The sequence below is a fragment of the Agrobacterium tumefaciens genome (genome assembly GCF_005221385.1).
Classification (GTDB): Bacteria; Pseudomonadota; Alphaproteobacteria; order Rhizobiales; family Rhizobiaceae; genus Agrobacterium; species Agrobacterium tomkonis.
Genome location: NZ_CP039903.1, coordinates 904,921 through 959,080, shown reverse-complemented (window position 1 = coordinate 959,080; position 54,160 = coordinate 904,921). Strand labels below are relative to the sequence as shown.

The 54,160-nt window shown below is 58.2% G+C and carries 60 protein-coding genes and 2 tRNA genes (2 of these 62 running past the window's edge); 36 read left to right on the top strand and 26 right to left on the bottom strand.

The window, feature by feature from the left end:
* Positions 1-1,093: the 3' portion of a GGDEF domain-containing protein gene (locus CFBP6623_RS04840; protein ID WP_046800321.1), read on the top strand. Its footprint begins 155 nt before the window's first position; only the last 1,093 of its 1,248 coding nucleotides appear in the window; its start codon lies beyond the left edge, outside the window; the stop codon is at positions 1,091-1,093.
* Between the two features lie 89 nt (positions 1,094-1,182).
* Positions 1,183-2,430: a cytochrome P450 gene (locus CFBP6623_RS04835; RefSeq protein WP_062653876.1), complete on the top strand. Its 1,248-nt coding sequence runs from the start codon at positions 1,183-1,185 to the stop codon at positions 2,428-2,430.
* A gap of 20 nt (positions 2,431-2,450) precedes the next feature.
* On the opposite strand, the gene CFBP6623_RS04830 is transcribed toward CFBP6623_RS04835, so the two are convergent.
* A complete protein-coding gene (locus CFBP6623_RS04830; protein WP_046800323.1) occupies positions 2,451-3,209 on the bottom strand; it encodes an SDR family NAD(P)-dependent oxidoreductase in 759 nt (252 codons plus the stop codon).
* A gap of 102 nt (positions 3,210-3,311) precedes the next feature.
* On the opposite strand from CFBP6623_RS04830, the gene CFBP6623_RS04825 reads away from it, so the two are divergent.
* Positions 3,312-3,626, top strand: coding sequence for an ArsR/SmtB family transcription factor (locus CFBP6623_RS04825; RefSeq protein WP_046800324.1), 315 nt, complete (start codon positions 3,312-3,314; stop codon positions 3,624-3,626).
* A gap of 20 nt (positions 3,627-3,646) precedes the next feature.
* Here CFBP6623_RS04825 and CFBP6623_RS04820 read toward each other — a convergent pair whose 3' ends face one another.
* The 3 genes from CFBP6623_RS04820 to CFBP6623_RS04810 form a co-directional block, all read right to left on the bottom strand.
* A complete protein-coding gene (locus CFBP6623_RS04820) occupies positions 3,647-3,988 on the bottom strand; it encodes a cupin domain-containing protein (RefSeq protein ID WP_046800325.1) in 342 nt (113 codons plus the stop codon).
* Positions 3,989-4,002: 14 nt separating this feature from the next.
* On the bottom strand, positions 4,003-5,286 hold the full coding sequence (locus tag CFBP6623_RS04815; RefSeq protein WP_046800326.1) for an O-acetylhomoserine aminocarboxypropyltransferase: 1,284 nt from the start codon (positions 5,284-5,286) through the stop codon (positions 4,003-4,005).
* A 73-nt stretch (positions 5,287-5,359) separates the two neighbouring features.
* Positions 5,360-5,794 carry a CoA-binding protein gene (locus CFBP6623_RS04810; protein ID WP_046800327.1) on the bottom strand — a complete coding sequence of 145 codons (435 nt, stop codon included), beginning with the start codon at positions 5,792-5,794 and terminating at the stop codon, positions 5,360-5,362.
* 927 nt (positions 5,795-6,721) lie between these two features.
* On the opposite strand from CFBP6623_RS04810, the gene CFBP6623_RS04805 reads away from it, so the two are divergent.
* From CFBP6623_RS04805 to CFBP6623_RS04770, 8 genes are all read left to right on the top strand, one after another.
* Positions 6,722-7,558 (top strand): EamA family transporter, encoded by an 837-nt coding sequence (locus tag CFBP6623_RS04805; RefSeq protein WP_046800328.1) that lies wholly within the window; start codon positions 6,722-6,724, stop codon positions 7,556-7,558.
* A 250-nt stretch (positions 7,559-7,808) separates the two neighbouring features.
* Positions 7,809-8,273 (top strand): 50S ribosomal protein L13, encoded by a 465-nt coding sequence (gene rplM / locus CFBP6623_RS04800; RefSeq protein ID WP_035242586.1) that lies wholly within the window; start codon positions 7,809-7,811, stop codon positions 8,271-8,273.
* A gap of 2 nt (positions 8,274-8,275) precedes the next feature.
* Positions 8,276-8,743: a 30S ribosomal protein S9 gene (gene rpsI, locus CFBP6623_RS04795; protein WP_046800329.1), complete on the top strand. Its 468-nt coding sequence runs from the start codon at positions 8,276-8,278 to the stop codon at positions 8,741-8,743.
* A gap of 109 nt (positions 8,744-8,852) precedes the next feature.
* Positions 8,853-9,218, top strand: coding sequence for a type II toxin-antitoxin system RelE/ParE family toxin (locus CFBP6623_RS04790; RefSeq protein WP_080842162.1), 366 nt, complete (start codon positions 8,853-8,855; stop codon positions 9,216-9,218).
* Positions 9,208-9,540, top strand: a complete 333-nt coding sequence (locus tag CFBP6623_RS04785) for an XRE family transcriptional regulator (protein WP_046800331.1) — start codon at positions 9,208-9,210, stop codon at positions 9,538-9,540. Before CFBP6623_RS04790 ends, CFBP6623_RS04785 begins: the two co-directional genes overlap by 11 nt.
* Positions 9,540-10,493, top strand: coding sequence for an agmatinase (gene speB, locus CFBP6623_RS04780; RefSeq protein ID WP_046800332.1), 954 nt, complete (start codon positions 9,540-9,542; stop codon positions 10,491-10,493). Before CFBP6623_RS04785 ends, speB begins: the two co-directional genes overlap by 1 nt.
* Before the next feature lie 70 nt (positions 10,494-10,563).
* Complete coding sequence (argC, locus tag CFBP6623_RS04775) at positions 10,564-11,496, top strand: N-acetyl-gamma-glutamyl-phosphate reductase (protein ID WP_080842163.1); 933 nt, start codon at positions 10,564-10,566, stop codon at positions 11,494-11,496.
* Between the two features lie 10 nt (positions 11,497-11,506).
* A complete protein-coding gene (locus CFBP6623_RS04770; RefSeq protein ID WP_052818549.1) occupies positions 11,507-12,352 on the top strand; it encodes an aminoglycoside phosphotransferase family protein in 846 nt (281 codons plus the stop codon).
* A 6-nt stretch (positions 12,353-12,358) separates the two neighbouring features.
* Here the strand turns inward: CFBP6623_RS04770 and CFBP6623_RS04765 are convergent, their stop codons facing one another.
* Complete coding sequence (locus CFBP6623_RS04765; protein ID WP_167379173.1) at positions 12,359-13,462, bottom strand: COX15/CtaA family protein; 1,104 nt, start codon at positions 13,460-13,462, stop codon at positions 12,359-12,361.
* A gap of 244 nt (positions 13,463-13,706) precedes the next feature.
* Between CFBP6623_RS04765 and CFBP6623_RS04760 the strand changes: the two genes are divergently transcribed.
* Positions 13,707-13,919 carry a DUF2842 domain-containing protein gene (locus CFBP6623_RS04760; RefSeq protein ID WP_046800379.1) on the top strand — a complete coding sequence of 71 codons (213 nt, stop codon included), beginning with the start codon at positions 13,707-13,709 and terminating at the stop codon, positions 13,917-13,919.
* 97 nt (positions 13,920-14,016) lie between these two features.
* Positions 14,017-15,249, top strand: coding sequence for a polysaccharide biosynthesis GNAT family N-acetyltransferase UppA (gene uppA / locus CFBP6623_RS04755; protein WP_080842165.1), 1,233 nt, complete (start codon positions 14,017-14,019; stop codon positions 15,247-15,249).
* 16 nt (positions 15,250-15,265) lie between these two features.
* Here uppA and uppB read toward each other — a convergent pair whose 3' ends face one another.
* Positions 15,266-17,539, bottom strand: a complete 2,274-nt coding sequence (gene uppB / locus CFBP6623_RS04750; protein ID WP_046800337.1) for a polysaccharide biosynthesis protein UppB — start codon at positions 17,537-17,539, stop codon at positions 15,266-15,268.
* A gap of 210 nt (positions 17,540-17,749) precedes the next feature.
* Between uppB and uppC the strand changes: the two genes are divergently transcribed.
* From uppC to CFBP6623_RS04720, 6 genes are all read left to right on the top strand, one after another.
* On the top strand, positions 17,750-18,322 hold the full coding sequence (uppC, locus tag CFBP6623_RS04745) for a polysaccharide export protein UppC (RefSeq protein ID WP_046800338.1): 573 nt from the start codon (positions 17,750-17,752) through the stop codon (positions 18,320-18,322).
* A 16-nt stretch (positions 18,323-18,338) separates the two neighbouring features.
* Positions 18,339-19,481 carry a polysaccharide biosynthesis type 4 glycosyltransferase UppD gene (gene uppD, locus CFBP6623_RS04740; RefSeq protein WP_046800339.1) on the top strand — a complete coding sequence of 381 codons (1,143 nt, stop codon included), beginning with the start codon at positions 18,339-18,341 and terminating at the stop codon, positions 19,479-19,481.
* A 240-nt stretch (positions 19,482-19,721) separates the two neighbouring features.
* Positions 19,722-21,275 (top strand): polysaccharide biosynthesis glycosyltransferase UppE, encoded by a 1,554-nt coding sequence (gene uppE, locus CFBP6623_RS04735; RefSeq protein WP_046800340.1) that lies wholly within the window; start codon positions 19,722-19,724, stop codon positions 21,273-21,275.
* Positions 21,272-22,513 (top strand): polysaccharide biosynthesis O-antigen ligase family protein UppF, encoded by a 1,242-nt coding sequence (uppF, locus tag CFBP6623_RS04730; protein WP_046800341.1) that lies wholly within the window; start codon positions 21,272-21,274, stop codon positions 22,511-22,513. Before uppE ends, uppF begins: the two co-directional genes overlap by 4 nt.
* A gap of 78 nt (positions 22,514-22,591) precedes the next feature.
* Entirely contained in the window at positions 22,592-22,741 is a 150-nt protein-coding gene (locus tag CFBP6623_RS04725) for a hypothetical protein (RefSeq protein ID WP_003496532.1), read from the top strand.
* 174 nt (positions 22,742-22,915) lie between these two features.
* Positions 22,916-23,560, top strand: coding sequence for a hypothetical protein (locus CFBP6623_RS04720; protein ID WP_046800342.1), 645 nt, complete (start codon positions 22,916-22,918; stop codon positions 23,558-23,560).
* Between the two features lie 73 nt (positions 23,561-23,633).
* Here CFBP6623_RS04720 and CFBP6623_RS04715 read toward each other — a convergent pair whose 3' ends face one another.
* On the bottom strand, positions 23,634-24,170 hold the full coding sequence (locus CFBP6623_RS04715) for a DUF1269 domain-containing protein (protein WP_046800343.1): 537 nt from the start codon (positions 24,168-24,170) through the stop codon (positions 23,634-23,636).
* Positions 24,171-24,400: 230 nt separating this feature from the next.
* On the opposite strand from CFBP6623_RS04715, the gene CFBP6623_RS04710 reads away from it, so the two are divergent.
* The 3 genes from CFBP6623_RS04710 to CFBP6623_RS04700 all read left to right on the top strand — a co-directional run bounded on the left by CFBP6623_RS04710 (position 24,401) and on the right by CFBP6623_RS04700 (position 25,502).
* Positions 24,401-24,477, top strand: a tRNA-Pro gene (locus CFBP6623_RS04710).
* A gap of 271 nt (positions 24,478-24,748) precedes the next feature.
* On the top strand, positions 24,749-25,009 hold the full coding sequence (locus tag CFBP6623_RS04705) for a hypothetical protein (protein WP_046800344.1): 261 nt from the start codon (positions 24,749-24,751) through the stop codon (positions 25,007-25,009).
* Between the two features lie 157 nt (positions 25,010-25,166).
* On the top strand, positions 25,167-25,502 hold the full coding sequence (locus CFBP6623_RS04700; RefSeq protein ID WP_080842168.1) for a hypothetical protein: 336 nt from the start codon (positions 25,167-25,169) through the stop codon (positions 25,500-25,502).
* A gap of 32 nt (positions 25,503-25,534) precedes the next feature.
* Here the strand turns inward: CFBP6623_RS04700 and CFBP6623_RS04695 are convergent, their stop codons facing one another.
* Positions 25,535-25,675, bottom strand: coding sequence for a hypothetical protein (locus CFBP6623_RS04695; protein WP_137002497.1), 141 nt, complete (start codon positions 25,673-25,675; stop codon positions 25,535-25,537).
* A 345-nt stretch (positions 25,676-26,020) separates the two neighbouring features.
* Here CFBP6623_RS04695 and CFBP6623_RS04690 point away from each other — a divergent pair, with 345 nt between their 5' ends.
* Positions 26,021-26,224, top strand: coding sequence for a hypothetical protein (locus CFBP6623_RS04690; RefSeq protein WP_046800346.1), 204 nt, complete (start codon positions 26,021-26,023; stop codon positions 26,222-26,224).
* Between the two features lie 328 nt (positions 26,225-26,552).
* Here the strand turns inward: CFBP6623_RS04690 and CFBP6623_RS04685 are convergent, their stop codons facing one another.
* Positions 26,553-27,107 carry a dual specificity protein phosphatase family protein gene (locus CFBP6623_RS04685; protein ID WP_046800347.1) on the bottom strand — a complete coding sequence of 185 codons (555 nt, stop codon included), beginning with the start codon at positions 27,105-27,107 and terminating at the stop codon, positions 26,553-26,555.
* A gap of 138 nt (positions 27,108-27,245) precedes the next feature.
* The gene (locus CFBP6623_RS04680; RefSeq protein WP_046800348.1) at positions 27,246-27,833 is read right to left on the bottom strand and encodes a YqaA family protein; all 588 of its coding nucleotides are present in this window, start codon (positions 27,831-27,833) and stop codon (positions 27,246-27,248) included.
* Between the two features lie 520 nt (positions 27,834-28,353).
* Here CFBP6623_RS04680 and CFBP6623_RS04675 point away from each other — a divergent pair.
* The gene (locus CFBP6623_RS04675; protein ID WP_046800349.1) at positions 28,354-28,998 is read left to right on the top strand and encodes an exopolysaccharide biosynthesis protein; all 645 of its coding nucleotides are present in this window, start codon (positions 28,354-28,356) and stop codon (positions 28,996-28,998) included.
* A gap of 4 nt (positions 28,999-29,002) precedes the next feature.
* Here the strand turns inward: CFBP6623_RS04675 and CFBP6623_RS04670 are convergent, their stop codons facing one another.
* A complete protein-coding gene (locus CFBP6623_RS04670) occupies positions 29,003-29,278 on the bottom strand; it encodes a hypothetical protein (RefSeq protein ID WP_046800350.1) in 276 nt (91 codons plus the stop codon).
* Between the two features lie 176 nt (positions 29,279-29,454).
* Here CFBP6623_RS04670 and CFBP6623_RS04665 point away from each other — a divergent pair.
* Positions 29,455-29,529: transfer RNA gene (locus CFBP6623_RS04665), tRNA-Asn, on the top strand.
* A gap of 100 nt (positions 29,530-29,629) precedes the next feature.
* On the opposite strand, the gene CFBP6623_RS04660 is transcribed toward CFBP6623_RS04665, so the two are convergent.
* On the bottom strand, positions 29,630-30,058 hold the full coding sequence (locus CFBP6623_RS04660; protein WP_046798903.1) for a DUF2934 domain-containing protein: 429 nt from the start codon (positions 30,056-30,058) through the stop codon (positions 29,630-29,632).
* Between the two features lie 171 nt (positions 30,059-30,229).
* Between CFBP6623_RS04660 and CFBP6623_RS04655 the strand changes: the two genes are divergently transcribed.
* A complete protein-coding gene (locus CFBP6623_RS04655) occupies positions 30,230-30,469 on the top strand; it encodes a hypothetical protein (RefSeq protein WP_046798902.1) in 240 nt (79 codons plus the stop codon).
* A gap of 64 nt (positions 30,470-30,533) precedes the next feature.
* Here CFBP6623_RS04655 and CFBP6623_RS04650 read toward each other — a convergent pair whose 3' ends face one another.
* From CFBP6623_RS04650 to CFBP6623_RS04640, 3 genes are all read right to left on the bottom strand, one after another.
* Positions 30,534-30,977 (bottom strand): TIGR02594 family protein, encoded by a 444-nt coding sequence (locus CFBP6623_RS04650; RefSeq protein ID WP_080842170.1) that lies wholly within the window; start codon positions 30,975-30,977, stop codon positions 30,534-30,536.
* Positions 30,978-31,090: 113 nt separating this feature from the next.
* The gene (locus tag CFBP6623_RS04645; protein WP_046798978.1) at positions 31,091-31,648 is read right to left on the bottom strand and encodes a methylated-DNA--[protein]-cysteine S-methyltransferase; all 558 of its coding nucleotides are present in this window, start codon (positions 31,646-31,648) and stop codon (positions 31,091-31,093) included.
* Positions 31,649-31,782: 134 nt separating this feature from the next.
* Complete coding sequence (locus CFBP6623_RS04640) at positions 31,783-32,064, bottom strand: DUF982 domain-containing protein (RefSeq protein WP_046798901.1); 282 nt, start codon at positions 32,062-32,064, stop codon at positions 31,783-31,785.
* A 188-nt stretch (positions 32,065-32,252) separates the two neighbouring features.
* On the opposite strand from CFBP6623_RS04640, the gene CFBP6623_RS04635 reads away from it, so the two are divergent.
* From CFBP6623_RS04635 to sseA, 4 genes are all read left to right on the top strand, one after another.
* Positions 32,253-33,692, top strand: coding sequence for a cryptochrome/photolyase family protein (locus tag CFBP6623_RS04635; RefSeq protein WP_046798900.1), 1,440 nt, complete (start codon positions 32,253-32,255; stop codon positions 33,690-33,692).
* Positions 33,693-33,814: 122 nt separating this feature from the next.
* Positions 33,815-34,852 (top strand): cysteine synthase A, encoded by a 1,038-nt coding sequence (locus CFBP6623_RS04630; RefSeq protein WP_035217756.1) that lies wholly within the window; start codon positions 33,815-33,817, stop codon positions 34,850-34,852.
* Positions 34,853-34,864: 12 nt separating this feature from the next.
* The gene (locus tag CFBP6623_RS04625) at positions 34,865-35,602 is read left to right on the top strand and encodes an alanyl-tRNA editing protein (protein WP_046798899.1); all 738 of its coding nucleotides are present in this window, start codon (positions 34,865-34,867) and stop codon (positions 35,600-35,602) included.
* Positions 35,603-35,618: 16 nt separating this feature from the next.
* The gene (gene sseA, locus CFBP6623_RS04620; protein ID WP_046798898.1) at positions 35,619-37,040 is read left to right on the top strand and encodes a 3-mercaptopyruvate sulfurtransferase; all 1,422 of its coding nucleotides are present in this window, start codon (positions 35,619-35,621) and stop codon (positions 37,038-37,040) included.
* 157 nt (positions 37,041-37,197) lie between these two features.
* Here sseA and CFBP6623_RS04615 read toward each other — a convergent pair whose 3' ends face one another.
* Both CFBP6623_RS04615 and CFBP6623_RS04610 read right to left on the bottom strand, forming a co-directional pair.
* The gene (locus CFBP6623_RS04615) at positions 37,198-37,842 is read right to left on the bottom strand and encodes a dihydrofolate reductase family protein (protein ID WP_046798897.1); all 645 of its coding nucleotides are present in this window, start codon (positions 37,840-37,842) and stop codon (positions 37,198-37,200) included.
* 53 nt (positions 37,843-37,895) lie between these two features.
* On the bottom strand, positions 37,896-38,774 hold the full coding sequence (locus CFBP6623_RS04610; protein WP_046798896.1) for a DUF4344 domain-containing metallopeptidase: 879 nt from the start codon (positions 38,772-38,774) through the stop codon (positions 37,896-37,898).
* Positions 38,775-38,937: 163 nt separating this feature from the next.
* Between CFBP6623_RS04610 and CFBP6623_RS04605 the strand changes: the two genes are divergently transcribed.
* The 3 genes from CFBP6623_RS04605 to CFBP6623_RS04595 all read left to right on the top strand — a co-directional run bounded on the left by CFBP6623_RS04605 (position 38,938) and on the right by CFBP6623_RS04595 (position 42,045).
* Positions 38,938-39,405, top strand: coding sequence for a DUF1203 domain-containing protein (locus CFBP6623_RS04605; protein WP_046798895.1), 468 nt, complete (start codon positions 38,938-38,940; stop codon positions 39,403-39,405).
* 99 nt (positions 39,406-39,504) lie between these two features.
* Complete coding sequence (locus CFBP6623_RS04600; RefSeq protein WP_046798894.1) at positions 39,505-39,840, top strand: PilZ domain-containing protein; 336 nt, start codon at positions 39,505-39,507, stop codon at positions 39,838-39,840.
* 216 nt (positions 39,841-40,056) lie between these two features.
* Positions 40,057-42,045, top strand: coding sequence for a bifunctional 2',3'-cyclic-nucleotide 2'-phosphodiesterase/3'-nucleotidase (locus tag CFBP6623_RS04595; RefSeq protein WP_046798893.1), 1,989 nt, complete (start codon positions 40,057-40,059; stop codon positions 42,043-42,045).
* A gap of 44 nt (positions 42,046-42,089) precedes the next feature.
* On the opposite strand, the gene CFBP6623_RS04590 is transcribed toward CFBP6623_RS04595, so the two are convergent.
* Both CFBP6623_RS04590 and CFBP6623_RS04585 read right to left on the bottom strand, forming a co-directional pair.
* Positions 42,090-42,632: a DUF2087 domain-containing protein gene (locus CFBP6623_RS04590; protein WP_046798892.1), complete on the bottom strand. Its 543-nt coding sequence runs from the start codon at positions 42,630-42,632 to the stop codon at positions 42,090-42,092.
* 376 nt (positions 42,633-43,008) lie between these two features.
* Positions 43,009-43,977, bottom strand: coding sequence for a LysR family transcriptional regulator (locus tag CFBP6623_RS04585; protein WP_062653701.1), 969 nt, complete (start codon positions 43,975-43,977; stop codon positions 43,009-43,011).
* Positions 43,978-44,125: 148 nt separating this feature from the next.
* Between CFBP6623_RS04585 and CFBP6623_RS04580 the strand changes: the two genes are divergently transcribed.
* Positions 44,126-44,743, top strand: coding sequence for an FMN-dependent NADH-azoreductase (locus CFBP6623_RS04580; RefSeq protein WP_046798890.1), 618 nt, complete (start codon positions 44,126-44,128; stop codon positions 44,741-44,743).
* Positions 44,744-44,785: 42 nt separating this feature from the next.
* On the opposite strand, the gene CFBP6623_RS04575 is transcribed toward CFBP6623_RS04580, so the two are convergent.
* From CFBP6623_RS04575 to ilvA, 3 genes are all read right to left on the bottom strand, one after another.
* Positions 44,786-46,051 carry a GGDEF domain-containing protein gene (locus CFBP6623_RS04575; RefSeq protein ID WP_046798889.1) on the bottom strand — a complete coding sequence of 422 codons (1,266 nt, stop codon included), beginning with the start codon at positions 46,049-46,051 and terminating at the stop codon, positions 44,786-44,788.
* Between the two features lie 117 nt (positions 46,052-46,168).
* On the bottom strand, positions 46,169-46,477 hold the full coding sequence (locus tag CFBP6623_RS04570; RefSeq protein WP_046798888.1) for an HlyU family transcriptional regulator: 309 nt from the start codon (positions 46,475-46,477) through the stop codon (positions 46,169-46,171).
* 73 nt (positions 46,478-46,550) lie between these two features.
* Positions 46,551-47,825 (bottom strand): threonine ammonia-lyase, encoded by a 1,275-nt coding sequence (gene ilvA / locus CFBP6623_RS04565; RefSeq protein ID WP_080842658.1) that lies wholly within the window; start codon positions 47,823-47,825, stop codon positions 46,551-46,553.
* A gap of 80 nt (positions 47,826-47,905) precedes the next feature.
* Between ilvA and CFBP6623_RS04560 the strand changes: the two genes are divergently transcribed.
* Complete coding sequence (locus CFBP6623_RS04560; protein ID WP_167379153.1) at positions 47,906-49,363, top strand: TrkH family potassium uptake protein; 1,458 nt, start codon at positions 47,906-47,908, stop codon at positions 49,361-49,363.
* 96 nt (positions 49,364-49,459) lie between these two features.
* Positions 49,460-49,714 (top strand): heavy-metal-associated domain-containing protein, encoded by a 255-nt coding sequence (locus CFBP6623_RS04555; RefSeq protein ID WP_003521591.1) that lies wholly within the window; start codon positions 49,460-49,462, stop codon positions 49,712-49,714.
* Between the two features lie 307 nt (positions 49,715-50,021).
* Here CFBP6623_RS04555 and CFBP6623_RS04550 read toward each other — a convergent pair whose 3' ends face one another.
* The 4 genes from CFBP6623_RS04550 to CFBP6623_RS04535 all read right to left on the bottom strand — a co-directional run.
* Complete coding sequence (locus CFBP6623_RS04550) at positions 50,022-51,515, bottom strand: ABC transporter substrate-binding protein (protein WP_046798886.1); 1,494 nt, start codon at positions 51,513-51,515, stop codon at positions 50,022-50,024.
* 238 nt (positions 51,516-51,753) lie between these two features.
* Positions 51,754-52,764, bottom strand: a complete 1,011-nt coding sequence (locus CFBP6623_RS04545) for an ABC transporter ATP-binding protein (protein ID WP_080842172.1) — start codon at positions 52,762-52,764, stop codon at positions 51,754-51,756.
* 11 nt (positions 52,765-52,775) lie between these two features.
* The gene (locus CFBP6623_RS04540; protein ID WP_046798884.1) at positions 52,776-53,840 is read right to left on the bottom strand and encodes an ABC transporter ATP-binding protein; all 1,065 of its coding nucleotides are present in this window, start codon (positions 53,838-53,840) and stop codon (positions 52,776-52,778) included.
* Between the two features lie 139 nt (positions 53,841-53,979).
* Positions 53,980-54,160 carry the final stretch of an ABC transporter permease gene (locus CFBP6623_RS04535; protein ID WP_080842173.1) on the bottom strand. Its footprint extends 743 nt past the window's final position, so only the last 181 of its 924 coding nucleotides appear in the window; the start codon falls outside the window, past its right edge — the gene reads right to left on this strand; its stop codon occupies positions 53,980-53,982.

Sequence of the window (54,160 nt, the reverse complement as noted above, 5' to 3'; positions counted from 1 at the left end):
CGCCCTGCGCGGCGACATTCCCAATTACCTGTCGATCGAAGTCGGCAACACGCTGGCGCTTTCAGCTTTCGGTTTCTGGCTGGCCGGCCTTCTCTCCTTCGAACAGCGCAAGCTCGCCGGCTGGATCGCTATTCCCGCGCTCTTGTGGGTGGCTGGCATGCTCATCCCGACGGTGCGGGAAAGCATGGTTTCACGTATCCTGCTTTACCATGCCTGTGCCGCGGTCGCTTACTTCATGCTGGCCGGCGTCGTTCTGGCGAACAGGAGCCGGGCATCGCTGAGCCGCAAGGTTCTTGCCGCTATTTTCATTTTGCAGGCCTTTTTCGGCGCCATCATCGCATCCGTCGTCATTCCCGGCGACGTCACGTCTCCCGGTGCCGTCGCGCTGACGTCGCCGCTCGCCTTTTCAGGCATTCTCGGCTTCACCGTCATCATCATGATCAGCGCCAAGATCATCATGGAAGATTCGGAAGCCCGCCTGCACCGGCTTGCGATGACCGACCACCTTACCGGCGTTCTCAACCGGCGCGGTCTTCTGGAGGAGTTCGAGCGCATCAAGAAGCGGTCGCCGGCTTCCGACCGCTATGTGGCGCTGGTGCTGTTCGACATCGACCATTTCAAGAAGATAAACGACAAATACGGCCACCAGTCCGGCGATGCGGTGCTCGTGCATTTTTGCGACATGGCGCGGCGTGTCATTGGCGATCGCGGCCTGTTCGTCAGAATGGGCGGCGAGGAATTCGCGCTTGTCGCCGAAGTCGAAAGCCCATCCAGCACGGTAACGCTGGCGGAAGCAATCCGCAGCAATCTGCGTCTTTCCAAGATCAGTTCGCGCGGCGAAGGTATCGAAGTCACCACCAGCGTCGGCATATCCGAAGCCATGATCAAGGATGCCGACCTGAGCGTGATGATGACGGAAGCCGATCGTGCGCTCTATGCGGCGAAAAAGGCCGGCCGCAACAGGACCGTCATCCACGTGAATTCAGCCAATGTCGTCGTCCCTTCCCCGGACCGGGACGAAAATCCGATGGACAATAATGCCGACCGCCAGGTTGCGGCGCTGAACCGCATATCGGCCATCGCCAGCCGGTGACATGACGACCATGCGACGACAAGCGGAAAAACAGGGGGCGGTTTTTCCCCACCCTTTCCAAAGTGTAAGACGCGGAATAAACCTTGAGCATGACAGCGACATTTCCCTTCCTCACCATCGACCCCGCCACGCGCCGCGTTTCACTTGATGCCCGCGACCCGGCTTTCTACAACGATCCGAACCCGGTCTATGCGGCGCTTCACGCGCAATGTCCCACCTTTTACTGGGAAGAGCAGCGGCAGTGGTTCTTCACCGAATACGACCATGTCAGCGCGCTGCTGCGCGATCGCCGTTTCGGGAGACAGATCCTGCATGTGGCCAGCCGTGAGGAAATCGGCCTTGCGCAGCCGCTGGAGCATGTGAAGCACTTCGATGCTGCCGAGCAACATTCGCTGCTGGAACTGGAGCCGCCGGAACATACGCGGCTGCGCACGCTCATCAACCGCGCTTTTGTGTCCCGGCATGTCGATAAGATGAAGCCGGAAATCGAAGAGCTTGCCAACCGCCTGATCGACGCCTTCGAAGCCGATGGCAAGACGGAACTGCTCTCCACCTATGCCGATATCATTCCGGTGACGATGATTGCCCGCATGATCGGCATTCCCGAGGAAATGGGGCCGCAGCTTCTGAAATGGTCGCATGCCTATGTCGGCATGTACATGTTCAAACGCACTGCCGAGGACGAGCTTCTTGCCGACAAGGCAGCGAAGGAATTTTCGGACTATGTGCGCAGCGTGATCGCGGAACGGCGAGCGGAGCCGCAAGACGATCTCTTGAGCCACATGATCCACACGGAGCACAAGGGCCAATATCTGACCGATGACGAGCTGATTTCCACCACCATCGTGCTTCTGAATGCCGGGCACGAGGCGACCGTGCACCAGATCGGCAATTCCGTCCGCATCATTCTGGAAAGCGGCATCTCGCCTGACACCTTGTTCAGCGACGAGACGACCACGGAGCGCACGATTGAAGAGACGCTGCGTATCTGCGCGCCGGTCCATATTTTCCAGCGCTGGGTTCTGGAACCCCTCGAGATAGACGGCGTGACGTTCAAACGCGGCGACAAGGTCAGCCTCATTCTGGCCGCGGCCAATCTCGACCCCGCAAAATTCTCCGACCCGCTGGCCTTCAAGCCGGACCGGAACGAGGGCGTCAATGTGTCCTTCGGCGCCGGCATCCATTTCTGCATCGGCGCACCGCTGGCAAGGCTTGAGCTTAATCTTGCCCTGCCGCTGCTGTTCAGACGCCTGCCAGGTCTCAGGATCGCCGAGCCGCCGAAGGTCAAGGACGTCTACCATTTCCATGGTCTGGAACGGCTTGATCTGGCGTGGTGAATAGGGAGGTGAGGTCGCCCTTAGATTTGAGCCAAACCACCATCAACGGAAAGTTCCACGCCGGTGATATAGCTGGCCTTGGCTGACGCCAAAAACAGTACTGCTTCGGCAATTTCGTCAGGGTCGGCCATACGGCCGATCGGCGCTGCGTCCTTCAGATAGGCTTCGAAACCGGCGATCTTTTCATCGTCCATCTTAAGACCATTTTCCATGATCGGCGTGCGGGTGACACCCGGGCTGACCGTATTGACACGGATTCCCCGCGCCTTCAGGTCATTGGCAAAGCTGCGCGCGAACGAGCGAACCGCCGCCTTTGAAGCATTGTAAGCGCTCAGTTTTTCCATACCCTTGTTACCGACGATCGAGCCCGTCAGCACAATCGAACCGCCGTCCCGTAGCACCGGCAACAACGTCTGCACCGTATAGAACACGCCCTTTACGTTAATGTCGAAAATCCGGTCATAGAGCGCTTCGTGAGTTGCGCCAAGATCGTTGTTTTCCGCAATGCCGGCATTGGCGACCAGAACATCCACTGTCCGCCCGTCAGCTTCGATACGGCTTTTGAGCTGTTCGAGTTCCGACAGCTTCGCAACATCGGAAACGACGCCGATTGCGCGCGCTCCAAGTCTGGCGACTGCGGCATCGAGATTGGTCGAACTACGGCCAGTTACATAAACAGCAGCGGCGCCACCTTCCAAAAACAGCTTCGCAACCGAAAAACCAATCCCCGTCGATCCGCCTGTGACGACGACGACCTGCCCGTTGAATATTCCAGACATTGCAATCTCCTGAAAATATCTAAATTTCCGAATTACCATAATTCGGTATTTCGGTTTTATTGAAATATTGAAGCCTGTCAAGCCTTATGCTAGAGCCGTTATATGGTTCAGTTTTTTCATCCCGCCCGCGAAGACATATCGCTCACCGCCATGCTGGCCGCACTCGGCGACCCCGCCCGCATGGGTATCGTTCGGAAATTGTGGGAAGTGGAAGCCGGGCAGAATTGCGCTTGTGCAGCACCCTGCCCGGATATGCCACGGTCCACGCTTTCCAACCACCTGCGTATCCTGCGCGAAGCAGGAATAATACGCACACACAAACAGGGCGTCGAGAATATCAACGTCATGCGCCACGATGATCTGGAAGCACGTTTTCCGGGGCTTATGCGGTCGATTATATCCTTCGACCGGCTGTAAAGCGCGGCGGTAGCCCGCTATCAAAGCCGGATGACGTAATCCTTCCTTGTCGTTTCCACGACCTCCCAGGTGCCTGTAAAGCCGGGCTGCAGGACGAGCCGGTCGCCCGGCTTCAGGTGGCGCGGCGCGCCACCATCTTCCGTCAGGATGGAATGGCCTTCAAGAATGTTGAAATATTCCCATTCATCATAGACCACCCGCCATTTGCCGGGCGTGGATTGCCAGATGCCCGCATAGATGCCGCCCGGCGCTTCCTCCAGATTCCAGGTGGTAAATCTGGGGTCACCGAAAATCAGCCGTTCCGGCGCAGGCGCGCCATGCTCCGCTTCGACCGAAACATCAAATGTCAGCAAGTTCGTCATGGCGGGCCGCCCTCTCAGATTTTCGCAAGCGATTGTTCGAGATCGGCGATGATGTCCTTGACATCCTCGATACCGATGGACAGGCGCACCACATCCGGCCCGGCGCCGGCCGCCGTCTGCTGTTCCGGCGTCAGCTGCGCATGGGTGGTGGAGGCCGGATGGATGACGAGCGAGCGCGTATCGCCGATATTGGCGAGATGCGAGAAAAGCTGCAGCCCTTCCACCAGCGCTTTGCCAGCGGCATAACCGCCCTTGACGCCGAAGGTGAAGACCGAACCCGCCCCCTTTGGCGAATAATGCTGCTGGATGGCGTAGTTGTCACTCTCCTCCAGCCCGGCATAATGCACCCAGCCAACTTTCGGATGCGCCTTCAGCCATTTGGCGACGGCGAGCGCATTGTCGGAATGGCGCTGAACGCGCAGCGGCAGGGTTTCTATGCCGGTGAGAATGAGGAAGGCGTTGAAGGGCGAGATGGCCGGGCCAAGGTCACGCAGACCAAGCACACGGCAGGCAATGGCAAAAGCGAAATTGCCGAAGGTCTGGTGCAGCACGACGCCCGAATATTCGGGCCGGGGCTGCGACAGCGCCGGATATCTGTCCGTCGCCGACCAGTCGAACGTGCCGCCATCGACGATGATGCCGCCCATGGAATTGCCGTGGCCGCCCAGGAATTTCGTCAGTGAATGCAGCACGATATCCGCGCCATGTTCCAGCGGCCGCAGCAGATAGGGGCTTGCCATGGTGTTGTCGACGATGAGCGGCAGGCCGTGGCGGTGGGCAATCTCGGCAATTGCAGCGATATCCACGAAGGTGCCGCCGGGGTTGGCGAGGCTTTCGATGAAGACGGCGCGGGTGCGCTCGTCGATCTGCCGCTCGAAACTGGCCGGATCAGTGGCATCGGCCCAGCGCACCTGCCAGTCGAACCCCTTGAAGGCGTGGCCGAACTGGTTGATGGAGCCGCCATAAAGCTGGCGGGCGGCGACGAAATTGTCGCCGTGCTGCAGCAGCGTGTGGAAGACCAGCAATTGCGCAGCGTGGCCGGATGCGACAGCGAGCGCCGCCGTGCCGCCTTCGAGCGCTGCGACACGCTCCTCCAGAACCGCCTGGGTGGGGTTCATGATGCGGGTATAGATATTGCCGAATTCCTTCAGCCCGAACAGCGCGGCAGCATGATCGGCATCACGGAAAGCATAAGCGGTCGTCTGGTAGATGGGCGTCGCGCGTGCGCCGGTGGTCGGATCTGGCTGTGCCCCCGCATGGACGGCCAGCGTTGAAAAACCGGGATTGCTGCTCGACATGATATTTCCTCCAATGGAATTTTGGAGGGATCATAATGCCTTGCGGCAAAATGATAAGTCCGATCTGTACCAACTATCGCACAATATTGAGACGCGGATACTCAATTGCGGGGCAACGGTCCATCACTACGGACATGCCATAGGCCTCCGCCTTAGCGGCGGCATTGTCATCGCGCACGGATAACTGGCCCCAGATCACTTTCGGGCGCTGCGGCAGCAATATCGCCTCCTCGACGATCACTGAGAGATATTCGGGTGCCCTGAAGACATCGACCATGTCCACGGGTTCGGGAATATCGGCAAGCCGGGCATAGACCTTCTGCCCCAGTATCTCCTTGCCCGCCTGACCGGGATTGACCGGAAACACGCGGTAGCCCTTCGACAGCAAAAAACGCATGACGCCATGGCTCGGCCGCTCCGGATTGGGTGAGGCGCCGAGCAGGGCGATGGTCCTGACATCGGTCAGGATTTTTCTGAGATAGTCCGGTTCATAAGTATCATGCTGCATGTCAACTTGTCCCTTTGGCGCATCTCGCAGTTTGAGAGATGCTGGCAGGCACCCCTTCTGAGAGATCAGCGCGAGTATCGCGTTTCCTGCATAAATCCACAGCTACATCTGCACACCACCGGTACTTGCTTTTGTCCCTTGCTTTTATTGTCATTTAGGACGCATCATCGCTTTCTTGAACCCCTGCTGGCTCTAAAACCCGTGAAAGTGGCCCTTTCTTCGCTCGATATCGGCCATTTCATTCACGCAAAATGATTTCACGAAAGCACCCTGCATAAGCTGGTATTGAGTATTTTCATCCAGTTTTCAAAAGGGCTCTTACGCGAAGGAATGCCGGTCAAAACACCATTAACGTGCATTTTATGCGCCATTCGTCTCCTGTTTGTTTTCATTCCGTTCACCGATGAATTAGAGTTGACTAATTTTCAGAAAGTTATTCTGTAAATCAATCTATCTGCAAATCTACAACGTTACAGCTTGCTATTTTACACGGATATGAAATTTATTTTCAGAATAATGAAAGAAACCGGTGCTGAAATTGATAGCCTCATCCACGCCGCCAGAAATGCGAATGAAACCCAAATATCCGCTTAAATAGCCCTGATTTTTTAGAAACCACGCAAGCTCCGGCGTGACCAGAGCCTTGCATCCGGAGCCGGCATGCCCGTCCCGCGGATGAAATCATGAGCAAAGCGACGTTGCCCCCGAAGCAGGAGGTACCGCGACATGCACAAACCCGAAATTTGACGCGCGTCATTATCGGCGGAAGGGCCGCATATTTGCACGGATGATCAGACGAAACCCGCAATCGTTTTCAAATGATCACAAAGCGCCCACAACGCCTCGCGGCCTCCATCGAAAATGGATTTCGGTCGTCAAACCCCATGCTATAGGTTTCGCAAAGTAGCCCGCGAGCGAGTCTCTATTGTGACAATCGACATTCTTCTTCTGGTTCTCCTGGGTGCGATCCTGCATGCCGGATGGAATGCGCTGGTCAAATCCGGCTCAGACAAGTCACTTGACGCCTCACTGATTGCGGCGGGTGCTGCCGCTTGCTCCCTGCCCTTTCTGCCCTTCCTGCCGTTTCCGGCTCCTGTCGCCATTCCATTCCTCTTCGCTTCGGCCATTCTGCAATTTGCCTATTTCCGCCTTGTCGCTGCCGCCTATACGATCGGCGATATCGGCCTCGTTTATCCCGTCATGCGCGGTGTGGCGCCCTTGATCGTCGCGGCGACGAGCAGCCTTTTCCTGAGCGAGGTCCTGAGCCCGCTGGCGCTTGCCGGGATAGCCATCATTTCCGCCGGCATCCTGACGCTCGCCTTCGAGGCGCGGCGTGGCGGCGGAAAAGCGATCATCCTTGCGCTCATCAATGCCTTCGTCATCGCCTCCTACACCTTCGTCGACGGTGTCGGCGCAAGGCTTTCGGGCAATGCGATTTCCTATACGCTGTGGATGTCGCTGCTACCGCCCGTGCTGCTTTTCGGTTTCGCCTTTTACCAACGCGGGGCAAGCGCCGTCGCGGCGCATGTGCGGCGCAACTGGTGGCGCGGCCTGATCGGCGGTGGCGGCTCCATCCTCTCCTACGGATTGGCGCTTTATGCCATGACCAAGGCCCCCGTCGCTGTCGTCGCAGCACTTCGGGAAACCTCCATCCTGTTTGCGCTTGTCATCTCCGTCGTGATCCTGAAAGAACGCGCCAGCATCTGGCGTTATCTCGCCGGCGGCATCATAGCAGCAGGCGTTCTGGTCATGAGACTGGGCTAAAACGGGCCAATTTTATGGGGTAAAATATTACCACATAAATAAGTCGTTGTTTTTACTTGATTATTTTTAAGGTCTTCAAAAAACGTCATATTGACGCTTTCCCCGTCGCACCGTATAAGCGCGCCAGATCGGATTCCAGCCGGAATAGGGTCATTTGCGGTTACCCACAGGGCAACCAAACCAAGCAACAAGAAACGCCCGTATCTCTTTCATGAAGAGGATGACGGGTCCACGTTAGAAAGTGAAATCCATGTCTACTTTCGTTCAGAAGCCTGCTGAGGTGGAGAAGAAGTGGGTCATCATCGACGCCGAAGGCCTCGTTGTTGGTCGCCTCGCCACCATCGTTGCAACCCGCCTGCGCGGCAAGCACAAGGCCACCTACACACCCCACGTCGATGATGGCGACAATGTCATCGTCATCAACGCGGAAAAGATTGCCTTCACCGGCAACAAGTACTCCGACAAGAAGTACTACTGGCACACCGGTCATCCGGGTGGCATCAAGGAGCGCACCGCTCGCCAGATCATCGAAGGCCGCTTCCCGGAGCGCGTCGTTGAAAAGGCTATCGAGCGCATGATCCCGCGCGGCCCGCTCGGCCGTCGCCAGATGAAGAACCTGCGCGTTTACGCCGGCTCGAACCATCCGCACGAAGCACAGCAGCCCACCGTTCTCGATGTGGCCGCGCTTAACAAGAAGAACGTAAGGAGCGCCTGATAATGGCCGATCTTTCCTCTCTGAAAGACCTCGCCCCGGCATCGGAAGCTTCGGCTCCCGTGCACGTCCGCAAGGTTGATACCCTCGGCCGCTCCTACGCGACCGGCAAGCGCAAGAACGCCGTAGCCCGCGTATGGGTGAAGGCCGGTTCTGGCAAGATCATCATCAACGGCCGCGATTTCACCGCGTATTTCGCACGTCCGGTTCTGCAGATGATCCTTCAGCAGCCGATCGTCGCCGCTGCCCGCGCAGGTCAGTTCGACATCATCGCCACCGTTGCCGGTGGTGGTCTGTCCGGTCAGGCCGGTGCCGTTCGTCACGGTCTGTCCAAGGCCCTCACCTACTTCGAACCGGGCCTGCGCTCCGTTCTGAAGAAGGGTGGCTTCCTGACCCGCGACAGCCGCGTCGTCGAGCGTAAGAAGTACGGTAAGGCCAAGGCCCGCCGTTCGTTCCAGTTCTCGAAGCGCTAATCGCTTACTGGTACAATACCTTCGAAAGGCGGGGCTTCGGCTCCGCCTTTTTTTATTTTGGCGATCAGCTGCATCTTGAAATATTCCCTCAAGGGAATAATATTGCCGCATGAGCTATGTTGTCGAGTATACGAATGAATTCGGAGCATGGTGGGAAACGCTTGAGGAAAGCGAGCACATCAGTATCGACGCCTATGTTCAGAAACTGGAGGAGTGCGGCCCTCGCCTGCCGTTTCCCTATTCGAGTGGCATTCATGGATCACGGCACGCGCATATGCGGGAATTACGTATCCAAAGCGAAGGAAAACCGCTGCGGATATTTTACGCCTTCGATCCGCGCCGAATGGCGATCCTGCTGATCGGCGGCGACAAGACGGGTGACAAACGGTTCTATGACCGCATGATACCGATTGCCGATACACTTTATGACGAGCATCTGACGGAGCTTGAAAAGGAGCAGCACCATGAGCGGTAGACACAGTTTCGCGCAATTGCGCGACCGGATGTCGGATGATGCGCGCGTTAAATCAAAAGCCGAAGCAATTCGTCTGGAAGAGGAAATGGACCTTGCAGATGTTCGCAGGGCGCTGAAGCTCTCGCAGGACGAAATAGCACAGGCGCTGGATATTGGCCAAAGCTCGGTCGCCAAGCTGGAAAAAAGGGCCGATATGTATGTCGGGACGCTGCGCCGGTTTATCGAGGCGATGGGCGGCGAACTGGAAATCGTCGCCCGCTTCAACGGCCGCGCGATCAAAATTCGCAATTTCGCCGATCTTGCTGAAAAGGCGGAAAAGTAATGCCATCCAAAACCATCGACCATGCCTTTACCGCAACCACGCTGACATCGGCTGCGACCGATCCGACCCATGCGGGTGTCCTCTCCTTCATGCGGCGCAAATATACCAAGACCCTCAAGGGCGTATCGACAGCCATCTGGGGCATTCCCTTCGATGCGGCGACATCCAACCGGCCGGGTGCACGCTTCGGGCCGCAGGCCATCCGCCGGGCCTCGGCGATTTTCGATAACGATCCGCAATATCCCTTCGCGCGCGATCTCTTCGCCCATATGCCGACCGTCGATTATGGCGACTGCCTGCTCGACTACGGCAACCACTGGAAGACGCCTGATACGATCGAAAAAGAAGCACGCAGGATTATCTCCAAGACGGATTATCTGCTGACGCTCGGAGGCGACCACTTCATTACCTGGCCGCTTTTGAAGGCGCATGTGGCCAAGCATGGGCCGTTAGCTTTGGTGCAGTTCGATGCACATCAGGATACCTGGTTCGATGACGGCAAGCGGATCGATCACGGCTCCTTCGTGGCCCGCGCCGTTCGTGACGGCTTGATCGATGCCGACCGCTCGATCCAGATCGGCATTCGCACCCATGCCCCTGACGATTTCGGCATTCGCATTCTCCACGGTTACGAGGTGGAGGAGATGCGGGCGAGCGACATCGCCTCGCTGATCGTCAAGCATACGGCCGGCATGCCTGCCTATCTCACCTTTGACATCGATTGCCTCGACCCGGCCTTCGCGCCCGGAACAGGCACGCCGGTGGCCGGGGGGCCGACTAGCGCCAAGATTCTCTCCGTTCTGCGCGGGCTTGGCCAGCTCGATATTCGCGGCTCGGATGTCGTGGAGGTAGCGCCCGCTTATGACCATGCCGATATTACCGCCATTGCCGGAGCCACCGTTGCAATGTATATGCTTGGCCTGCGTGCCGAACGGCTGGCCAAGGCTGGCTGACAACGCGGCCACAACTTAGAAAAATGATTCCGAATACCCTTACAACCCTTTGAAAAGTCAGGACAAGGACATGACAGCGAAGATCTTCATCGATGGCGAACACGGCACCACGGGTCTGCAGATCCGCACGCGCCTTGCTGGTCGCCGCGATATTGACCTGCTGTCCATTCCCGAAGCCGAGCGCCGCAACGCCGCAATGCGCGAGGATATGCTCAACAACGCCGACATTTCCATCCTCTGCCTGCCGGATGACGCTTCCCGGGAAGCGGTCTCGATGGTGGCCGGCAACAACAATGTCCGCATCATCGATACCTCGACCGCCTATCGCGTCCACAAGGACTGGGCTTACGGTTTTGCCGAAATGGACAGCGAGCAGGGCGACAAGGTTCGTTCTGCCCGTTTCGTCGCCAATCCGGGTTGCTATCCGACGGGCGCTATCGGTCTCATCCGTCCCCTGCGCGCTGCCGGCATCCTGCCCGATGGTTATCCGGTCAGCGTCAATGCGGTCTCCGGTTATACCGGCGGCGGCAAGCAGATGATTGCGCAGATGGAAGACCAGAGCCGCGACGACGCGATCAGCGCCAATAATTTCCTCTATGGCCTGACGCTCTCCCATAAGCATGTGCCGGAAATGACCATTCACGGCCAGCTTGACCGCGCACCGCTGTTTGCGCCTTCCGTCGGACGTTTCCCACAGGGCATGATTGTGCAGGTGCCGCTGTTTGCCGCCGACCTCAAGGAAGGCACGAGCATCGAGACGGTCCATGCCGCGCTCACGGCCCACTATGCGGGCCAGGATATCGTTAGTGTGGTGCCGCTTGCCGAAAGCAAGGGGCTATCCCGCATCGATGCCGAGGAACTGGCGGGCAAGGACACGATGAAGCTCTTCGTCTTCGGCACGCCGGGCGGCGAGCACATCAATCTCGTGGCGCTGCTCGACAACCTCGGCAAGGGCGCATCCGGCGCGGCCGTGCAGAACATGGAACTGATGCTGTCGGCATGAGGCTTTCTGCATGAGCGGAACCATCCCCTCTTTTCCGGCCTCGTGGAATATCGAGGCCGCAAAACAGATTGCCGACACGCCGGCCGGGGTGGTCTACGCGGTAACGCGTGGTGACGGCTCTCCAGCCGTCGCCAAAGTCCTGAAAAAGAAAGTGCTTGAGGACAGCCTTCGCGGTGCGGATTTCATCGCGTGGCGGGCGGGTGTCGGATGCGTGGAGCTGCTTGAGCGTTCCGATGATATTCTGCTGATGGAACATGCCGGCGCGGAGACGTTGCGCGATGTATTGTTCCGCGACGGCGACGACGACGCGACCACGCAAATTGCTGCCGATGTTCTGCTCCAATACCATCAGCCATCACAGCAGCCCCCGCCCTCAAGCCTGCTGACGTTGCCTCTCTATTTCGAAAGCCTGTTCCGCAAGGCCGAACAGGATCGCACCGACGGCGTGGAGAGTATCTATGTCGACGCCGCCGCGCTGGCGCAGGAGCTGATTGACCGGCAACGGGATGTGAAGCCACTGCATGGCGATCTGCATCACGAAAACATCATGCGCAGCGGGCGCGGCTGGATCATCATCGACCCGGCCGGCCTGATCGGCGATGCGGCGCTTGATGTCGCGAACATGTTCTCCAATCCACTCGACCGCTTCGATCTGACACGCAGCGAGGCGCGTATCGCCTCCATGGCGGCGATTTTTTCCAGGGCGCTGCAGCGGGATGAACGGGTGTTGCTGCAATATGCCTTCGCTTATGGCTGCCTCTCGGCCACCTGGCACGAAGAGGACAGCAATGCGGAAGAGCGCGACAACGAACTCGCTGTCGCGGCTACCGTCAAAACGGTGCTGAAGCAGTTCTGAGCGCGCTTAGTCCCTGACTTCGACGGCGACAGGTGCCGGATATTCGCCAATGAAACCGCGCCAGTGGGCAACCGCAAATCCAAGCACGATCAAGGCCATGCCCTGATGGGCGAGCGCCACGTGGATATCCACATGCATGAGAAGCGTGGTGATGCCGAGCGCTGCCTGAATGGAAACGAGCACGAAGAACAGCACGGCGCGGCGTGCGTGTGGCGTATTCGGCAGGGCACGGGCAATGGACACCATGTGCCACAGCGTGGCGGCGAAAAGCGTATAGGCGCCGACACGGTGGATGAACTGCACCGTCTTGGGGTTTTCGAAGAGGTTGATCCACCAGGGCTGCTGCAGGAAGAGATCGCCCGGCACCAGTGAACCGTCCATCAGCGGCCAGGTGTTGTAGGAAAGGCCGGCATTCAGCCCCGCCACCAGCGCGCCGAGATAGATCTGGAACAGACAGAGCACCGTCAACAGGCCGGCAAAGCCCCTGCCCGTCTTTTCGTCTGCCGTTTCAGGCGAATGATGCGACAGGCCACGCAATATCCACATGCAGCCCGCGAAGATGAGGCAGGCGATGGTCAGATGCGTGGCGAGGCGATATTGCGAGACATCCGTGCGATTGACGAGACCGGAAGAGACCATCCACCAGCCGATAAAGCCCTGAAAACCGCCAAGCGCCAGAAGACCGACCAGCGGCAGGCGCAAACGCTTTTCGACGCGGCCCGTCAACCAGAAAAAGGCGAGCGGCAGGGCGAAGATGAGACCGATGGCGCGGGCAAGCAGGCGATGCGCCCATTCCCACCAGAAAATCGTCTTGAACTCATCAAGCGACATGCCCCTGTTGATTTCCTGATATTGGGGAATGCGCTTGTAAAGCTGGAATTCCTCTTCCCATTCGGCAACCGAAAGCGGCGGGATGGCGCCGTGGATAGGCTTCCATTCGGTGATCGACAGGCCGGATTCGGTAAGCCGCGTGGCGCCGCCGACCAGCACGAGACAGAAGAGCGTGAAAAGAACGACGCGCAGCCAGATGCGCAGCAGGCGGCGGTTCTTTTCCTGCTTCTGCAGGGCAGCCTCCACCACCATTTCCGCAGAACCGTTTGCCATCGTCATGCTGCTCGAACGCATCTTTTCAGGTCTCCCTCATACAGTCATGTTGATTAGCCCCAACCGGCACCACAAAACAAGGCCTCAGGGTTTGCGGCATGCGGTCGCGGCGGTATAGTCGCGCTTACATATCAGATCGTCCTGCCTCTTCTTCGAATCGCCAAGACGATCTATTTTTTTGTTTTGCGCATGTCTTTTTCCCAAAACCGATGACACTTTTGGGAGACATGCTCTCATGATGGAAGATTTCATGCCCCCTCGCCTCAGATCGCTTATCGGCACCATCGTCATCATCTGCCTCGTCGTCATCTACGCCGTGGCCGCGACGGCCATTGCATCGGCGACACTGGCGCAATCGCCGTGGTGGGTGCATCTGGCCTATTTCGTGCTGAGCGGGCTTTTGTGGATATTGCCGGCCATGCTCATCATCAAATGGATGGCAGGGCCCAAAAAACAGGGATAAGCGCCAACCGTTGCGCAACACCCTGAGGTCGCAATTTTATAAACTGATTGTTTGCCGCTCAGCGATATAGTCCCACCGAAACAACCGGAGAGAGTGGATGGCGGCTGAGGGGCCGGTCACAGTCAGCGAGAGCAAAGCGTCGAGCGCCATGCAAGGCGAGCGGCGGGGTGCCGACCGTCTGGTGATCGATCTCGTCGATGACGCTTCCACCATCCGCACCGATTGGGAGCGGATGGAGAGCGACCCGCTCAATTCCCTGCATCAGGGTTTCGGCTGGTGCTCCATCTGGGCGCAGACCCAGAAAAGCCCGCTGCTCATCATTCGCGGCAGACAGGGCGCAAAGACGGTCTTCCTGCTGCCGCTCGAAATCGTGCAGGAAGGCGGTATCCGCAAGGCGCGTTTTCCGGGCGGCCGTTTTAACAATATCAATACCGGGCTTTTCGAGCCGTCCTTTGCCGAGCAGGCAGAACATAAGACGGCGGCAGCGATTGCCCGCGAGGCGCGAAAACTGCTGCATGGCCGGGCGGATATTCTGGCCTTGCAGAACATACCGCTCACCTGGCGCGGCAGGACCAATCCGCTTTCCTATCTGGCTTCCGTCGAAAACCAGAACCCGGCCTTTCAACTGCCGCTGCTGGAAAGTTTTGAAAGCACCTTGCGGCAGGTCAATGCCAAGAGACGACGGAAGAAATTCCGTATCCAGAGCCGAAGGGCCGAGGAAATGGGCGGTTACAGCCACGTGATTGCCCGTTCGCCACAGGAAAAATGCGAATTATTGCAGGCCTTCTTCCGGCAAAAGTCCACCCGGTTCGCCTCCCAAGGCATCCCGGATGTTTTCCGAAGCCAATCGGTGAAGGAGTTTTTCTACGATCTGGCCAACTTCCCGGAAACGGGTACGGACAGTCTTCTGGAGTTGCACGCCATTCGCCTGCATGGGGAATACGAGGGCGTCATTGCCGCCATATCCGGGCTTTCGCGCAAGCAGGACCACATCATCTGCCAGTTCGGATCGATCGATGAGGTGGTTTCGGAACTCAGCCCCGGCGAGTTGCTGTTCTGGCTGATGATCGAACGCGCCTGCAGAGAGAAAGCCGCACTCTTCGATTTCGGCGTCGGCGATCAGCTTTACAAACGCAGCTGGTGCCCGCTTTCCACCGCCCAGCACGATATATTCCTGCCGGTGACGTTGAAGGGGCGCGCAGCGGCCTCGGCCTATGTCGCCATCGCAAAGACGAAAAGCCTGATCAAGTCCAACCCGGCGCTTTATGCGCTGATCCAGCGTTTTCGCGCCGGGCGGCCAAGAACGGACGCCATGTCTGTTACTGACTGAGAGGGTTTGCCGTCCGTCAGGCGGCGCTCAGATGACCCGGCTTGCGCATGCCCGTCATCGGCAATGCCTGTTCGTAGCCCTGGACCACCAGTTCACCGAGCGTCTTCTCCAGCATCTCGCCATCCTTGCCGGGCACCGAAACGATGATTTCCGCCGGCAGATTGCGCAGCATTTTTTCAAGGCTCGAAATCTGCACCGCGCCGCATTCAACCAACACCGTATCATAGGCGTCAGATAGAGCGCTTAGAATCATCGTCAGGCGATCGATGGCCCGCATGGCCTCACGCGGCTGCGCATTGCCGCGCGGCACGATATGCGCATCGGACAGCCGGTCGCCGTGAATGGTTTCGCCAAAGGCGGCGGCACCCGCCAGAAGGTCCATGACACCAGGCAGCCCGGCCTCGGGCACCATCAGACGCGTGGGACAGGCAGAGGCCGTCATATCGACGAGAACGACCGAGCGGCCCATTTCAGACAGGGCGCGCGCCAGCATGACGGTAGTGGTCGAACCGCTGTCTCCGGCTGGAGACACAACGGCGGCGACGGGCTTGGCAAGGCGGGTCGCCAGAAAGCCCGCAACGGCATCGATCGAGAAATCGTCGGAGGTTTCGATCTCGTCTTTCTCTGCCTCTTCTTTCAAAGGCGCTACCTCTTCCACCGGCAAAACCGAAGCAGCAGCAGTGGCAGCGGCGACTGGTGCCGGCCGCACCTCTTCGACAATGGGTTGCTGCTGGTAGGCGGCAGCGGGCATGGCCTGGGCGACCGGCGGCGACGGCTCATGATGTGTGGCAACCGGTTGTTGCGGCAAATCCGTAGTCTCGTCCGTGCCGGCGGGTTTCCGCGTCGGCGCAGGCGGATCGGAGAGCGGCGGAACCTGATTTCTGCCTACCGGCTTCAAGGCGCGCCCGGTGAAGAGTTCCACCAGCATGACCACAATGCAGGAGAGCAGGAAGGCCGCCAGCGTGACGACGATGGTGATGGCTCCGGTTTTCGGGAAATAGGGTTCACGCGGCTCCACCGCGCCTGAGATCACGCGCGCGTCGGCGGGCGTGGAATCTACCGAACCGGCGCGCGAGGTCGCCTCACGGTAACGGGCAAGATAGGTTTCCAGAAGCTGGCGTTGGGCCGAGGCCTCGCGTTCCAGATCGTTCAAGCCGACCTGCTGCTCCCCGGCGCGCACGCTTTCCGATTTCAGCACGTTCAATTGCTGCACCAGTTGCCGTTCGCGCAGGCGGGAAACATTGGCTTCGTTTTCGAGGCTTGCCAGCACCTTGCGGGTTTCTTCCTGAATCTGCCGCTGTATGCCCTCCAGCTGGTTGCGTAGCGCCCTGATGCGTGGATGGCCTTCCAGCAGCGAGGAGGTCAGATCGGAAATCTGGCTGCGGATACCCGTTTCGTTTTCCTTCAACCGCTGGATCGTCGGGGAACCGACGACGTCCGGAAACGTATCGAGCGGCCGGCCGCTGGAAAGCGCATTGCGCACGCCTTCCGCCCGTGCTTCCGCATTCGCGCGCTCCCCACGGATACGGCCGAGTTCGGTCGAAATATCACTGAGCTGGCGGGTAGCGAGCGTTTCGCCCTGCCCGGCCGACAGGAGATCGGATGAGGCGCGATAATCCGCGACCTTCCTGTCCGCCTCACGCACCTTTTCGCGCAGATTGGCGATTTCCGGCTCCAGCCAGCGCGCTGCCTCCGTGCTCGTATCGAGTTTCGCGCCACTTTGCAGCGCGATATAAGCCTTCATCATCTCATTGGGGATGGCGGCGGCGAGCTTCGGATCTTCCGAAGAAAACTCAACGGTGATAACGCGTGAGCTTTCGACCTGATAGACCTGCAATTTCTCGCGGAAAGCCTTCAGCACCCGCTCTTCGGGTTGCACCTGCAGCGGATCTTTCTTGAGGCCGACGGCGACCAGCAGGCCCGACACCAGCGACGGACGCGCCTCCGGGTCGAACTCCTCCAGCTCATAGAGCTTCATGTTTTTCGCGACCTGCTTGATGAGGTCGACCGATTGCAGGATTTGCACCTGGCTGGAAACGGTCAATTCATCGAGCACCGGCTCGGCTGGCGCATTCGACTGCTGCGAAGCGCCAAAGGAGGCCGCGCGGGATTCGATGAGGACACGCGCCTCGCCCTTATAGGCGGGCGACATCATGCTGGCGATCACGAAGGCGGCGCCGCCGGCCAGAAGCGTGACGGCCGCGATCCGGCCCTTGCGCCGCCATATGGCTGCAACAAGCTGTGCCAGATCGATATCCACATCCCTGTCGTCAATGCGATCGCCGTTCATGTGGGCTCCGTAACCGAGACAAACCTCGGGCGCTCAAATATAGATGGCCAATTTTCGCGGATTGTAAGTCTTGGCGGTAACACAACAGTTAATCTCGACGAATCCGACAAAATAAATCGGATATTGCAATACTCCGGACCGACTGTTTACCGCGCATTAACCCTAACAGAACGATAAGAATGCTCATAGATCGACTCGGAGCCAGATGAGATGCCGCTCGCCGGATCACGACATGTCACCGCACTGACGCTTGCCGTTCTGACGGCCCTTTCCGGTTGCGCGGCATATCAACCCGCGCCGCGCTCATTCAATGAGGCGGCCCTGCAACCCTATCATGTCGATAGCGGCGACAGGCTGCGCATCAACGTCTTCGAACAGGTGGGGCTGACGAATACCTATACGGTCGATCAGGCTGGTTATGTCGCCTTCCCGCTTGTCGGCCAGGTTCCTGCGCGCGGCAAGACGCTGCCGCAGCTCGAAGCCGCCATTGCCGCGAAATTGCGCCAGGGTTATCTGCGCGATCCCGACGTGACGATCGAGATCGACCGTTATCGCCCCGTCTTCATCATGGGTGAAGTTGGTCGTCCCGGCCAATATTCCTATGTGCCGGGCATGACGGTGCAGAACGCCATTGCCATTGCCGGCGGGTTCACCCCGCGCGCCAATCAGGCCGATGTCGATCTTACCCGCAAGATCAATGCCGAGGTAATGACCGGCCGGATCGGCATCACCGCTCCCATTCTGGCGGGCGATACGGTCTATGTGCGTGAACGCTTCTTCTGAAAACGGAGTGGCACACATGTCGGATGACGGCCCTCCCCTGCGCATCATTCACTGTTTCCGCTCCCCCGTCGGCGGTGTCTTCCGCCATGTGCGTGACCTGATCGAAGAACATGTGAAACTGGGCCACAAGGTCGGCATCGTCTGCGACAGTTCGACCGGCGGCGTGCATGAGGAGCGGCTTTTCGCCCAGATCACCCCGATGCTGGAGCTCGGGCTTACCCGCCTGCCCATCAGGCGCTCCATCGGCCCCGGCGACCTGTTGGCGCTCTGGAGGTCCTATAACCAGATAAAAAGTTTGCGGCCGGACATCTTGCACGGGCACAGCGCCAAGGGTGGCGCTCTTGCCCGGCTGATCGGCTCATTGTTGCGGGCGAACAGGTATCGCGTAGCCCGCCTCTATTCGCCGCATGGCGGCAGCCTGCATTATGACCGCAAGAGCCTGAAGGGGCAGCTGTTCCTGCGGCTTGAGCGGTTTCAGGAACACTTCACCGACGCGCTCTGTTTTGTCTGTAATTTCGAGCAGCGAACCTATGAAGCCAAGGTCGGCAAGCCGCGCACCCGAACGGCGATGATCTATAACGGCGTGCAGGAAAGCGAGTTCGAAACCGTGCCTGCCCGCGAGGATGCCGCCCGTTTCCTCTATATCGGCATGTTGCGCGATCTCAAGGGCCCGGATGTCTTCATCAAGGCCTTCGCGAGGATGGAACGCAGCATCGGCCACCCCATGTCCGGCGTTATCGTCGGTGACGGGCCGGACAGAGACAAATATGCGGCGATGATCGACAAAGCCGGGCTTTCCCGGCGGATTGCCATGCATGCCGCCATGCCCGCCAGACAGGCCTTCGAGCTGGCGGAGACAGTGGTGGTTCCCTCACGCGCCGAAGCCATGCCCTATATCGTGCTTGAGGCGCTGGCAGCGGGCAAGACGGTTATCGCCTCACATGTCGGTGGCATTCCCGAGGTTCTGGGAGAAGACAGCGAGGCGCTGGTTCCGGCAGGAGACGCCGAGGCGCTGGCGAAGATCATGGTCAGGGACGCTGAAAACGACGATTGGGCAAAGCGGGTGATGCCCCCACCCAACAGCTTTAAGGCGAAATTTTCAACGCCTGTCATGGCCGATGACATGATGAAGCTTTATCGCGACCTGCTTTCCCGCTAAAGCGCGCCTCATGTCTAAAGACATTTTAAAAACACGATTTTTAATTGTATATTCCGCTATCCTGTAGAAAAGCATCATAAACGTTTCTTAGCATGTTTCGGCTAGTTTCCTGCTCGTAGAGCGCGTGTGTCCGTTCGGACGCTACGCAAGGACGCTTTACCACTTTGAAGTTGCGCATCGTTCCCATCGGAAATCGGTCTCGATTTTCGGGCCGATCCGCTAGAGGGTGCGGACCAAGTAATGACCAAGGCTGACAAGGACAGACTGCAATTCGATCTGGCGTCGTTGCGCAAGCAAATCTCCGAGCGCGAAGCCGGTGAGCCTTCGGCGTCCGAGACCGTTGTTCTCAATCCGCTTGCGCGGCAGATCGCCAACCAGCTGCGTGCCGGCAACCATTCACCGAATATGGTGATCGGCCAGTTACGGCTGCTGGAATTCACGATGCTTGTGGTCATTGCCGCCATCGTCAACGGCATCGCCGCCGATCGGGGTCTCGAAACCTTTCTGGCGGTTTTCAGCGCCGGCGTGCTGGGCGCGGCACTCTGTGTGTTCCTGCTGCAGGCGGGCGATTGTTATCAGTTGCCAACGCTGCGCACGCCGCTGAAGATGTTTGCCCGCATTCAAGGCGCCGTGTGTCTGTCTTTCGTGGGTGCCGCCTGTTTCCTTCTCGTGTTTTTTCCCGATGCGCTGCATTCCTGGCCGGCTTTCGGCATATGGTATGCGATTGGCGCGGTAGCCATTTTCACCGGACGGTTGATCCTTGGCTTTGCCATTCGCCACTGGGGTCGTAATGGCGTCATGGAACGCCGCGCCGTCATCGTCGGCGGCGGTGATGCTGCCAGAGACCTCATCCGTTCGCTCGAGCAGCAGTCGGACAACGATATCCGCATCTGCGGGATTTTCGACGACCGGAAAAGCGAGCGCTCTCCCGATGTCGTCGCCGGTTATCCCAAGCTCGGCACCTTTGCCGAACTGGTGGAATTTGCCCGCCTGACAAAGCTCGACATGCTGATCATCGCCCTGCCGCTCAGCGCAGAGGCCCGCATTCTCCAGCTCCTGCGCAAACTCTGGGTGCTGCCCGTCGATATTCGCATCGCCGCACATGCCAATAAATTGCGGTTCCGTCCGCGCGCCTATTCGCATGTGGGCAATGTGCCGATGCTCGATGTGTTCGACAAGCCGATCCGCGACTGGGATTCGGTGGCGAAACGGATATTCGACATCACCTTCAGCCTCCTCGGCATCGCCCTTTTCTGGCCGGTGATGCTGGGTGCCGGCATTGCCGTCAAGGCCACCTCCAAAGGCCCGGTCCTCTTCAAACAGAAGCGTCACGGCTTCAACAATGAGACGATCAATGTCTGGAAGTTCCGCTCCATGTATACGGAACTCAGCGATCCGACCGCCAAGAAGGCCGTCACCAAGAACGATCCGCGCGTCACACCCGTCGGCCGCTTCCTGCGCAAATCGTCGATGGACGAGCTGCCGCAGCTCTTCAACGTTCTCTATGGCGATCTCTCGCTGGTCGGCCCGCGCCCGCACGCAGTCCATGCCCAGACCGGCGATCTGAAATATACCGAAGTGGTGGAGCATTATTTCGCGCGCCACAAGGTCAAGCCCGGCGTGACCGGCTGGGCGCAGATCAATGGCTGGCGCGGCGAAATCGACCATGGCGACAAGATCAAGTTCCGCACCGAATATGATCTTTATTACATCGAGAACTGGTCGCTTTTCCTCGATCTCAAGATCCTGTTCCTGACGCCGATACGGCTGCTCAAATCGGAAAACGCCTATTGACCAACGTCGGTTACCAGCACGCACCGGGTTTTGACGCGCCTCTGGCTGCCATGCGGCTCGTCGGTTCGTTCTTCATCGCCTTCGGCGTGTTCCTCTCCGGCTTCGTCATCTCCGAACCGGCGCCCTACGAGCTGATGATGGTCGGGCAAGTGGCCATCTGGTTCCTGCTGGGCCTTCGCCTTTCCCGCACCGTCGTGCTGCTCCTGTGCCTGCTGCTCGCCTTTAATGTCGGCGGCTATCTTTCGCTCACCACCATGGCCGATCTGGACGAGGGACCGCTCTACCTCGCCGTCTCGACCTTTCTGGCGCTGACCTCGGTTTTTTACGCGGCGATCATCGAGGACAAATACCAGCGGCTGCTGCTGATTTTTCGGGCCTGGCTCGCCGCGGCGCTGATCACCTCGCTACTCGGCATCATCGGATATTTTCACGCCCTTCCCGGCTTCGAAGTCTTCACGCTTTACGATCGCGCCAAGGGTGCGTTTCAGGACCCGAACGTCTTCGGTCCCTTCCTGGTGACACCGTCGCTTTACCTGATCTATGGCCTGCTCACCGGCAAGGCGATGCACGCGCCCTGGCGTATCCTCGGCCTGCTAATCCTGTCGCTTGGCGTGTTCCTGTCATTTTCGCGTGCGGCATGGGGCCTGTTTTTATTCGCCGCCCTCCTGCTCGTCTTCGTCATGCTGCTGAAGGAGCGCACAGCCGCATTTCGCCTGAAAATTCTCGTGCTGTTTCTCGTTGCGGTCGCGCTCATGGTCGCAGCCGTCATCATCGCGCTGCAATTCAAACAGGTCTCCGACCTGTTCCTCAGCCGCGCCTCTGCGGTGCAATCCTATGATGGCGGGCATCTGGGGCGCTTTGCCCGTCACTATCTTGGTTTCCTGCTGGCGATGGAGCATCCGCTCGGCATCGGGCCGATGGTGTTCGACAATATCTTTCCCGCTGCCGAACATAATATCTGGTTGAAAAGCCTGACAACGCATGGCTGGTTCGGCTTCGTGATCTATCTTACATTGATCTGCTGGACGATCGCTGCCGGTTTCAGGCATCTGCTGCGGCCGCGGCCATGGCAGCCGTTCCTGATCATTTCCTGGGTGACCTTTGTCGGCCACGTCATGATCGGCGCCGTCATCGATACCGATCACTGGCGGCATTTCTTCCTGCTGCTCGGCATATTGTGGGGCTGCATGGCACTGGAAAAACGCGAAAGCCTGCGCCGCCGCACAAGCAATGCCTAAAATACTTCCCCTTACGGAACCCTGCGCGATTTCATGCGTTTAGCCCGCGATTATGATCGTCAAACGGGGAGACATCTTATGACGCAGACCAATAATCTCTATCTCATCATCGGCGCACTCCTGGTGGTCCTTGTCGGCCTTGGGGCCTATGTCTGGCACGAGGAAAGCAAGCCGAAGGGCATCGAGATGAATATCGGCCCGAACGGGGTTTCCGTTCAGGAAAATTAAGACGCAAGCGTCGCGCAAACTTCTTTCAGTAGACCGGGTGCACCCCAAGCCCAAGCGGCGCGGGACGCACCCGGTCTTCTTATGAGAGGAGACGAAAGGCGGGATCAAGAATCCGCGCCAAGCCGGTTCGGTACGAATGATGCGTATCGGGCTGATCATGGAAAAGTTACCGAAATGGTCTCCTCCGTCGACCTGTCCACCCGCCTCACCGCCACCAGATTAGCCCTCAAGGCCATCAAGGAGCAGGATGACAATTCCACCGCGGCCTCATCGTCCTCGTCACGGGCAGCGCTTCTTGGCGCCTATGGCATCGATACGTCTTCTTCTTCCACCAATACGAGGCTGACACAGCTTCTGGCGCAATATGCGCAGACCACCGGCGAAGAGACGCAAACCGAGACTACACCGCAGGCGTCTTCCGGCGACATCACGCAGGCCGCTTTCATGAAGGATCTGAAGGCGATGCTGGAGGATTTGTCCAAGGACCCGGACAAGGCCTCGCAGGCAAAGGCGATGCTGGAAGCACTGGCCGCCGGCACGCTCACCGTATCCGATCCCTCCGAAGGCGCGCAGATCAAGGCGTGGGACGTGAAGGCCGATTCGAAAACCACCTCGAAACCGGCAACCGAGATCGCCACGACGGGCTGGAGCGATTTTCTGAAGGATCATCTCAAACGAGACGGCTCAGCCTATGTCAAGAGCGCCAGCGGCGCTTATGTCGACAGCATCTCCGGGAATAATGCGTTTTTCGGCAGCGTCGGCGGCCGCTACTATTATCTCAGCTGGCCGCAGGCGAAACCCGGCACGCTGACCGTCTAAGCGGCCGCTTCCGGAACCATCTGGACAAAACGCTGCAGCATGGATCATGCCGCAGCGTTCTTCCTGTTTTCATCTAAGCGGCGGGTGCAGCAGCCTGCGCGGTTTCACCCGACAGAGCTTTTTGCAATTGCGCTTCCTGATCGGGAGACAGCGAGGTCTTGATGACCCGGCCGCGCAGCCCTTCCAGTTCCGCCATGACCTTTTCCGGCTGTACCTTGCGGATCAGCACGAACAGCGCCGAAGAGCCATTGGGGATGGTTTCGCCAAGGGATTTGATGAAATCGTCATCGATGCCGAAATCGGTGAGCGAACCCGCCAGCGCGCCCGTGCCGGCACCAATTGCGCCGCCAATTGCAAAGCCCGCCAACGGATTGAGGAACAGCAGGCCAACAAGGCCGCCCCAGAGGCCACCGGACAGAAAACCGGAGCTTGCGCCAAGCGCCGTCAGATTGACGCTCTGCTTCAGATGCACCTTGCCGTTTTCATCACGAACGACGACCACGGCGTCTTCCAGATCGACCAGATATTCCTTTTTCAGCCCCGCAAGCTTCAGAAGAACCCGGTCAGCCTCTTCCGTTCCATCAAAACCAACAACGACGAGTTCGGACATATATTTATCTCCCTGAGTTTCAGTTCCGCTGCAATTGAACGCTGAAGTTCACGGCAGGTTCCAGCCATGATGGAAAGAGGATGTGTCATGCGTTTGACGGAAGCAACCGGCAGACGGTGGAACGACAGTCCGTCCCCTGCCCGCCATCCACACCCATTGTTCCTTTTTTTGAGAAAAGGCGATTTTCCGCTTGCGCCCTAACAGGCTTATATATAAACGGCTTTCAGGTTCGGAGCGTAGCGCAGCCCGGTAGCGCACTTGACTGGGGGTCAAGGGGTCGTGGGTTCGAATCCCGCCGCTCCGACCATAAAAATCAGATAGATAGCCAGTTCCCCCAGAGCTGGCTATATTTGTTTTAGCCACATTATAGCCAGCGGGTCCCCCCAGCAACTGCGCGTTAGCTTTGCGCGGTGTTTGGTTCTCCCCCGCCCTGACGGTGCGCACTTGACTTGCAGGAGGCTGATGGATTGAGCGCTAGACCAAATTTGTTCTTACCGCCATCGCCGTCTTTCTAACGGTTACCGCGTTCAAGGACACCCCCAGCACCCTGACGAAGCCTGAGCCTGAAGGACATTGACATGGCGAAGAAATCAAAAATCGAACACTCCGAATTCTCAGGCGAATTCGAAGATGACGGCGTCACGGTCCTTGTCGATATTTACCGATCCGCCGGCACACAGCAGGATTGGAAGCTTGAGGTCATAAGCGAAAATGACCTTGTCACCACCTGGGACGAGCCTTTCGCCACCGACAAAGACGCATGGGAAGAATTTCTTGCCACCTGCGAAAAGGACGGCATTCGCAGCTTTCTTGAAGACGAGGATCCCGCAGTCCATTAGAGCTTGCCCCCGCGAGCCGCGTCGCAGGATATTCGAGGGGTCACCAACCGTATTCACCACACTGACGAGAACAAAAAGCTTTCGGCGTTAGCGTCGGTGGCAATTGTTGCTTCGTCATGGAATGGTGACTTGCCCTCAAGCCTATCAAAAGCAAAGATTGCCCATCGTTGTGGCTACGGGGATCCATTCGTGGCAATGGCGTTATAAGCCAACGCACAGCGATGACCGCAACGCGGCTGAACCGATCAGAATAATTCTCGAGCGGCAGTTGCTGGAAAATTCCATTTTCGGCAAGCGCCTTGGCGTAATTTTTGACGATACTGCCGCAACCTGCCTGGATGCGGATCGCTCAACACACTTCCGAAAGCGCATCCGAGTTTCCTTCGGAAAGCATGAGATTCGGACCATCAAGCAGGTGATTTTAGATAAAGGGGTCGTGGCCTTGTTCTGTGGCGCGAATTGCAGCCGCATCACTGGATATCGGCTCGGCTAACCTCAGGCGTCAGGAGTGTGTCCGGCGGGCGTTTACGATCCGCTGGTTTCTTTTTCCTTCTTCGCCTGATCGTGATGCCACTTGATGGCGAAGTACATGCCTGTACCCAATACGATAATCTTGAACGGGAAGAAGACTATAGGGAATAAATCCACCCAATTCCAATCCGTCATTTTGAATATTTCCAGTCTATTACTTGACATAATCTCCCGCAGGTAGAGCTACGTCAAAACTGCTGCCTCAGCAACTTCATTCATGCATTCAAGCACGGTCTTTTTGACGCAGCCCCGCCTCTCATCCGGGGCCCTTGCATCATGTCTCAGCGGTCCCCCGCCGTTTGGCGATCATCAGCCGCCTGAGTTCCTTCCGGTATCGAGGAATGCGGTTCTAATGAACAGGTTCGCGATTTGCTCTTTGTCATGCCACTCGCCTTTCACTAAAGAAAACGACGGCCGTATTGCTTTGTTGACTCTCCGCTAAAATTAGAACATTTAGTGAACAAAAGAGAGGTCGCTAATATGTCCGATGCTGCAAAATCCACCCCTGTACGGCCTGACGACATAGCCGGATACGTCATCCAGTGTCACGATGGCGATGCGAGAGCGGCGGTTGAAACGCTGCTTGGTGAAATCGAACATTTACAGGAACAGCTTTCCCTTGCGGTTGCCATCATGGGCAAAGGATATACGCGCGGCTGGACGCCGGATATGGCAGGCGATTGAGTCGGCTGTTTGCCGTTGGATGCGGCCTACCGGGCGAGGAGACCTTACCTTTGACGGACCCATGCCGTTGATGTGAGTGCAACGCGCACCTGCCGGCATCGCTCTCCAGCAAGATATCTCCGACAGATCGTGCGTTGCCGGTCAAGTCGATTACAGACCGGATCCTGGTCCGCTTTCCCACCACTCCGCCGCTGTCATGGCCTCGCCAATTCAGCGCGCCCTGCACCGAGAATCGCGCCCAGCCTGACCGCATTGGCAATCAAGACGTAACGCAAATCCCCTTGCCGGGAACGATCCATGATTTACGCAGGATTGGCCTGAAGCGCCCTCAGAACTCGTTCGACGCGATGGCGAAGTCGTCGGTGACTGGCATGTGCTCCACATTCTCCCAGGTTCTGTCCATGGCATAGGTTGCCGAGAGATAGGGGATGCCGATGTGGCCGTAACGCACTGAAAGCTGGCTTTCCGCCTCCTTTTCGCCGAGACGCGCAACGCGGCTGAGATAAAGAGCGGTGGCGAGGCCCGTCCGGTCAGCGCCGGCCTTGCAATGGATGAGGATAGGTTTCGGCGCATCGCGCATGATCGCAACGAGCTGGTTGACCTGATCCATGTTGAGTTCCTGGCTGGCCGACATGCCGAAATCGATGTGCTTCAGCCCAAGCTCGCGTGCTGTTTCGACCTCACCCCGGTACCAGGCCTGGGATTCATTCGGTCCGCGCAGGTTGATAACCGTCTTGATGCCGTGATCCTTGGTGTAGCGCACAAGCTCTTCATTGCTCGGTTGGTTGGAGCGATAAAGCTGACCGGCCACGACCTCGTGAAAATTGCCGAGAAGCTGGATGGCGTAGAGATATCCGCCTGCCGCAAGCACAACAAAGCCCATGCCCCCAAAGGAGCACTTCCAAAATCTTCGCATAATAAAACGGTTCCCTTACTCGACAAGAGAACCGATACAGACGGATTCTGACAGCAAGCTGAAAGTTATGCGACAGTATTGTAAGAGTAGAAAAATTGCGTTCGATCAACGCACGAAAACGTAAACCGCATAGACCGCGATGAGCGCCGCGGCTGCCGCCGCCGTGATGACGCCGAGGCGTTTTTCGATGAAATGGCGCACTGAATCACCGTATCTCTGCAGCAATCCGGCAAGGATGAAAAAGCGGGCGCCACGCGTGACGACGGCTGAAAGAATGAACAGGCCGAGGCTGATATTGGCCGCGCCTGATAGGATCGTCACCACCTTGATCGGCGGCAGGTGCGCAAGCCCCGATGTCACCAGCAGGAGCACGATGGTTTCGTAGTCCACCGAGTTCTTCAGGTGCTCGAAACTGTCGAGCTTGCCGTAAAATTCAAGAATGGGCCGCGCGATGCTCTCGAAAGCATAATGGCCGAGAAACCAGCCGGCGATGCCGCCGAGGACCGAGGCGACAGTCGCCACAAACGCATAAAACATCGCCTTTTTCGGCTTGGCCAACACCATGGGCAGGAAAAGCACATCTGCGGGCACGACGAAGACGGAGCTTTCCACAAAAGCGACGATCGCCAGCCACCATACGGCGGTTTTGCGCGCCGCAAGCGCCATTGTCCAGGCATAGATGTTTTTCAGCATGTCATGTCCCCGGGGAAGAGTGTGGAGAAAAGTCAAGGCGGGAGCGCCGAGGCATCTCAGCAGTGATTTACGCGATTTACGACGGCGCGCAGCGGACCGAGAAGAGCCAGCGCCGCAGCAGGATTAGACACAACGCAAGAGAATGGCAAATGTTGGAAGAATTATTTTTGCATCGCAAAAAATGGGAAATACCAGCGATTCCAGCCCACACCGACAGTCGGTTGCTGCGATGCGAAATTTCACCCTGCGGTAGATAAACTCGCCTTTTTGCTGTAGAATAAGAGATGTAAGAAGTGGAGGAAGTTATCATGGACTATGTAAACTTCATTACGTCGATCAACCCGGTGATACTCGCCATCCTGCTGGTGGTTCTTCTCGCCGGCGCCTATAGCCACTGGGTTTCGCACTAATAAAGCGAGAGATACGACGAACCATGACCATGCCGGTTTCTATCGGCGATAGGCATGTGGACTGATGAATGTTATCAAACCCGGAGTTAAAACAACTTCCGGGAAGCGGCATGACGAACGAATTCGCATTCACTGATACGTCTGAAAAGCTCAGCACCACGCTGGAGAAGCTTATAGGCAAATTGCAGGGCCAGACGATCACGTTGCGCGAGCTGATGGAAGCGATCGGCGAACAGGGCCTGTTGCTCATCTGCGCAATTGCGTCCCTGCCCTTTCTCATTCCGGTCTCCATTCCCGGCGTCAGCACGGTATTCGGCGCGGCAATCATCCTCGTCAGCCTCGCGATCACGCTGAACCGCCTGCCATGGCTGCCGGCCAAGATTCTCGACCGGCAGATGGAGACGGCAAAACTGGTGCCGGCGCTTCAAAAAGGTGTCGCCATCGTTTCCAAGCTTGATGGTTTTATTCGTCCGCGTGTACCGGCGCTCACCACCGGCATCGTCGCCAACAGAATAAACGGTCTGGCGCTGATGACTGCGGGCGTATTGCTGATGATGCCGCTTGGCTTCATTCCCTTTTCCAACACCCTGCCCGGTGTCGCCATCCTGCTTTTGTCCGCAGGCATGATTCAGAGAGACGGCGTGACCGTGCTGGGTGGTTATCTGTTTCTCGGCCTGACGGCGATTTATTTCGCAGCACTTGCCTATGCCGCCTTCTGGGCCGGACAGGGCATCAGCAGCTCGATCGGCGGATAAGCGCCTACCGATCCCTGTCACGGGCTTCGCGGCGGTTCTGTCGCGACGCCCACCAGACCGCAAGCCTTCGCCGCCTGCGGCGCACCGCCGGCAGATCGTGCGAGAGTACGACAAGACCGAGCGGAATCATCCAGAAACCGAGAACGGGCAAAAACCCCAACGTTCCGCCAACCACCAGAGCGGAGCCGGTGGCGATCCTTCCAACCCGCGAACGCGGCATGGCAAGGCTCCATTTTCCGACATGGAGGCGACCCGTCTTGTGGTTCATTCCGAATTTCATTCCATCCTGCCCTTCAGCGTCTGGCCTGTGGATAATTTTTTGACCGTCAATAAGCCCGGAAAATCGGGACTTCAGAGGGATAAAACAAGAGGAATGCGTTTTTTTTGAAAAAACCGCTTGGCAAATCGGAAAAGCATTTGTATTACCCCGCTCACACCGCGCCAAGCAGCGCACGTTCCCTGGTAGCTCAGCGGTAGAGCATTCGACTGTTAATCGACAGGTCGCCGGTTCGAATCCGGCCCGGGGAGCCATTTCTCTCAAAAACATGTTTTGAAGAGCGAAGTGCAGCTGCATTCGCCCTGTCCGGTTCGTGGCATTTTTCGCCCAGCTGACGAGTGGGCCTTCCGGCAATCAGGTCTTCTTGACTGCGCGCTTCGTTGCCTTTGCAGCGTTGGTGAGCGCCGGCGGATCGCTGGCCGGGAAACTTTCTTCAAGGCTTTCCGTGAGATCGTCGACTTTGTCCTTGCCCGTCGACTTCTGCTCCTTCTCAAGCGACTTTACCGCCGGGGATTTGGCCTTTGCTGCCGGAGCCTTCTTCGCTGGCGTTTTCTTCGCAGGCGCCTTGTCGGTCGATGTCTTGTCCGTCGATGTCTTGTTCGTCGATGACTTGGCGGCAGCGGATTTTTTCACGCCGGTCTTGCCCGCGGTCTTTGCGGCACCGGCGGAAACTTCCCGTTCAGCCTCGATCCAGTGGCGCTCATGATGCCCGTCAGGCTTGCCTTCCTTCTCCCATATTGCGCGCGCTTTTTCACGGATTGCGGCTTCGCGATCATGGCTCATAACGGGCCTCCCTCTTTGCGTTGCACCGGTTTTGATTGTGCCACTGAAAAAACAGAAAAAGCCAGACTTTGTTCCTCACAGACCGATCGCGATCGAGCATTTCTTCGAAAAAGGGAACCGTCATGGATGCGGGATCGTTTGCTCAGCAGAACCCCCGCAGGAGAATTATTCATGAGCACCCCGAAAAAGCCGAAGAACGAACCGCTCGATATTCGCGACGAGGATGTGGCGCGTTTCGAAACCGACAGCGAACTCAAATCCAAGGACAGTGAGATTTATCCGGATGAGACGATGAACCTGCGCGCCCGACGGCAGGCTGCGCGCCAGCATGAGGATGCCTTCATCGTTGCCACCGACCTGGAGGACGATGACCAGCGCGACGCCGCTCCCGGCACCAGGGAGCAGCCATAGGCCCCTTAAAAACGGATAAGGCGGGTCATGGCCCGCCTTTATAAGAATAAATGATGTCTGGTCTTCAACGGCGAACGGAGACGATGGCCTTGCGGTTGAAATTGGATACCTGCACCCGGCCAGACTGGTTGCCGCCGAGGATCTGGGCGGTCTTGCCGCTCATGCTCTTCAAAATCCCGGCATGATAACCGCGGCCGTTGCGGATGACGACGATATCGCCGGGCTTGGCCTGGCCGACGGGAACGGCGTAACCGAAAGACGTCCAGGATTTCGCAAATCCGTAGGATTTCGGAGATTGCCGGCCGGCCTTGCTGGCGACGGCATGCAGGAAAAGACCACACCAGGGGGTGCTGCGGGGGTTTGCCCCAAGAATATTCTTCAGGCTCTTGTTGTTTTTGGACTCATGCAGCCCGGTGTATTTTTCTGCCTGGTTCAGCATGCCGGCAGAGGCCGGCGCCACGACTGTAAAAGCCAAGGCAGCGGATAGAATTAACGCGGATACTCTCAAACGTCTCGCCCTTATGTTGGAGGGCGTCCGTGTATTGTGACAATTTAGCGACAATTTGACGAGAAATGGGCAGAAATCAGACGCCTATTCATGCGGCCTGATCTGTCATTGCTTCAAAACAGGCTGCCCTGCGCCTCATCGGCACGGTTGCGACCGGCATTTTCGAGATCCAGCATGCGCAATTTGGTGGTGGTTCCGCCCGGTGCGGAGAAGCCGCCCAGCCGGCCGCCGGCCGCCAGAACGCGGTGGCAGGGAATGATCAGCGGCACCGGGTTTTTCGCCATCGCCTGCCCGACATCCCGGGCCTTTTCCATGCCGAGACCGAGGGTCTTTACGATGCCGCCATAGGTCGTCGTGTCACCCCAGCCGATCTGCCTCGCAACCTTGTAGACATCGAGAAAAAACCGTTCCTGCCCGGCGAGATCCAGTTCGACAGGGGTAAAATCGATCGCCTCACCACTGAAATAACGGGTGATCATCGCGATGACCTCACGCGTACGTGTGTCGGGAACCGCAATCGTGGACGACGGAAAACGTTTAAGGAGAAGCTTTTCGGTTTCCCCTGCGTCAGCACCGGGTAATTGCAGACGGGCGATGCCGCGCCCTGCCCATGCAAGGCCGCAATGGCCGAGCGCGGTTGGAAAAACAATATAGCCGTAATGGTTGGTCATCGCATTCATTCATCCGCTTCGGGCGCACACGATGCCATATCCTGCGTCCGAAACAACCCGTTTCCTGATCGTGAAAAAAACAAGGCCACCCGGTTCGGCGGGTGGCCTTTTCCATGCCAGTCCTGAAAAACAGCTCAGGATGCGATTTTATTCTGCGTCTCCGCCCTGTCCTCCATCAGGCATTGCGCCTGCCGGCTGGCCGCAACGAAGGCCGTGCGGGCGATTTCACCCGCCACGTCACCCATCAGCGAGGCGCGGCACAGACGCAGCGCCTGCTCGTGCGCCTTGTCGCCGCGTTCGGGCCATTCGTGCTGGAGAAAATCGAAGGCTTCGTAAACGCCGTTGAAAATCCGGGGAGCACCGTTTTCAAGGGAGATGGTAACGGGCTTTTCCCACTTAACGTCTTTCAGCAACATTGATTGCACTTCCATGCTCTATTAACCCGCGACAAACGCCGGCTCCTCCAGTTGGTTCCCTTCACCTGCCGTTTCAAGGGCGAAAAAATAACCCTCGATAAACCATGTGCCCCATCTTTCCATTCTAGCCGATTTGCGGAACAAAGCGTTTCAACACTCGTTCAAGCGGAAGTGAACCGGGTTCTTTCATGCCGATAACAGCCTCCCCCGTCATCGTCTGGTTCCGCAAGGATTTGCGCCTTTCGGACAATCTTGCCCTTCTCGCAGCTGTGGATCACGGCGGTCCCATCATCGCCCTCTATGTCAGGGAAAAATCCTCAGGGCCGCTGGGCGGTGCGCAGGAGTGGTGGCTTCACCATTCGCTGGCCTCGCTTTCCGCCGCGCTGGAAAAAACCGGCAACCGCCTTCTGCTTTTAAGTGGTGATGCCGAAAAGATGCTGCGGCAGCTGATATCGGAAACCGGCGCAGACGCGGTATTCTGGAACCGTCGGTATGATCCGGCCGGCATGGCCACGGACAAGGTGTTGAAACAGACGCTGCGCAACGATGGCCTGACAGTCCGCAGCTTTTCCGGCCACCTGCTGCATGAGCCATCGCGGGTGCAAACGAAATCCGGCGGCCCCTACCGGGTCTATACGCCCTTCTGGCGGGCGCTGGAGAGTGGCGAGGAGCCGCATGCCCCGGCGGAGACGCCAAAGAGCCTGAAGGCGCCGAAGACATGGCCGACATCTGAAAAACTCGATGACTGGAAGCTGTTGCCGCCCAAGCCGGACTGGGCGAAACACTTCAGCGATATCTGGGCGCCCGGCGAAGACGGCGCGCAGGAGAAACTTGGCGACTTCATCGATGGCGCCCTGAAGGGCTATGAAGAAGGCCGCGATTTTCCGGCAAGGGACGCGACCTCGATGCTTGCACCGCATCTGGCCTTGGGTGAAATATCGCCCGCCAACGTCTGGCACGCGACGAAGGGGCTTTCCCGCCACATCGCCTCAAACGATATCAGCCGTTTTCGCAAGGAAATCGTCTGGCGGGAGTTCTGCTATCACCTGCTATTTCATTTCCCCGAACTGGACGAGAAGAACTGGAACGACAGTTTCGACGCCTTTCCCTGGCGGGACGACGAGAGGTCCTTCAAGGCCTGGACGCGCGGCATGACGGGATATCCAATCGTCGATGCCGGGATGCGACAATTGTGGCAACACGGCACCATGCACAACCGGGTGCGTATGATCGTAGCGTCCTTCCTCATCAAACACCTGCTGATCGACTGGCGGAAGGGCGAGAAATGGTTCCGCGATACGCTTGTCGATGCCGATCCGGCCTCCAACGCCGCCAACTGGCAATGGGTGGCGGGTTCGGGGGCGGATGCCTCGCCGTTTTTCCGCATCTTCAACCCCATACTACAGGGTGAGAAATTTGACGGCGATGGCGATTATGTGCGCCGTTTCGTGCCGGAGCTTGAAAAGCTCGAGCGGAAATACATCCACAAGCCATTCGAAGCGCCGAAGGAGGTGTTGAAAAAGGCGGGCATCGAGCTTGGCGAAACCTATCCGCTGCCGATCGTCGATCATGCAAAGGCACGAGAAAGAGCGCTTGCCGCCTATGCTGCGGTGAAGAACAGCGCATAAAATTGGGTATCGGCAAAATTTTGCGTGGCTAAGCCAAAGCCGGGAAGATAATTTCTTGCCTTGAGGCGGTTGTAACGGGACATAACGGCACCTAATTTCCGCTCAGACAAGAAGGCTCAATCATGACCATTCATCCCTCTGCGCTCAGTGCTATCGGCAACACGCCGCTCATCCGTCTGAAAGCCGCCTCTGAAGCGACGGGGTGCGAAATCCTCGGCAAGGCGGAATTCCTCAATCCCGGCCAGTCGGTGAAGGATCGCGCCGCCCTTTACATCATCCGCGACGCCGAACGGCGCGGGCAGCTGCGCCCCGGCGGCACCATCGTGGAAGGCACGGCCGGCAATACCGGCATCGGCCTGTCACTGGTCGCCAATGCACTCGGTTACAAGACTGTCATCGTCATTCCCGAGACGCAGAGCCAGGAAAAGAAGGACGCGCTGAAGCTTCTCGGCGCCAAGCTGGTCGAAGTTCCGGCAGCGCCCTATTCCAACCCGAACAATTACGTCAAGGTCTCCGGTCGGCTGGCGAAACAGCTTGCCGCGACGGATGAGAACGGCGCGATCTGGGCCAACCAGTTCGACAATATCGCCAACCGTCAGGCCCACATCGAAACGACTGCACCCGAAATCTGGGACCAGACGGATGGCAAGGTGGATGGTTTCATTTGCTCGGTCGGATCAGGCGGAACGCTGGCGGGCGTGGCCGACGGTCTGCGCGATTTCAATCCTGACATCAAGATCGGCCTTGCCGACCCTGAAGGCGCCGCGCTTTACGAGTTTTACAAGCACGGTGTCCTGAAATCCGAAGGTTCCTCCATCACCGAAGGCATTGGGCAGGGCCGTATCACCGCCAATCTGGAAGGTTTTACGCCCGACTTTTCCTATCGTATTTCGGATGCGGAAGCGCTTCCGGTGCTGTTCGATCTGGTGACGAAAGAGGGACTTTGCCTTGGCGGCTCCTCCGGCATCAACATTGCCGGCGCAATCCGCCTTGCCCGCGAGCTTGGTCCGGGGCATACAATCGTGACCATACTATGCGACTACGGTAATCGTTATCAGTCGAAGCTGTTCAATCCGGATTTCCTGCGCTCCAAGGGGTTGCCTATTCCGCAGTGGCTGGCGACGAAAAGCGAGATTGCGGTTCCGTACGAAACCGTTTGAGGACATGCCGAAATGCCTGTGAATGCCCTGTTCCGTGACGATTTTTATCTTTCCACCGTAGAAGCGATCGTCACGGCGGTGCATGAGGATGGCGGCATAGAATTCGACCAGACCTGCTTTTATGCGACGTCCGGCGGCCAGCCCGGCGATAGCGGCTTTCTCGAGCGGGCTGATGGGTCGCGTATCGAACTCGGCGTCACCAAAAACGGCGCCGACAAGAGCGTCATCATCCATGTGCCGCTCGAAGGCCAGCCTTTTCCTGAAGTCGGCGAGAAGCTGACCCTGCATGTGGACTGGCCGCGCCGCTACAAGCTGATGCGCATGCACACGGCCTGCCACCTGCTCTCCGTTGTCTGCCAGTGGCCGATCACCGGCGCGGCGGTCGGTGAAGACGAATCGCGTGTCGATTTCGACATGTCGGAAACCATCGACAAGGATGAGGTGACGGCAAAGCTGATGGCGCTGGTGAAAGCCAACCATCCGGTCTTCCTGCAATGGATCACCGATGAGGAACTTCAGGCCAATCCGGGCATCGTCAAATCCAAGAATGTGCGCCCGCCGATGGGCCTTGGCCGGGTCAGCCTCGTCTGCATCGGCGAAAATTCCAGCATCGACAGCCAGCCCTGCGGCGGCACCCATGTTTCCGAAACGCAGGAAGTAGGCGATATTCACATTGCCAAGATAGAAAAGAAGGGCAAGGAGAACAGGCGGTTCCGCATTCGTTTCGGCGCGCCTGAAGCTGTTGCCTGAGATCGGGAGAAACATCGTGAGCACGGATAAGAGCCGTTTCGTCGTTTCGGCGGACTGGGTGGAAAAACAGCTTGGCACAGCCCGGTTTCGTCTCGTTGATGCCTCGTGGTATCTGCCGGCGCACAAGCGCAATGGCGCGGAGGAATTCGCGGCCGGCCATCTGCCCGGCGCTGTCTTCTTCGATCAGGACAAGATCGCCGATCATACCACCGGACTGCCGCACTCCCTGCCCTCACCGGAGTTCTTTGCGCAGGAGGCCGGCGAGCTTGGTCTGAGCGAGAATGATACGATCGTGGTCTATGACGGCCCCGGTTTCTTTTCCGCACCGCGTGTCTGGTGGATGCTGCGGGTGATGGGCGTGCGCAAGGCCTATGTGCTGGATGGCGGCCTTGATGGCTGGAAGCGCGAAAGCCGGCCGCTTGAAACCGGAACGCCGGAGATCGAACCCGCGACCTTTACACCTGACTTCAGCGAGAAACGCGTGACATCCCTATCGACCATGCGCGGCATCGTCGATAGCGGCAATAAGCAGATTGCCGATGCCCGTGGCGCGGGGCGTTTCACCGGTGATGAGGCCGAACCGCGTGCCGGCATGCGCTCTGGCCATATGCCCGGCGCGCGCAGCCTGCCTGCCACGGCCTTTTCGGAGAATGGCCACTTCAAGGACCTGACCGCGATCCGCAAGATGGTGACTGACGCCGGCATCGATCTCGGCAAGCCGGTCGTGACGAGCTGTGGCTCGGGCGTTACCGCTGCCGTCATTACGCTGGCGCTGGAATCCCTCGGCCATCAGGATAATTCGCTTTATGACGGTTCCTGGTCGGAATGGGGCGGTCTGGAAGACACGCCTGTCGCCACCGGCCCCGCCGAACCTGTTCCCGTTGTATCGCATGGGCCTTTGAAGGCGCATGTGACGCAGCTGGAAATGACGACGCCGCCGAAGGTCAGCCTGCCGATCCCCGTCAACATCCAGACGGCACTGATGCGGGTCACCGATATTCCCCTGCATTTTTATCGCTATCTTTACTGGCGGGTGGGGAAACGCTGGCACTGGCAGAAACGCATGCGCATGAGCGATGCGGAACTGTCAGCCGTCCTCAAGGACCCCAAGAACAGCGTTACGGTTCTTTACATGAACGGTGCGCCCGCCGGTTTCTTCGAACTGAACAAGGCGAGCGACGAGGTGACGGAGCTTTCCTATTTCGGCCTGCTCGAAGAGGCGATTGGTGCTGGCGTCGGCAAATGGTTTCTGTTGCAGGCGCTTTACGCCGCCTGGCAGGATAATCCACAACGGGTGACAGTGACCACCAACACGCTCGACCACCCGCGCGCGCTGCAACTTTACCAGATGATGGGCTTCTCGCCCGTCGGCACCTATGAGGCCTGGGTGGAGCCGCTGTCCGACACCGAGCTTCTGGAAATTTCGCTGCGTAATTGAGTACCGCATTGAGAGCGACGCGTGCCATTCTCCGATAAGGAGTGTCTGGTCCCCACTCCCTCATTCCTGTGCTCATCCCAGGAATGAGGGTGGAGGCATCCGTGGGCGCGGCAAACTGCTCCGCGATGTCTCTGAAAATACTTAAACGGCGCAGCATTCATGCCTTGTCGACAATCAGATGCGTAGCGCCCTCGCCCGCCACGGTTCCGGTAGAGCGGTAGCCGAGCGCAGGCAGGTCCATTCCCTCGAACAAATGTTCACCCTTGCCGAGAAAAACCGGGGCGATCGCCAGATGTAATTCATCGATCATGCCCGCAGCCATATATTGCCGGATGGTGGAAACACCGCCGCCGATGCGCACGTCCTTACCATCCGCCGCTGTTAGCGCCATGTCGAGCGCCGCCTCGATGCCGTCGGTCACGAAATGAAACACCGTGCCGCCCTTCATCGTGAAGGACGGGCGCGCATGGTGCGTCAAGACGAAAACCGGAACATGATAGGGCGGCTCGTCGCCCCACCAGCCCTTCCAGCTTTCATCCGGCCATGCGCCGCGCACCGGCCCGAACATGTTGCGTCCCAATATCCATGCGCCGATATTTGCGAAGCTCTTTTCGGTAAAATCCTCATCCGTACCGGTCGAGCCGCCCTCCTTTCCGAACATGCGGTGAAAGGTGCGGGTTTTGACCGCCCATTGATGCAGCGCTTCGCCGTTCACCCCCAGCGGGTTCTGGAGACTCTGGTCCGGTCCCGCGCCATATCCGTCAATCGAAATGGCGAAATTGCGAACGACAACCTTCGGCATGGCACGCTCCTCCCATTCGGCAGGGCCAGATCGCCAGCGTCCGGCAATCGACCTCAGATTTCCCGTTCCAGATTGACCGCCGTCGGAATTTGCCCACCGGCAGCGCCCTTGTCTTCCGTGACAGTGTTCAGAAGATGATCGGCAATCAGCTCCGCCTGGAATTTACCAAGCTCATAACAATAGGTGATCTCACGCTTTTCAGCCGACCAGTAGACATCAGGACGCCCGCAGGTCCTGGCCGTGAGCTTAACGTCACCCTTCAGACCGTAAGCGCCGAAACTGCGGCTGATGAGATCGAGAACCTTCGATTCCCTGATCATGATGGCGTAGGCTTCAAGCTCGGGATCGCGCGGCGGCATATAACTGACAATGAATTTGGACGGCGTCTGGCTGCGATGCGGGCTCAGAAAATTCTCCCAGGTCGAAGCGACGCGCGGATAGGCGGCGGCGCACTTGTCGAACTCGGCGTTGTCCAGACCCATCATGGCGGCGAGATCGCCATAACCATCCTTGTCGCGGCCGACCATCAGGCAGGCCATGTTGCGGTCACGGCTTTTCTCGGGAACGAGCGCGGAAAAGACCGGTGCTTCGTGCTCGGGCAAGGTTTCCGCCTCGCGTCCGAGATACCAGCTATCGGTGGCGTTGACGAGCGCGGTATCGAGCCATTCCTCGTTGGCCTGGAGAATGAGCGTGCCCGCCAGCTGGTCGGCCGGGGCCTGCACGCTGCCGGTCTCCACGGTTCCGAAATCCGAAATCAGCATGCGCGCGCCCTCGTGGTAAAGCGAGAAGATCGCGTTGCCGATGACGAAATTGACCGCCTGCTGCAACTGGTCGTCGGACAGGCCATCGAGACCGGCGGCAGTCTGTGCCTGAGCCGGGGCCGTCAACGAAACAAAAGCCAGCGGAACGGCGGCCAGAAAACGACGCAACATAAAATCAGACCTTCCGGGAACGAGGAGCGTCACTGATTCCCGATGCAAACGAGTCATGCAATGGGCTGGTTGCATCACCTGTCAAGAATCGGGTGGATAGCACTCGGTTTGGAGATCATAGCTGCAAAGAAGCAACGCCGATCCAAACCAGAAAGAACCCGCCATGACCGATCTCGCCTTTATTGCAATGCCGGCTAATGAAGCCGAAGCCTTCCGGGCAGGAGCTGCGGACGCCTATGGCAACCCGCCGGAACGGAGCGTTTCTCCTGGAGGCATGCCCTGCCGCCATTGTCTTTCCCAGATTGGTGAAGGCGAAGGAATGCTGATCCTCGCCTACCGGCCGTTTCCGTCGCTGCAGCCCTATGCGGAAACGGGACCTGTGTTTTTGCATGCCGAAGCCTGCGAGCGCTACCCGCAAACGGAGACCCTGCCGCCGATGCTGAACAGCCCGGATTATATCGTGCGCGGATATGGCGCCGACAACCGCATCGTCTATGGCACCGGCGCAGTGACGGCGACGGGCGATATCGTGTCTCGCGCACGACATCTTCTGGAGCGCGCTGACGTTGCTTATGTGCATGTCCGTTCCGCCCGCAACAATTGCTATCAGTGCCGTATCGCCAAAGCATAATCACAGCATTGTCTAGAATTTTAACCGAACAACTAAACGGGTCTCAAACTTTTACAGCTTATTGTGCCCGTATCGGAAACAATTGATTTGAGCAGCAAAATGGCAAACAACCTCAATATGGCGACCCGCACCGCGCCGCGCAGCAAGACCAGGATTTTTGCGACCGTGCATTATTTCAGCCAGTCGACCAGAGCCCGCGTCCTTGATCTCTCGGCGACCGGCATGGCGCTTGAGCTTGATGGGCCTTTCGCTGCCGCCAAGGGCAGCCGGGTCAAGGTGCAGAGCGAGGATCTGGGCTTCATCGAAGGCGTCGTGCAATGGCAGCACCAGAACCGCCTCGGCCTGCAGCTGAAGCTTTCCACCAACACGCTGGCGCAGCTCTCCTCCTATTTCCGCTTCTTCCATGAAGAAGTGAAGCCGACCCTTGCCCGCTGATCTTCTCTGCCTGAAAGCCGGAATGCGCTGCCCGGAAGGAGCGCATTCCCCGATGTGGAAGCGTGTGCATCGCACTCCAATGACAAAAAATTTATCAAACGGTTGAAAACGGACCTATCTGTCACCGGCTTGTCATTTTGGTGATGGACTCCTCGGCGATTGCTTCTACCCTGTCCGCTTCTCAAGACAGAGCAAGCTTCATCCGAAGGAGTTCCCATGTCGCCGCTTCTCGCTCTCCACCCCATCACCCGCCGTTCGCTGCTCGGCGGCATTGCGGCCTCTTCGGCGCTGGTGCTGCTGCACCCCTTCGCCGCCCGCGCCTCTGCCAATCAGGCGCATCTGCGCATCATGGAAACGACAGATATCCACGTCCACGTCTTTCCCTATGATTATTACGCCGACAAGCCGAACGACACGATGGGTCTGGCGCGCACTGCCTCGATCATCGGTGCCATCCGCGCCGAGGCCGGAAACTCGATGCTGGTGGATAATGGCGACTTCCTGCAGGGCAATCCGCTCGGCGATTACATCGCCTATGAGCGCGGCATGAAGGCCGGCGACAAGCATCCCGTGATCAATGCCATGAACGTGCTGGGTTATGATTGCGGCACGCTCGGCAACCACGAATTCAATTACGGCCTCGACTATATGTCGAACACGCTGGCCGGCGCCGGTTTCCCCTTCGTCTGCGCCAACCTCACCAAGGGTCAGCTGGCGTCGGACCCCAAGCAGGACGAGCTGTTCTTCAAGCCTTATATCATTCTTGAAAAGCAGATCCGCGACGGCGGGGGCGTCACCAGCCCGGTCAAGGTCGGCATCATCGGCTTCGTGCCGCCGCAGATCATGATGTGGGATTCCAAGAACCTCGAGGGCAAGGCCCAGACACGCGACATCGTCGAGGCGGCCAAGGCCTGGGTTCCCGCCATGAAGGAAGAAGGCGCCGATATCGTCATCGCCCTTTCCCATTCCGGTATCGACGGCAAGGGCCAGAGCGATCGCATGGAGAACGCCTCACTTTATCTGGCGGGCGTCGAAGGCATCGACGCGATCTTTACCGGCCACCAGCATCTCGTCTTCCCCGGTCCGAAGACCTGGGACGGCATAGAGGGTGTTGATGCGGTCAAGGGCACGCTCCTGGGCAAACCGGCGGTGATGGCCGGTTTCTGGGGTTCGCATATGGGCCTTATCGACCTGCTGCTCGAAAAGGACGGCAAGAGCTGGAAGATCGTCGATTTCACCTCTGAAGCAAGGCCGATCTATCACCGCGATGACAACCGCAAGATCGTTGCCGACTTCACCGACAAGCCGGAAGTCATCGCCGCCGCCAAGGCCGATCACGAGGCAGCCCTCGCCTATGTGCGCCGCCCGGTCGGCAAGACATCTGCCCCGCTCTATTCTTATTTCGCGCTGGTGGCCGATGATCCTTCCGTGCAGATAGTCTCCAACGCCCAGACCTGGTACATCAAGGACATGCTGAAGGAAGGCCAATATAAGGACCTGCCTGTGCTTTCGGCAGCAGCCCCCTTCAAGTCCGGCGGGCGCGGCGGCGCGGATTATTATACCGATGTCCCCGCCGGTGATATTGCTATCAAGAACGTCGCCGACCTCTATCTTTACCCCAACACGGTGCAGGCGGTGCTGATCAATGGTGCGCAGGTCAAGAACTGGCTGGAGATGTCGGCGGGCATGTTCAACACGGTCGAGGCCGGCGCGAAGGATGCACCGCTGCTGAACGCCGATTTCCCGTCCTATAATTTCGACGTCATCGACGGTGTCACCTATCAGATCGACATTTCCAAGCCGGCGAAGTTCGACAAGGATGGCAAGGCGGTCAATCCCGACAGCAACCGCATCGTGAACCTTGAATTCAACGGCAAGCCGATCGATCCCGAACAGAAATTCGTGGTGGCCACCAATAATTACCGCGCCGGCGGCGGCGGCAAGTTCCCGGATATCGCCGCCGACAAGGTGATCTTCGTGGCGCCCGACACCAACCGCGATGTGATCGTGCGCTATATCATCGATCAGGGCACCATCAATCCGTCCGCGGATGCCAACTGGTCGTTTGCGCCGGTTGCCAATACCTCGGCAATCTTCGAAACCGGCCCGAAAGGCCGCCATTATGCGGCTGACATCAAGGGCGCAAAGATCGAAGATGCCGGCGACGGCGCGGAAGGTTTCGCAAAGTTCCGTCTGGTTCTTTAAAGACGGTAGCCCTCCCGGCGAAATATCGCCGGGAGGGTGTTTCTTCAGTCGCGGCCTTTCACGATAAGCAACAGCAGCGGCAGCTCCATCGGCGGCTTCTGCTCGATGCGTTGGTAATCGCTACCATCGCGGTTGCGGCGGATGAGCTTCAGGCCGACCATGTCGCGACGCAACATCGCGGCATCGCCAAACAGATGCAGATCATTCAGGAAGCTGCTGAATTCCCGTTCGGAAAAACTGCGCCCGGCGGGAATTTTCGCCCATAGGTACCAGAGGCACAGTTCCTGCTGGGAGCGACGCGCAGGCCATTGCATCAGCCTGCCGGCGGCATCGAAAATCCGCGCGGTCTTCAGCACCCTGCCCTCATTGGCAGCTGGCATTGTCTGCGGCGACGGATGGCTGCTTTCGGCGGATGATGTGCGCGCGGCGCGCAGATGCTGGAAATTGCGGAACCCGGCTGCCCGGCTGAGAAGATTGAGCATCTCCACATGGCTTGGCTGGCGCTCCAGCCTGCCGATCTGTTCGCGAACGGATTTGGCAAAGGTCGAGAGGTCGGCGATATCAATGGAAAGGATCGAACGTGGCATGACTTATCCTCGCGTGCCATTCCGAAGAGGTGTCGCTGATCGCCGACTTCCGACAAGGCACGGGATAAGTGCTGTCAATTGCTCAATATGCAGGTTTAGCTTCCCTTTCGGGACGGCGATGCCTCGGTGAACTGCTGACCGTGGTTAGGTATAGGCAGACCGTTCGTTGCCGTCAATTGGCCCTGTGGTGGTGTAACGCGAGGTTGCCGCCCGTTTCTTCTCCCCGTGGGGGAGAAGGTGGCCCGAAGGGTCGGATGAGGGGGCAACGCCAGCGATAGACCGCACCCTTTCCCCCCTCATCCCGCTGCCGCGACCTTCTCCCCGGCGGGGAAAAGAAGCTCGCGGCACCCGTTCGCTCCACATGCAATAGCCAATGTCACTCAGCGGCGACAGCAATATCCCTTTGCTTGTTCGCGGCAAGCATCCCATTGAAATCCTTATGCTTCGGACAGGCCGCGAGGCGTTCCTGAAATGCCTCGGCAAGCCATTGACCCGCAGGACCTGCGGGTGAATCCACCCGCCGCAATGCAAAGAGCGGATATTCACCCTGTTCATAGGCCTCGAGTTCAAGTGCCTTCAGGCTGCCATTGGTCAGGTCATTACGGACGATCGATGCGGGCAGGCCGCCCCAGCCCAGACCACCCTTGATCAGCTGGTATTTCGTGGCGATATCGCTCACCCGCCATGTCTTGTAGGAGAGCACATTAAAATCGCGTCCTTTGGTGAGGCCCGAGGCATCGGTGACGACGAGCTGGACCTCTTCACGCACATCCGCCAGGGTCAGCGGCCGCTCGATCTGCGCCAGCGGATGATCGGCAGCGACGACCGGCAGCATGAAGGAATGGCCGACTTTTTCCACGACCAGCTCATCATCCTGGCGCATCAGCGCACCGCCGATGCCGATGCCCGCCTTGCGGGAGAGCACCATCTCCATCACCATACCCAGCTCGCCGACATTGAGGCTGAGGGTGACGGTGGGGAATTGCTCGCGAAAATCCCGCAGCACGGCAACAACGGCTTCTGCCGGAACCATGGTGCTGATGGCGACGGAAAGCTCCGCTTCAAGCCCCTGCTTCAGCCCCTTGGCGCGGGCGCGCATTTCCTGCAGGCCGGCGACGATGCGCCTTGCATCCTCCAGCATGGCGCGGCCTTCATCCGTCAGCTTCGGCTGGCGCACGCCGCCGCGCTCGAACAGGGTGACTTCAAGCTGCGCCTCGAGATTGGCGATGGTATAGCTGACAACCGACTGCGCGCGGTTGAGCGCCCGCGACGCAGCGGAGAAACTGCCGGTCTCGGCAACGGTCAAAAATACCTGCAACTGGTCGAGTGTGGGGTTCGCGTCCATGTCCCATCCATTTCATCGATAGATTGCTTCCACATTATCACAGTTTTCTTGATGGCAGCAATTTTCCATATAGGGGCAAAGGAAGGGCATCGTGCTCTCCCGCCCTCCCAAGGCGCCCGTCAATTCATCGCATATGCAAGGAAAGACCATGTCCAACATTCTGCTCATCACCTCCAGCCCGCGCGGCGACGAATCGGTTTCGAACAAGTTTTCCGGTGAACTCGCGAGCAAGCTGAAGGCCAAGTCGGCGGCGAATACCCTTGTCCACCGCGATCTCGCCGCCGATCCCATTCCGCACCTCGACACCGTCAAGACGGCTGCAATCCGCAAGCCGGCCGACCAGCGTACGGCTGAAGAAGCGGTTGCCGCTGAATATTCCGACAAGCTGGTTGCCGAGCTTATGGCCGCCGACACCGTCGTCATCGGCACCGGCCTCATCAACTTCAACATCTATTCCGGCCTGAAGTCGTGGATCGACAATGTCGCCCGCGCCGGTCAGACCTTCCGCTACACCGAAACCGGCCCGGAAGGCCTCGCCAAGGGCAAGAAGGTCTATATCGTACTCGCCGCTGCCGGCGTTTATTCCGAAGGCCCGGCCGTATCGATGAACCATGCCGTTCCTTACCTCAAGACCGTTCTCGGTTTCATGGGCATGACCGATGTGGAAGTGATCTATGTCGAAGGCCTGGCATTCGGCCCGGAAGCCGTCGAGAAGGCCATTGCCGCCGCCGGCGCCAAGGTTGCCGAGCTGGCACAGGCCGCCTGAAGCATAGAGAATGGCAGGCTGATGCCGGCTGGATTGCCGGTCTCAGCCAACCCACATTCCGAAACGGCCGTGGACCTGATCCCGGCCGTTATTTTTTGCTGCATACAGCCGCGCATCGGCCTCCGATAAAAGCGCGCGGAAAAGCTGGCCGTCCTCAAAGGCAGTGGCGACGCCAATGCTGACCGTCAAAGGCGAACCGTCTGGGCGGCGCAGATCCGCCAGGATCGCCACCCGCAGCCCCGCGGAAAACGCAAGCGCCGCCTCATGCGCCATTGCCGGCAGGAGTGCAACGAATTCCTCGCCACCGAAGCGGTATAGATGTCCATGCGGCTGTACGCTGCGTTTCAGCACGGCGGCAAATTCCCGCAATATCTCATCACCCTGCAGGTGGCCGAAGGTATCGTTGACGGTCTTGAAATGATCGATATCGACGATCAGCACGCTGACCGGCCGCTGTTTCTCCAGACATTCCACGACGACCGACGGCGCATCGAGTTCCATGCGGGCGCGGTCGGACACACCTGTCAGCATGTCGCGGCCCGAGCGGGACAGAAGCTCTTCATAACGCTCTCTGAAAGTGAGATCGTTGAAAACATCAGCAACGCTGCGGCGTGTCAGGAAACGCCCCTTGGTCGATGTCAGACCGAGATAGAGGGCGAACAAGGCCGAATAGATGCCAACCGCGACCATCTTCGCCTTCCAGCCATCGTAGAAGACATTGACCGGCGCATCGAACAGATATCGCAATGCCCCGTAAAAAGCAGCCTGATCAAAGCTTAAAATGACGACGCCACAGATCGCAAAGCGCAGCACGATGTGGCGCTGCAAATACCGCCCCAGCTTTTCGTAAAGCAGGATGATGGCGATGGCATCGACATAGAGAATGCTGGTGCCCCAGACCATCAGCACGCCCACCTCATCAAGAAAACCGGTATTGACCGACTGTCCGGGGACGATCGCCACCGTCTGATGAAACCGGATGATCTGCGCCATGATGACGGTCAATATATTGCCGAGAAGCAGACCGTAGATCGGCTGGCGCACGACCGCCGCATCCTCGCGCATATAAAGCATGAGGATCATCATCAATTTGCCGGCAAAGAGGATGGAAGAACCCGGCGAGGCCACGCCGAAAGGCAGGCCGACATAAAAGACGGCGGCCAGATAGGTTTCCATGAAATGCATGACGCCCAGCGCGGTGAGAAAAACACCGATGCCGAGAATATGCCGGTAATGAAGGAATGCCGTCATTACCGAAAAATAGACGATGGCCTCCGTAAGGAAGAGGGCCAGATTTGCCCATTGCATCGGCACACGCCCTATCGATCCACATCACGCCGGTCTATCGGCGCAACTCCATGCCCTTCAAGGACGATAGGCCTAAGCAACCAACGGAATCTTAATTTAGAGAGTAAGAAAACGTCATCATTTTCCTGGGAAAAGCGATGAACCGTTCTGGTCGATGATCAGCTTCGCCTTGCGGATCGTGAACTCCACCGCATCATCCATGCTGCTGAAGACATCGGCGCGCACGAATTCATGCACCAGCACTTCCTCGCCAGCCTTTTTCTCGATGCGGCCGGCCAAGCGGAACTGGCCGCCTTCCTTCAACGGCGTCGCATAGATCAGATAGTCGCCATGCGCATGCGGCTCCGCCTGCACCGTCTTCTGCGGTGCGTCGGACGGCTGGCCAGAACCGAAGGCCGAAAGGATTTTGGAAAAAAACGATGCCATGGTTTTCACTCCCTGATCTATATCGTGTTTGAAGGGCGGATATGCCCCGCCCTTCCCTGCCGTTCTTGCCCGATCAGATGATCAGGTTCGACAGGATGTCGTTTTCAGTAATATCCTCATAACCAAGGCCTGCGGCCTCAAAGCGCTCCAGAAGCCCTGCGAAGTTTTCCTGCGCGTTGGTTTCGATACCGATCAGGATCGAGCCGAAATTGCGGGCCGATTTTTTCAGATATTCGAAACGGGCGATATCGTCGTCCGGGCCGAGCAGGTTGAGGAAATCACGCAGCGCGCCGGGGCGCTGCGGCAGACGCAGGATGAAATATTTCTTCACGCCGGTGTAACGCATGGCGCGTTCCTTCACATCCGGCAGGCGCTCGAAATCGAAATTGCCACCGGAAACGACGGCGATAACCGTCTTGCCTTCCAGCCTCTCGCGGCCAAGCTTTTCGAGCGCGGAAATCGCCAGCGCGCCGGCGGGTTCCAGCACCACGCCCTCAAGGTTCAGCATTTCAATGATCGTCACGCAGATGGCATTTTCCGGGATGAGCATGACCTGCTCGGCCGGAAAATCCTTCAACGCCTTGAAATTCAAATCGCCGATGCGGGCGACGGCAGCGCCATCAACAAAATTATCGACCTTGTTCAGCGTCACCGGTTCGCCGCGTTCAAGGCTCTTTTTCAGGCTCGGCGCGCCTTCCGGCTCGCAGAACACGAAGTTCTCCTTACTGACAGTGCCGGCGAGGAAACCCGTGAGGCCGGCCGAAAGCCCGCCGCCGCCAACCGGCATGACGACGATATCAGGCTTGGTGCCTTCCGGAAGCTGGTCCATGATCTCGGCGGCGACCGTCGCCTGACCCTCGATGATATCCTCGTGGTCAAACGGCGGCACCATGTAACCGTCATTGTCCTGCACGTGTTGACGCGCGGCTGCATAGCACTGGTCGAATATATCGCCCACCAGCCGGATTTTGATGAATTCTCCGCCAAAGATGCGGGTCTTTTCGATCTTCTGCTGGGGTGTGGTGACCGGCATGAAAACGACGCCGTGAACGCCGAAATGGCGACAGGCGAAAGCAAAGCCCTGGGCGTGGTTGCCGGCGGACGCACAGACGAAAACCTTGTCCTTGCCGGCCTTGGCCACCGCCTTGCGGAGAAAGTTGAATGCGCCTCTAATCTTGTAGGAACGAACCGGGGACAGATCTTCACGCTTCAGCCAAATCGACGCGCCATACCGACGGCTGAGATGTTCATTCAACTGCAACGGCGTTTCCGGGAATATTTCCCGCACTTCCCGCCGCGCTGCTTCCACAAGCTGCTTGTCCACGATAGTCAATCCATTGAAATTCATAATGGCACCCGCTATGCCATAGGAAGGCGTCGGAGACAAAGACTCATTTCAGCGCGGCCACGAACTCTGGGTTTCATTTCTTGAACAGCAACCTTCTGCGCTCGGTCATATACGTTTCGTCCATCTTCGGGCTTTACATGGCGACGGCCATGTTCCTTCCCGCGCTGACCGACCTTTATTACGGCAATGACGACTGGATGGTTTTTGCGCTGTCGGGTTTCATGTGCGGCGGCTTTGCGCTTGCCTGCGCGCTTGCGACGCGCGGGCCGATTGCCGCCTTCAACAAGCGTTTTGGCTTCCTGCTCGTCAATATTCTCTGGCTGGTCTTTTCCATCGTCGGGGCGGTTCCGCTTTATTTGTCCGAACTCAACCTGACGCTTGGCCAGGCCCTTTTCGAATCCATTTCCGCCATCACGACGACGGGATCGACCGTTATTGCCGGTCTCGACAACGCGCCGCAGGGCATCCTGCTCTGGCGCTCGCTGCTGTGCTGGCTGGGCGGCATCGGTATCGTCGCGCTGGGTCTCTTCATCCTGCCGCTGCTGCGCGTCGGCGGCATGACCTTCTTCCGCATGGAATCCTCCGATACCGGCAACGACCGGCCTTTCGCGCGGCTGGCGAGCTTTACCCGCGCTTTCGTGGCGATCTATATCATCATGACGCTGGCCTGCACGGTTGCTTACGACTTTGCCGGCATGTCGCATTTCGATGCCCTGAACCATGCCATGTCGACCGTCGCAACCGGCGGGTTTTCGACCCATGACGCATCTTTCGCCTATTTCAACAACACGGTGCTCCTGTGGATCGCCACCGTCTTCCTGATCTTCGGCAGCCTGCCCTTTTCGGTGATGATCCTGCTTGCCGTGCGCCGCCGGCTGGAGACGCTGCGCGATCCGCAGATCGCCGTCTTCCTCGGCTACCTCTGCGCGATTTCGATTGCAGTCGGCGTTTATCATCACCTTAGAAACGGCGTGCCGCTGGATGACGCGCTCAGCCATTCCTTCTTCAACATGACATCGATCCTTTCCACAGGCGGTTTCGCCAGCGACGACTATACGCTCTGGGGTCCCTTCGTCATCATCGTCGCTTTTTTTGCGACCTTCATGGGTGGCTGCTCCGGCTCGACGGCTGGCGGCATAAAGGCGTACCGGTTCCTCATCATGTTCAACGTGGTGCGGGCCGGGCTGAAAAAGCTGATCTATCCGAATGCCGTTTATTCGGTCCGTTACGGACAGCAGATCGTTGATCCGGATACGATCCGGACGATTTTCCTGTTTGTCAGCTGTTTCATTGCGCTGTGGATCGCCGGCAGCCTCGCCATGAGCCTGATGGGATATGATTTCCTCACCGCCACCTCGGCCGTTGCGACATCGCTTGCCAATGTCGGCCCCGGCATTGGCCCGATCATCGGCCCGGCGGGAAATTTCTCCACGATCAGCGACCCCGCGCTTTATCTCCTCTCGGTGATGATGCTGCTCGGACGTCTCGAAATCCTGACGGTTCTGGTGCTGCTGATGCCGATTTTCTGGAAGAATTGAGATCGTTGATCCTGCGTGAATAAAGCGCTTGACCTTCCCACGTTGGAATAGTCCAGGCTCTCCCTGTTACGAATTCCAACCAAGGAGAACCGCCCCATGTGCACCGCTCACCAGCATCACGCCGAAACCACCACGGCACCGGTTGATGCCGATCTTTCTTTCCATGTTGAAGACATGACCTGCGGTCACTGCGCCGGTGTGATCAAGGGTGCGATCGAAAAGACCGTTCCCGGTGCCGCCGTGCATGCCGATCCGGCAAGCCGCACTGTTGTCGTCGGCGGCGTTTCAGATGCTGCACGTATTGCTGAAATCATTACCGCTGCAGGCTATACGCCGGAAGCACGCGCCTGATCTGAAAAGACACCGGCGGCGCTTTATCCCAGCAGCCGCCGGATCGCTCTACCCAGCTTCACTCAAATTCTGTGACAGCCCTTGGACGACATATGTATTCGTCCCCCTCGCCTCCCGATAGGGCAGATGCCCTCTCCCTTCGACAGGGACGACGGTGGAGGTTTTCCCGATGTTAATGACGTAAATCATCACATACCGTCATCTGGGCCATCAGCCGAAATGCGGGAGGAGAAGTTCTCCGATTTACCATCAAAAAGACCCGGCTCTTGCGAGCCGAGTCCCTCTTCATCGACAATATCGCGCCAGATTACTTGGTCGCCAGATCCTTGGTCATGACAAAGTAGTTGAGCGGATGGGGTTTGTAGTTCTCGAGCTTGGCCGAATAGGCATCAAACACCGTCTCATGGATCAGAAAGACGGAGACGGCTTCGTCGTAAATCTTCTGCGCCGCCTCGCTGTAAATGGCATAGCGCTTGGCGGGTTCGGCCGTCGCGTAGGCGGATTTGATCAGCTTGTCGGTCGCCTCATTGCAATAATGCGAGATGTTGTAGCTGCCGCCGCAGGTATAGTCGGCATTCAGGAAACCGGCCGGTTCGGCAACATCCGTGGCATAACCGCGCGACAGGAGTGCCATATCGAACTTGCCGGCCAGAAGGTCGGGTTCGATCGCACTGTAATCGGCAACACGGACATCAACCTTGATGCCGAGTTCCTGCAGTTGCGCCTGGATGATCGCCGCGACATCCTTCAGTTCCGTCTTTGCCGTATAGGCAAGCAGCGTCACCTTCAGGCTGCCGGGCGCAATGCCCGCTTCCTTCAGCAGATCCTTGGCTTTTTCCACGTCATAGGCGGGTTTGGCCTCCTTTGCAGCCCATGGCTCACCCGATGCAAAGGGCATGGCGGCGCCTTTCACCGCACCTTCATAGATGCTGTCGGCGATGCCCCCCGTATCGATGGCGGCCTGGATCGCCTGCCGCACCTTGATATTGTCGAAAGGCGGCCTGGAGTTGTTCAGCAACAGTTCCGTGATGCGGGGCGACGGGATAGGCGCGACCTTGACGCCGTCGGTCGATTCGATGGTCTTGACGGTCCATGGCGGAACGAGGCGCGAAATCTGTGCTTCCCCGGTTCTTGCCTGGGTGGCGCGGGTGTCGGCATCGGGCACAAAATTCACGCGGCCGCCCGCAAGTTTCGGCATGCCACCCCAATAATCATGATTGGCAGTCAGCATCATATGCTGGCTGGGATCGACCTCCGTGATCTTGAAAGGTCCGGTACAGGTTCCGACTGGATCGACCTTGCCATCCTTATAGGCCGATGGCGCAAGAATGGAGGTGGCAGGGCTCGCCATCTGCGCGGGCAGCAGCACCGATGGCTCGATCGTGGTTATCTTCACGGTATCATCGCCGCCCGCTTCGACGCTAGCGATCAGCTTTGGTGAAAAGGCACGGGCCGGAACCGGTGCCTGCAAAAGATTGGAGAGCGCATTGACCGCGGCCTTGGCATCCAGCGCTTCGCCGTTCTGGAACTTGACGCCCTTGCGTAGCTTGAATTCCCATACCTTAGGGCCGGTCTGCGCCCAGGATTCAGCCAGACTCGGCTCCAGTTTCATGTCGTAGCCGACACGTATCAAGCTTTCGAAACAACCCGCGCGAGAGCCGAGATAGGCATCGTCGGACGCCATCTGCCAGCCGGTCTTCACCCCGAAATTATCGTCATAGGTAATCGTGCCGGCCTTGGCTGCATCGGCTCCAAACGCAGTCACGATGGCGCATGTCGCCAAAAGTGCGTGCTTCATCATGGAATATTCCCCTTTTATTTTTGATGATAACGCTCACAATTCACTTATTTTCATAAAATTGCCGATTAAATTTCCTCAAGTCATAAGACAAAAGAATATCCAGTGGATATTCAACGAATATCCATCTGAATATCATTTATTTTATTGCGCTATACTCGGAATTTAATTCCGATATTAAACCTCAGACACACGATTCATCTGTTTTTACCAAAGCACAAAACCGCAACTGCTTCGTGCTTCAACCCCATTCACGCCAATGGTGACAACGGGCGAAATGCTCACCCGCAACGCCCTCCAGCACCGGCTCCTTTTCACTGCAAATCGGCGTCGCATATTTGCAGCGGGTGTGAAATTTGCAGCCGCTCGGAGGATTGAGCGGGCTCGGCAAATCGCCGTCGAGCAGCATTTCAGGCGCATAAAGGCCGGTTTCATCCAGCATCGACGAAGCGATCAAAGCCTTGGTGTAGGGATGTTTCGGCGCACGAAAAAGCTCTTCCCGATCGGCGATTTCGACGATCCGCCCGAGATACATCACCGCGATGCGATCGCAGAGATAACGCACAACACGCAAGTCATGGGAAATCATCAGAACCGTCAAACCATGGCGGCGTTTCATGTCCATCAAGAGGTTGAGTATCTGCGTGCGCATGGAAGCATCGAGCGCCGAGGTCGGCTCGTCGCAGACAAGGAAGCTTGGATTGAGCAGGAGTGCGCGCCCGATGACGACGCGTTGCAACTGCCCGCCGGAACACTGGCTCGGATAACGGTCGAAAAACGATGAATCGAGACCGACTTCCTCCAGCATCCTGAACACACGCGCGGTGCGTTCCTCACGGTTGCCGATGCCGTGCTGGGCCAGCGGCGCTTCCATGCTCTGCCCGATGCGCATGCGCGGATCAAGCGCGGAATATGGGTCCTGAAACACCAGCTGCACGATCCGGCGCATGCGCCGCAGCGTCTCGCCCTGCATGTGCAATATGTCGTGGTCGCCGATGCTGACCTCGCCTTTGGTCGCGTGGGTCATCCGGGTGATCAGCCCGGCGACAGTGCTTTTACCGCATCCGGATTCGCCGACAAGGCCGAGCACTTCTCCTTCGCCGATGGTCAGGGACACATCGTCGACTGATTTCACCACCCGGTGACCGAGGCCGGATATCGGATAATATTTGCAGAGGTTCTTCGCCACCACATAGGGGTGAGTGTCACTATCGGCGGATGGCGGGGTCTGTTTTACAGCTGTCAATTGCATCGTCCCCTCCTTCAGCAGATAGCGTGGTTGGTATGGTCGCCGGCATGGTCCTCACCGACCGCCCAGCACCGCGCCTTGCGCCCTTCCGGTAGGGCATTCAGATCCGGTTCCGACGCCATGCACCGGCTGCCCATGTCGGCCGACTTGGCAAGCGCGCAGCGCGGATGAAACCGGCAGCCGCAGGACATGTCATGGGCCTGCGAGCTCGATCCGGGGATCGTCAGCAACTGTCCCTCACTGTCCGTGGTCAGAAGCGAGCAGCTGATCAGTGCCTTTGTATAAGGATGTTGCGGCGCCTTGAGGATCGCCTGTGTCGGCCCCTCCTCAACGATACGGCCGGCATACATCACCGCAATCCTGTCCGCGAAGGCGGCAACGACCGACAGGTCATGGGTGATCAGCAGGGTGGCGAGCCGACGCTTGCGACGTTCGTCATCAAGCAGACGCAATATCTGTGCCTGAACGGTGACATCGAGAGCCGTTGTCGGTTCATCAGCGATCAGCAGTTGTGGATTGCCCGAGAGTGCCGCGGCAATCATGACACGCTGCGCCATGCCGCCGGAAAGCTCATGTGCGAAACATTGCGCCCGCGCCGACGGGTCTGGAATGCCGACATCTGACAGGAGGCCGACGACCCGGTTGAGCGCAGCGCTCCTGCTCATCTTGCGATGGACCCACAGCGGCTCGGCAACCTGCGTCTTAACCCGGCTGGTCGGATCAAGCATGGCCTGCGGCTGCTGGAACAGCATGCCGATATCGGCACCGCGCAGCGCATCGAGTTCGGAGGAGGAAAGCGCGAGGATATCGCGCCCGGCAAAGGAAATGCGGCCGGAATTGATTTCCGCGCCCTGCGGCAAAAGCCGCATCAATGACAGGGCCGTCATGCTCTTGCCGGAACCGGATTCGCCAACGAGAGCGACCACTTCACCGGCATTGACGGAAAGAGTGAGGCCAGAAATGACAAATTTTCGGCCATTTTGCGCCGGCACCGAAACGTGCAGGTCCTCTATTTCCAGAAGCGGTGCGCATTCGGGAGACATGGCCGTAATGGCATGCGTTTGTCCTTCGATATTCATAAGAGTTCCCCTTATTTTTATTGAATCGGAGGCATTTGCGTATTTTCATGCGGCTTCAGACGATATTACTCTCCTTCCAGTTCCTTTGCGTCAGCTATGTTTGACGATGATCAAGCCGGCCATTACCTGCCGACAGGCATCAATGACCATTCTGTTTTTTGGTCTCCAGGTTCAGCCCGTGGCCGATCCACGTCACGCTCAAGGCTGCGAGGAAAATCGCCAGGCCGGGTGCGATGACGAGAACGGGCATGCGCTCTGCATAAGCCTGTGCATCGGCCAGCATCAGCGCCCAGTCGGCGGCCGGCGGCTGCACACCGAGC

What these genes read in the sequence shown, in the direction of transcription:
- CFBP6623_RS04590 (WP_046798892.1), bottom strand. Translation starts at nt 42,632, where the DNA reads ATGCCACGTTCGATCCTTTCCATTGATATCGCCGACCTCTCGACCTTT.
- CFBP6623_RS04615 (WP_046798897.1), bottom strand. Translation starts at nt 37,842, where the DNA reads ATGCCGAAGGTTGTCGTTCGCAATTTCGCCATTTCGATTGACGGATAT.
- CFBP6623_RS04760 (WP_046800379.1), top strand. Translation starts at nt 13,707, where the DNA reads ATGCCCCCTCGCCTCAGATCGCTTATCGGCACCATCGTCATCATCTGC.
- CFBP6623_RS04825 (WP_046800324.1), top strand. Translation starts at nt 3,312, where the DNA reads ATGGTTCAGTTTTTTCATCCCGCCCGCGAAGACATATCGCTCACCGCC.
- CFBP6623_RS04645 (WP_046798978.1), bottom strand. Translation starts at nt 31,648, where the DNA reads ATGACCAACCATTACGGCTATATTGTTTTTCCAACCGCGCTCGGCCAT.
- CFBP6623_RS04690 (WP_046800346.1), top strand. Translation starts at nt 26,021, where the DNA reads ATGTCCGATGCTGCAAAATCCACCCCTGTACGGCCTGACGACATAGCC.
- CFBP6623_RS04545 (WP_080842172.1), bottom strand. Translation starts at nt 52,764, where the DNA reads ATGCAATTGACAGCTGTAAAACAGACCCCGCCATCCGCCGATAGTGAC.
- CFBP6623_RS04835 (WP_062653876.1), top strand. Translation starts at nt 1,183, where the DNA reads ATGACAGCGACATTTCCCTTCCTCACCATCGACCCCGCCACGCGCCGC.
- uppD (WP_046800339.1), top strand. Translation starts at nt 18,339, where the DNA reads ATGTCGGATGACGGCCCTCCCCTGCGCATCATTCACTGTTTCCGCTCC.
- CFBP6623_RS04540 (WP_046798884.1), bottom strand. Translation starts at nt 53,840, where the DNA reads ATGAATATCGAAGGACAAACGCATGCCATTACGGCCATGTCTCCCGAA.
- CFBP6623_RS04570 (WP_046798888.1), bottom strand. Translation starts at nt 46,477, where the DNA reads ATGGCATCGTTTTTTTCCAAAATCCTTTCGGCCTTCGGTTCTGGCCAG.
- CFBP6623_RS04660 (WP_046798903.1), bottom strand. Translation starts at nt 30,058, where the DNA reads ATGAGCCATGATCGCGAAGCCGCAATCCGTGAAAAAGCGCGCGCAATA.
- CFBP6623_RS04625 (WP_046798899.1), top strand. Translation starts at nt 34,865, where the DNA reads ATGCCTGTGAATGCCCTGTTCCGTGACGATTTTTATCTTTCCACCGTA.
- CFBP6623_RS04810 (WP_046800327.1), bottom strand. Translation starts at nt 5,794, where the DNA reads ATGCAGCATGATACTTATGAACCGGACTATCTCAGAAAAATCCTGACC.
- CFBP6623_RS04585 (WP_062653701.1), bottom strand. Translation starts at nt 43,977, where the DNA reads ATGGACGCGAACCCCACACTCGACCAGTTGCAGGTATTTTTGACCGTT.
- uppA (WP_080842165.1), top strand. Translation starts at nt 14,017, where the DNA reads ATGGCGGCTGAGGGGCCGGTCACAGTCAGCGAGAGCAAAGCGTCGAGC.
- CFBP6623_RS04555 (WP_003521591.1), top strand. Translation starts at nt 49,460, where the DNA reads ATGTGCACCGCTCACCAGCATCACGCCGAAACCACCACGGCACCGGTT.
- CFBP6623_RS04610 (WP_046798896.1), bottom strand. Translation starts at nt 38,774, where the DNA reads ATGTTGCGTCGTTTTCTGGCCGCCGTTCCGCTGGCTTTTGTTTCGTTG.
- uppC (WP_046800338.1), top strand. Translation starts at nt 17,750, where the DNA reads ATGCCGCTCGCCGGATCACGACATGTCACCGCACTGACGCTTGCCGTT.
- CFBP6623_RS04705 (WP_046800344.1), top strand. Translation starts at nt 24,749, where the DNA reads ATGGCGAAGAAATCAAAAATCGAACACTCCGAATTCTCAGGCGAATTC.
- CFBP6623_RS04695 (WP_137002497.1), bottom strand. Translation starts at nt 25,675, where the DNA reads ATGACGGATTGGAATTGGGTGGATTTATTCCCTATAGTCTTCTTCCCG.
- rplM (WP_035242586.1), top strand. Translation starts at nt 7,809, where the DNA reads ATGTCTACTTTCGTTCAGAAGCCTGCTGAGGTGGAGAAGAAGTGGGTC.
- CFBP6623_RS04815 (WP_046800326.1), bottom strand. Translation starts at nt 5,286, where the DNA reads ATGTCGAGCAGCAATCCCGGTTTTTCAACGCTGGCCGTCCATGCGGGG.
- uppE (WP_046800340.1), top strand. Translation starts at nt 19,722, where the DNA reads ATGACCAAGGCTGACAAGGACAGACTGCAATTCGATCTGGCGTCGTTG.
- CFBP6623_RS04770 (WP_052818549.1), top strand. Translation starts at nt 11,507, where the DNA reads ATGAGCGGAACCATCCCCTCTTTTCCGGCCTCGTGGAATATCGAGGCC.
- CFBP6623_RS04685 (WP_046800347.1), bottom strand. Translation starts at nt 27,107, where the DNA reads ATGGGCTTTGTTGTGCTTGCGGCAGGCGGATATCTCTACGCCATCCAG.
- CFBP6623_RS04785 (WP_046800331.1), top strand. Translation starts at nt 9,208, where the DNA reads ATGAGCGGTAGACACAGTTTCGCGCAATTGCGCGACCGGATGTCGGAT.
- CFBP6623_RS04680 (WP_046800348.1), bottom strand. Translation starts at nt 27,833, where the DNA reads ATGCTGAAAAACATCTATGCCTGGACAATGGCGCTTGCGGCGCGCAAA.
- CFBP6623_RS04790 (WP_080842162.1), top strand. Translation starts at nt 8,853, where the DNA reads ATGAGCTATGTTGTCGAGTATACGAATGAATTCGGAGCATGGTGGGAA.
- speB (WP_046800332.1), top strand. Translation starts at nt 9,540, where the DNA reads ATGCCATCCAAAACCATCGACCATGCCTTTACCGCAACCACGCTGACA.
- CFBP6623_RS04720 (WP_046800342.1), top strand. Translation starts at nt 22,916, where the DNA reads ATGGTCTCCTCCGTCGACCTGTCCACCCGCCTCACCGCCACCAGATTA.
- CFBP6623_RS04600 (WP_046798894.1), top strand. Translation starts at nt 39,505, where the DNA reads ATGGCAAACAACCTCAATATGGCGACCCGCACCGCGCCGCGCAGCAAG.
- ilvA (WP_080842658.1), bottom strand. Translation starts at nt 47,825, where the DNA reads ATGAATTTCAATGGATTGACTATCGTGGACAAGCAGCTTGTGGAAGCA.
- CFBP6623_RS04725 (WP_003496532.1), top strand. Translation starts at nt 22,592, where the DNA reads ATGACGCAGACCAATAATCTCTATCTCATCATCGGCGCACTCCTGGTG.
- CFBP6623_RS04635 (WP_046798900.1), top strand. Translation starts at nt 32,253, where the DNA reads ATGCCGATAACAGCCTCCCCCGTCATCGTCTGGTTCCGCAAGGATTTG.
- CFBP6623_RS04820 (WP_046800325.1), bottom strand. Translation starts at nt 3,988, where the DNA reads ATGACGAACTTGCTGACATTTGATGTTTCGGTCGAAGCGGAGCATGGC.
- CFBP6623_RS04765 (WP_167379173.1), bottom strand. Translation starts at nt 13,462, where the DNA reads ATGACGATGGCAAACGGTTCTGCGGAAATGGTGGTGGAGGCTGCCCTG.
- CFBP6623_RS04595 (WP_046798893.1), top strand. Translation starts at nt 40,057, where the DNA reads ATGTCGCCGCTTCTCGCTCTCCACCCCATCACCCGCCGTTCGCTGCTC.
- CFBP6623_RS04830 (WP_046800323.1), bottom strand. Translation starts at nt 3,209, where the DNA reads ATGTCTGGAATATTCAACGGGCAGGTCGTCGTCGTCACAGGCGGATCG.
- CFBP6623_RS04655 (WP_046798902.1), top strand. Translation starts at nt 30,230, where the DNA reads ATGAGCACCCCGAAAAAGCCGAAGAACGAACCGCTCGATATTCGCGAC.
- CFBP6623_RS04630 (WP_035217756.1), top strand. Translation starts at nt 33,815, where the DNA reads ATGACCATTCATCCCTCTGCGCTCAGTGCTATCGGCAACACGCCGCTC.
- CFBP6623_RS04605 (WP_046798895.1), top strand. Translation starts at nt 38,938, where the DNA reads ATGACCGATCTCGCCTTTATTGCAATGCCGGCTAATGAAGCCGAAGCC.
- uppB (WP_046800337.1), bottom strand. Translation starts at nt 17,539, where the DNA reads ATGAACGGCGATCGCATTGACGACAGGGATGTGGATATCGATCTGGCA.
- CFBP6623_RS04640 (WP_046798901.1), bottom strand. Translation starts at nt 32,064, where the DNA reads ATGTTGCTGAAAGACGTTAAGTGGGAAAAGCCCGTTACCATCTCCCTT.
- CFBP6623_RS04715 (WP_046800343.1), bottom strand. Translation starts at nt 24,170, where the DNA reads ATGTCCGAACTCGTCGTTGTTGGTTTTGATGGAACGGAAGAGGCTGAC.
- CFBP6623_RS04580 (WP_046798890.1), top strand. Translation starts at nt 44,126, where the DNA reads ATGTCCAACATTCTGCTCATCACCTCCAGCCCGCGCGGCGACGAATCG.
- rpsI (WP_046800329.1), top strand. Translation starts at nt 8,276, where the DNA reads ATGGCCGATCTTTCCTCTCTGAAAGACCTCGCCCCGGCATCGGAAGCT.
- CFBP6623_RS04675 (WP_046800349.1), top strand. Translation starts at nt 28,354, where the DNA reads ATGACGAACGAATTCGCATTCACTGATACGTCTGAAAAGCTCAGCACC.
- CFBP6623_RS04550 (WP_046798886.1), bottom strand. Translation starts at nt 51,515, where the DNA reads ATGATGAAGCACGCACTTTTGGCGACATGCGCCATCGTGACTGCGTTT.
- argC (WP_080842163.1), top strand. Translation starts at nt 10,564, where the DNA reads ATGACAGCGAAGATCTTCATCGATGGCGAACACGGCACCACGGGTCTG.
- CFBP6623_RS04670 (WP_046800350.1), bottom strand. Translation starts at nt 29,278, where the DNA reads ATGAAATTCGGAATGAACCACAAGACGGGTCGCCTCCATGTCGGAAAA.
- CFBP6623_RS04575 (WP_046798889.1), bottom strand. Translation starts at nt 46,051, where the DNA reads ATGCAATGGGCAAATCTGGCCCTCTTCCTTACGGAGGCCATCGTCTAT.